Here is a 55,952-nt window from a genome sequence, read left to right on the forward strand (position 1 = left end):
GACGCGCTGGACACCGCACCCGACGTGCAGGCCCGCGCGGTGCACAGCCTGGAGGCCGCCATGGACCTGGGCGAACGCATGCTGGGCGCGCGGCAGTTCACCATCGTGGCCATGTGCTCGGGCGTCGAGCAGGCCATGGCGGTGGCCGCCACCGATGCGCGCGTGGTCGGCGTCTCGCTGTTCGACGGATTCGCCTTTCCGGAACGGCGCTCGCGCTGGGAGCGCACCCTGCGCCGCGCGCTGGCCGCACCCGCGCACCCGGCGTTTCCGGGCAAGGCCAAGCGCTGGCTGCAGCGCCACTTCCTCAAGGCCCACTCGACCAAGCCGATGCCCGGCTACTTTGCGCAGGAGCGCTCGGCCGCGGAGAACGCCGCCTGGTTCGGCACGACCCTGCAGCGCCTGGTCGAACGCAAGGTGGCGGTGCAGATGCTGTATTCGGGCTCGCTGCACGTGAACGACCGCAGCCGCGACCAGCTCGGCAACTTCGCCCGCGAGCCCTACACCCAAGCGCTGCAGTACGAGTTCATGCGCGAGGTCGACCACACCGTGTGCACCGAGCGCGGACAGCAGCTGTTCCTGCAATGCGTGGGCGACTGGGTGACCGAGCGCTGTTTCGGCGCCTCCACCGACGCCGCCGAGGTCTCCGGGCGCCGCACCCCGAGCCGCGCCACCGCGGGCGGCGAACGCGCCATGCCCACCACCTGGGCCGCGCCATGACCCATGCCATGGGCCCCGCCCCGCGCCTGCCACTGCCCTCTTTCAGCAACCCGCCCCCCCACCGTCAACCGGCCGTCAAGGAGATCACCATGGAACGCCCCGATCGAACGACGCAGTCACAAGACATGCGCCCCCTCTGCACCAGCGCACCAACCCCGGCGCATGCCCGGGCGGAAAACAAGTTGCGATGGCTGGGGCTGGCCATGCTGCTGTCCCTGGGCATGGCCGCGCTGTCCGGCTGCGCACCGGGCTTCGGCACGCCGGCCGCGCTGGGCTTCACCGCCACCACCGGCGACAGCACCGCCTCGGCGGAGAGCAGCAGGATCATCCCGATCACGCCCGACCTGGTGCGCGCACAGATGGCGCAGAAGCCCAAGGACGTGCCCGCCGCCGTGAAGCGCCTGTTCGCCACGTCGCCGATCTACACCATCGGGCCGGGCGACGTGCTCGGCATCATCGTCTACAACCGGCCGGAGCTGCTGCCCAACGCCGGCGCGGTGATCGCGCAGCAGTCGGACCCGACCGGCGTGAGCGTGGCGCCCGGCTTCATCGTCGGCGCCAACGGCGAGATCAGCTTTCCCTACATCGGCCGCACCAAGCTGCAGGGGCTGACCGAAAGCGGCGCCTCCGAGCTGATCGAGCGCCGCATCAAGGACTTCATCAAGGACCCGCAGGTCACGGTGCGCATCCAGTCGTTCCGCAGCCAGCGCGCCTACGTGCAGGGCGAGGTGCGCACCCCCGGCCTGCAGATCTTCACCGACATCCCGATGACGCTGTCGGAGGCCATCAGCCGCTCGGGCAGCTTCACCACGGCGGGCGACCGCTCGCGCGTCTCGCTGACCCGCGGCGGCGTGACCACGGTGGTCGACCTGCCGCTGCTCGAGTCGCTGGGCTTCGACGGCAACGGCATCGCGCTGCGCAACGGCGACATCGTGAACGTCGGCACCCGCGAGGACAGCCGGGTCTACGTGATGGGCGAAATCAGGGCGCCCTCGGCGCTGCAGATGCGCATCAACGGCCGCCTGAGCCTGAACGAGGCGCTGGGCGATGCCGGCGGGCCCGACCTGCTGTCGTCCGACCCCGGCCAGATCTACGTGGTGCGCAACGCGCCCGGCAACCCGGACGTGCAGCAGATCTTCAACCTCAACGCGAAGAACCCGGTGGCGCTCGCGCTGGCCGACCGCTTCGAGCTGATGCCGCGCGACGTGGTCTACGTCGACCACGTGCCGCTGGTCACCTGGAACCGCGTCATCAGCCTGATCCTGCCGGCCGCGCAGGTTGCCAACCTCAGCCGCGACACCGCACGCCGGTGAGTGCTCCTCCCTCCCATACGAAAAGGTGAACCTCATGAACGCGCGCTGGCAAGCTTCGCTCCCCGGTCCCGCTCCCGCGTCCACGCCCGTGGCCGCGATCGAGGCCGGCTGGGTCCGGGAATCCCGCTTCCAGGAGTACCTGGACATCCTCATCGACAGCCGCTGGCTGATCGCCTCCATCACCGCGCTGGCGCTGCTGCTGGGCGTGGGCTATGCCCTGTTCGGCCCGCGGGTGTACGAGGCCAACATCCTGATCCAGGTGGAAGACCCCGACCGCTCGGGGGGCAACTTCCCGGGCGACTCGACCGCGGCCGCGGGCATCGGCAACAAGACGCCGGTGTCCGGCGAGACGGAAATCCTGAAGTCGCGCATGGTGCTGGGCCAGGCGATGGAGGACACCCAGCTGTTCATCAGCGCGCGGCCCCGCTACGTCCCGCTGGTGGGCGAGTTCCTGGCGCGCCATTCGAGCCAGCTCTCCAGCCCCGGCATCCTGGGCATGGGCAATTTCGTGTCGGGCACAGAGCGCATCGCCGTCGCGCAGATGGACGTGCCGCCGGCCTTCGAAGGCAAGAAGTTCACCCTCGTCGCGGGCGACGGCGGCACCTACACGCTGACCCACCCGGATCTCGAAACGCCGCTGAAGGGCACGGTCGGCGTGCCGCTGGACGCGGCCGTGCCCGGCGGCGCGCTGCACCTGCTGGTGGGCTCCTTCGACGCCCGGCCCGGCGCCGCCTTCGAGCTGGTGCGCCAGTCGAAGCAGCTCACGCTGCTGGGCCTGCAGAAGGACCTGCGCGTGGTCGAGAAAGGCAAGCAGTCGGGCGTGATGGACATCAGCCTGCAGGCCGAGGACCGCAACAAGCTGGCCGACGTGCTCAACGAGATCTCGCGCCTGTACGTGCGCCAGAACATCGACCAGAAGACCGTGCAGGCCGAGCGCGCACTGGCCTTCCTGGGCACCGAACTGCCGAAGTTCAAGGCGCAGCTGGAGCAGTCGGAAGACAGCTACAACCAGTACCGCAACCAGAACGGCACCATCAGCCTGGACGACGAGGCGCGCAATGCGCTGGCCCAGAGCGTCGACCTGCAGGCCAAGCTGCTCGACGCCAAGCAGAAGCGGCTCGACCTCATGGGCAACTTCACGGCCAAGCACCCTGCCGTGGTGACGCTGGACACGCAGATCTCCTCGCTGAAGAAGGAACTCGGCGGCGTCGAGGGGCGCATCCGCCGCATGCCCATGATGCAGCAGAACTCGCTGCGCATGCAGCGCGACATCAAGGTCAACACCGACCTGTACGCCACGCTCCTGAACAGCTCGCTGCAGATGCGCCTGGCCAAGGAAGGCAAGGTCGCCAACGTGCGCGTGCTCGACCAGGCGCTGGTGGCGGAGAAGCCGGTGCGCCCCAAGCCGCTGATCGTCGTGGCGCTGGCGCTGGCGGCGGGCCTGTTCTTCGGCGGCGCCGCGGCCATGGCGCGCAAGAACCTGCGCCGCTCCATCGCCAGCCCCGAGGACATCGAGGCCGTCACGGGCCTGAGCGTGTACAGCACCATCGCGCTGAGCAGCCAGCAGCGCGTGCTCGACCGCGCCATCCGCGCCGGCAAGCCGGGCGTGAAGGTGCTGGCCGCGCTGCACGTGGAAGACCCGGCGCTCGACGGCCTGCGCCGGCTGCGCACCGCGCTGAAGCACGTGATGCACGGCGCGCCGAACAACCGCATCCTGATCGCCAGCGCCACGGCCGGCGCGGGCAAGACCTTCGTGTCGTCGAACTTCGCCACCCTGCTGGCCGCCTCCGGCAAGCGCGTGCTGCTGATCGACGCCGACATGCACCGCGGCAGCCTGAGCGAAGAGTTCGGCCTGCTGCGCAAGGACGGCCTGTCCGACGTCATTGCCGGCGGCGTGCCGCTGGAGCAGGCCATTCACCATCATGTGCTGCCGCACCTGGACGTGATGACCTCCGGCAAGCCGCATGCGGACCCGGCCGGCCTGCTGGCCAGCGAGGTGTTCACGCACACGCTGCAGACCCTGTCGGCGCGCTACGACGTGGTGGTCGTCGACGCGCCGCCCACGCTGGTGGCCACCGAGACCGCCGAGATGGCGCCCATCATGGGCACCCTGCTGCTGGTGGCGCGCGCCGACGCCAGCGAAATGGGCGAGCTGGTGGAAAGCGCCAAGCGGCTGGCCCATGTGGGCGCCGCATTCCACGGGGTGGTGTTCAACGCGGTGGACACCTCGCAACGCCAGCACCGCAGCTACAGCTACGGCTACTACGGCTATGCGCCGGCGCGCCGCGAGCCCTCGTATGCCATCGACACGGCCGACACCGTCATGCCCAAGCGCATCGAGCCGGAGCACGCCGCGTCATGAACACGCTTCGATCGACCTCCTCCACGCGGCAGGGCGCCGACAGCGCGGCCGGCGGCGCCGCGGCCGCGGCCAACACGCCCGCGTACGGCCCGCTCGGCGGCGCGGCCTGGCTGCGCCATGCCAAGCGCGCGGCCGACATCCTGATGGCCGGCTCGTTCTTCCTGTTCTTCGGCTGGGCCTATGCGCTCATCTGGCTCGGCGTGCTGCTCACCTCGGGCGGGCCGGCCATCTACATGCAGCCGCGCTACGGCAAGGACGGCAAGGTGTTCAAGTTCTACAAGTTCCGCTCGATGGTGGCGGAGTCGGACGCGGTGCTGGCGCGCCACCTGCGCGAGAACGAGGCCGCGCGGCGCGAATGGGCGGTCTACCAGAAGCTGCAGAACGACCCGCGCATCACCCGCTTCGGCGCCATCCTTCGCAAGTACAGCATCGACGAGTTCCCGCAGTTCTGGAACGTGCTCAAGGGCGACATGAGCATGGTCGGCCCGCGCCCCTGCATGTTCACGCAGAAGGACCTGTACGGCGACTACTGGGTGCACTACTGCGCCGTGCGCCCGGGCATCACCGGCCTGTGGCAGATCAGCGGACGCAACGAGATCAGCTACCGCCGCCGCGCCGCCATGGACGCGGAGTACGTGGCGCGGCTGTCGCTGTGGCGCGACCTCTCGATCCTGCTGAAGACCTTCGGCGTGGTGACCGGCGCGCGCGGGTCGCGCTAGGCCGCCCTCCTTCGATTTTGTCTCCCTCGTTTCTTCAACCTCTTCACCGAAAGCTCCTATGCGTATCTTTGTTGCAGGTCACCGCGGCATGGTGGGTCAGGCGGCCACGCGTCGCCTGAGCGAGCTGGGCCACGACGTGGTCACGCGAACGCGCACCGAACTCGACCTTCTCGACCAGGCAGGCGTGGCGCGTTTCTTCGCCACGGAGCAGATCGATCAGGTCTACCTGGCAGCGGCCAAGGTGGGCGGCATCCACGCCAACATGACCTATCCCGCGCAGTTCATCTACGAGAACCTGGTCATTGCCACCAACGTCACGCACCAGGCCTTCGTGGCGGGCGTGAAGCGGCTGCTGTTCCTCGGCTCCAGCTGCATCTACCCGCGCCTGGCCGAGCAGCCGATCCGCGAGGAGTACCTGCTCAACGGCCGGCTGGAACCCACCAACGAACCTTATGCGATCGCCAAGATCGCCGGGCTCAAGCTGTGCGAAAGCTACAACCGCCAGTACGGCGCGACGCACGGCATCGACTACCGCAGCGTGATGCCGACCAACCTGTACGGCCCCGGCGACAACTACCACCTGGAAAACAGCCACGTGGTGCCCGCGCTGGTGCAGCGCTTCCACCTGGCGAAGATCAGCAATGCACCCAGCGTGCTGATCTGGGGCAGCGGCCGCGCGCGGCGCGAGTTCCTCTACGTGGACGACATGGTCGAGGGCTGCCTCGAGGTGATGAACCTCTCGCGCGCCGAGTACGAGCAGCAGACCGACGCCATGCGCGGCCACATCAACCTGGGCACCGGCATCGACGTGTCCATTGCCGAACTCACCGAGCTGATCCGCGAGGTGGTGGGCTACACCGGCAGCATCCGCTACGACCTCGCGCAGCCCGACGGCGCTCCGAGAAAGCTGCTGGACGTGTCGCGCGCGGCCACCCTCGGCTGGCACGCGAAGGTGACGCTGGCCGAGGGGCTGCGCCGCACCTATGCGGACTACCAGAAGGCCATCCGGCCGATCGAGGAGCCCGAGCACCTTCAGGCCCCCGCGCACGCCTGATCAGCTGCACGCCCCGTACGTTCCCCACTATCCGACAGGCCCACCATGCGAACCCTTTCCTTCTGGTCCGGCATCGTTTGCGCGCTGCTGTGCGGCCTGGTCGACCCGGTGTGGGGCTACGCGGCGGTGGCCGCGCTGTCGCTGGTGCAGCTGTCGATGCTGGGCGCCCCGGGCGCCAGCGTGTTTCTGCTGATCCACTACGCGGCGATCCTCACGTACTTCTCGGTCGCACCGGCGATGCAGATCGCGAGCGACGTCGGGTTCTGGGACGCGGGCGTGCTGGGCACCGCGGCGCACACGCAGGCGCTGATGCTGCTGCTGCTGTACATGGCCGGCGTGGAGGCCGCGCGGCTGGGCGTGCCCGATGTGCCGGTGCGGGTGCACCGGTACGTCGGCGCGCATCCCGCGGGCGCGGCGCACCCGGTGCTGCTGCTGGTGAGCTGCTCGCTGTCCGCCTTCGCGGTGCTGTTGGTGCGGCCCGATCTGAATTTCGTGGCGCGCGGCGTCGTGGGCGACGAAGAGAGCGTGCCGGTCGACCTCATCTTCTATTCCACGCTGCCCAAGCTGATCGTGCTGGTGTGCTTCGTGGCACTGGCGATCCACGCGGTGCGCAGCCGCACGCTGTGGGCCTGGTGCGCGGCGGGCCTGGCGGGCGGCCTGGCGCTGATTGCGGCCAACCCGGTGAACACCGCGCGCCAGGTGCTGCTGATCGGGCTGCTCCCGCTGCTCATCCACGCCTTCGGGCGCGGGCGGCGCTGGCTGCTGGCCGGGGTGGTGTTCGGCGCCATCGCGGGCCTGGGCCCGGTGCTGAACCTGATCTCGCGCGGCAGCCTGTGGGGCGAGGAGCTCACGACCTTTCCGTTCAGCCAGGACTTCGACGCCCAGTACGTGGTGGCCGGCATCCTGGAACGCGCGCCCATTCCCGACCTGGGCTGGGGCCGCTACCTGCTCTCGGCCGTGTCCTTCTTCCTGCCGCGCGACCTGAAGATGTTCCCCGACTTCGACCCGCTCGGCTGGTCGGCCATCCTGGGCAACTTCTCGCAGAGCAACCTGTCGCTGCCGCCGTTCACCACGGCCTACTTCGACTTCGGCCTGGCAGGACCCGCGCTGTTGGGCCTGGCGATTTCCGCGGGCTTTCGCTGGGCCGACCGCGCCGTCGATCCGAACGGCCCGCTGTCGGGCTCCTACCTGGCGGCCCTGGTGCTGCTGGCGGCCTACGTGCCATTCATGCGCGGCCCCATCCTCGGCTGGGGGCCCTTCGCGGCCTCGGGCCTGATCGCGGCGCTGATCGCCGGGGTGCTGAGTTCGCGCGGCCGGCAGCCGCGGCGCGTCGCGCTGCGCGCGGTGCGGCGCGATCTGCCGAACGTCTGAGGGCGCACACATGGCCACCTACCTGTACTACGACACCATCCGCCTGAACAAGGCGGCCGGCGGTGTGCTGAACGTGTCCGAGGTGCTGCTGCGCAACATGCGGCTGTCGCGCGACGACCGGGTCGAGGCGGTCAGCGAACGCCACCCGCGCATCTATGCAGCGGCGCAGCGCCTGAAGCTCAGCCGCTTCGTGCTGGACACGCTGCTCTACAACTTCCACCGGCTGCGCGCGCTGCTCGCGGGCGAGCGCGTGGTCTCGGTGTTTCCGAACTACTTCCTGCCGTTCACGCTGCTGGGGCGCCATCGCGATTCGGTCACCATCGTGCACGACCTCCAGTACAAGGCCTATCCGCAGTACTTCGGGCGCGCCAAGCGCCTGTTCCTGGACTGGAACCTGTGGCGCGCGGCGCGCAGCGAAGCGGACGTGGTGTTCATCAGCAAGAGCAGCCAGCAAGACTTCGAGCGGCACTTCGGGCGCTGCGCGCATCCGGCGGTGATCTTCAATCCGGTGGACGTGCTGCGCGCCGTCGCGGTGCCTCCTGCCGCACCGGCTGAGTCACCGGCCGCGGCGCCCCACGAGCGCTACCTGATCGCGGCCTACCACTATTACCCGCACAAGAACTTCGGCGGCATCCTGGCGCTGTTCGAACGCATGAAGCGCGCGGGCCTGGTCGACTACCTGGACATCACCGGCAACGGCGCGGCCGACGTCGAGCGCATGGTGGCCGCGCTGGCGCCCGAGGTGCGCGGCGCCGTGCGGCACCGGGGGCTGGTGTCGCGCGACGAGCTGATGCGGCTGTACCTGGGCGCCACGGCGTTCATCTCGTTGTCGACCTTCGAGGGCTTCAACCTTTCGGCGGCCGAGGCGGCCACGCTGGGCGTGCCGTTGCTGCTGTCGGACATTCCCGTGCACCGCGAGCTTTTCGCGGGCTATGGCTTCTTCGTGGGCAGCGCGTCCAGCGACGCCTACCAGCTCGCGAAGTACCTGGCGCGCCACGAACGCACCCGCCCGGCCTGGCCGCATGCGGCCACCTGCGCTCCGGCGGCGGTGGCCGGGCGCTACCTCACGCTCAAGCGCGGCGCGTTGTCGTTCACCGGGGCGCTGCCATGAAGACCTTTCCCGCCGTGATGGTTCGCGTGGTCGCGGCGTTGCTCTTCGGGGCGGCGCTGGTGGCGGTGATCGCGCAGCCGAAAGCGCCGGAGGCCCCCCAGACCCCGCCGAAGGGAACGGCTACAGCGCAGCAGCAACAGGCCCTGCAAGCCCAGCCGGCCGGCGCGCCCGTGCCCGGCCTCGGCGTGATGGTGCATTACCTGCCCGACAAGCAAAGCATCCGCGAGGTGATGCGCTTCGACGTCGAGTCCTTCGCGAACCAGCTCGCGGAGATGCGGGTGTCGCACCTCATCCTGACGCTCGGGCAGAACAATGGCCAGTACATCGCGCCCAACTCCGCGCTCGAGGTGCTGTGCCCCGCCAGCGCGAAGAACCGCTCGCCGCGCGACCTGCCGCTGGAGATCGGCCAGGCCCTGCGAAGCCGCGGCATCGCGATGATCCTGTACCTGCCGTTTCGCGCCCCGCAGTCCGACCGCTACCTGATGGACTGCCTGGGCGACGTGAACGAGCAGCAGCCGCCGCCGGCCAGGTTCATCGCCGCGTGGTCCAGCGTGATCCGCGACTGGTCGGAGCACTACGGTCCGCTGGCCGCCGGCTGGTGGTTCGACGGCACTTACAACACCACGGGCGTGACGACGGCCGGCTGGGAGCAGCTGTGCGGCGCCGCGCGCAGCGGCGCGGCCAACCGCCTGCTGGCCTTCAACGCCGGCGAAGGCGCGCAGCGCTTCAGCCTGAAGTCGGTGCCCTGCCAGAACCTGATGGCGGGCGAATACATGGAGCCGCCGGCGCACCCCGCGGCGCCGCCCTCGGAGCTGATGTTCCACCTGCTCACGCCGCTCACCGCCTCCTGGGGCCGCGAGGCGCCGGCGCGCTTCACCGCCGGGCAGTTGCGCAACTGGATCTCCGAGGCCGCCGCCGCGCGCGGGCTCGTCACGCTGGACATGCCCGTGGACGCCACCGGCCGCTTCATGCCCGCGCACGTCGCGCTGCTGAAGAGCGTGACCTCGCGCAAGCCCTGAACACCCACGAAATCCTGTCACACGTCCATTTCAAGAAACCACCCCCTCAAACGCCATGAAACCCTCCCTGCCCTTCATCGTCGTGGAAGACCGCCAGAACAAGACGCTCGCGCTGTGCCGTGAATCGGCGGTGCTGGCCGAGGAACAGCTGCTCGTGCTGTCGCAGACCGACGCCGGCGCGAGCTACGAACGCTTCTGCAAGTCGTACGTGCACCTGTCGAGCAACTCCGCCGAGTTCGAAAAGATCTGCTTTCGGCGCTACTTTCTCCTAGCGCAGTTTCTGGAATCCAGCCCGGACGTGCGCGAGTTCGTGCTGATCGACAGCGACGTGCTGCTGTTCCAGGGCGCCGCCGCGCACATTGCGAGCCTGGTGGGCAAGGCCGATTTCTCGGGCTCCTCCATGCAGTCGGCCGACGGCTGGAACCCCTGCCAGATCTCGCCGCACGTGAGCTACTGGACCGCCAACGGCCTGCGCCGCTTCGTGGCCTATGTGCTCGACAGCTACGCCACGCCGTCGGGTCGTCGCAAGCTGCGCGAGATTGCCGCGCGCTTCGCCGCGCGCGGCGTGCGCGGCGGTGTGTCCGACATGACGCTGCTCTACCTGTGGGCGCGCACCACGGGCAACGATGCGCCCATCAACCGCGTCCTGGGCGGCACCGTCATCGACCACAACATCAACGGCATGCAGAACCTGCTGCCGCGGGAGTTCAGGGTTCGCGGCGGCGCCAAGCGCATCACCTACAGCGACGGCAAGGCCTGGCTGACCACCGAAGCCGGGGAAATGACGCGCGTGGTCGCGCTGCACTTCCAAGGCAGCGCCAAGATGGCCATGCCCTATGCGCTGCGCGGCCACATGCACACCGTGGCGGCCGTGACCTACGCGCTGCAGATGGCGCGTCGCGGCAAGAACTACGTGTTCAGGGCTGCCGCGTTCGCGCGCCGGCTGTTCGACACGCGCCGCGTGGTCCACGCATCGACCGGCAAGTGACCCGCCGCAGCGACGCCATGAAACCCTTCAGCCCCTCCCTCGCCCTGCCCGGCGCCCGCATGGCCTGGCTGTCGGGCCTGGGCGCGCTGGCTTCGCGGCTGTATGTGTACCTGTCGGGCTTCGTGGCCGTGTTCCTGATGGCGGCGACCATTCCGCCTGCGCGCTTTGGCGAGTACTCGGTGTACCAGTCGGTCATCGAGGTGGCGCTGGTGCTGGGCACGCTGGGCAGCTCGCTGCTGTTCTCGCGCCACGCGGCCAGCGGGCCGGCCGGCGCGCACGGCACGCCGGGTGTGACGCGCGGCGACGTGGTGCGCACGCTGGCCATCGGCCTGCCGCTGGCCGCCGTGCTGGTCACGGTGATCCTGGCGGTGCAGCGCCTGCCGGTGGGCGACGCGCCGTTCGCGCTGGTGGTCGCCACGCTGGCGATCTTCTCGTTCAACAGCCTGCGGCTGTCGTTCAGCCGCGGCCTCGGGCATGCGGGCCTGCTCAACCTGGAGGCCGGCATCCGCTCGACCATCCTGGTGGCGGGCGTGGGCCTGTGCGCGGCGCTGAAGTTCGACCTGGGCGTGGCACACCTGCTGCTCATCAACCTGTTCGCGCTGGTGGTCGTGTGCACGGCCATCGGCCTGCCGGGCAACGGCGCGGCGCCGCCGGCCGGGCGGGCCGCCATCGGCCTGGCGTCGCAGGGCAGCGCCACGGTGTACTCGCTGCTCATGTTCCTGCTGCGCAAGTCGGACCTGCTGGTGGTGGCGTACTTCATGCCGCTGGGCTATGTGGGCGCCTTCAAGATCGCCTTCCTGCTGGCCGAAGCGCCGTCGCAGTTCGTGCAGGCCTTCCTGTTCACCAAGACCCGGGCGATGCTGGAGGCCGACCCCCGGCACTTCGGCGACGCCCAGCTGGCGCTGGCGCGCCATTCGTTCCTGCTCGGCTGCGGCCTGTTCGTCGGGCTCGGGTGCGTCATGGCGGTGGCCGCGCCGCTGCTCAAGCTGGGCGACGAGGCCCGCAGCATCTTCCTTTGCATTGCGCCGTACTTCCTGCTGCGCACCTACACCATCCACCACGAGATGGTGCTGTCGCTGAAGACCTCGATGGGCTCGCTCGGCCGCTGGGCGCTGCTGGAGGTGGCGCTGCGCTTCCTCTCGTACGGCGTGGTGATCGTGCTGTTTCCCGGCAAGCCGCACTACGTGTTCCTGCTGGCCTGCGTGTCCGACTTCGTGCTGTACGAGACGCGCATGCGCCTTGTGTTCGGCTTCTTTCCCATTCAACGGCTGCTGCGCGCGAGGTCACTCAAGTGAAAATTCTTCTCTACTCGATGAACTTCACTCCCGAGCTGGCCGGCATCGGCAAGTACTCGGGAGAAATGGCGCAGTGGCTGCACGCGCGCGGGCACGACGTGCGCGTGATCGCCGCGCCGCCCTTCTTTCCGCAGTGGTCGGTGTTCGACGGCTACTCGGCCTGGCGCTACCGCAAGACGGTGTGGAACGGCATCACGGTGTGGCGCGCGCCCACCTGGGTGCCGAAGAAGCCGCGCACGCTGGCGCGCATGGCGCACCTGTTCTCGTTCATGCTGTCGAGCATTCCGCTGCTGTTCGCGCAGATGCGCTGGAAGCCCGACGTGGTGTTCGTGGTGGAGCCGCCGCTGTTCTGCGCGCCCTCGGTGCTGTTCTTCTCCAAGATGGCGGGCATCAAGTCGTGGCTGCACATCCAGGACTACGAGGTGGACGCCGCCTTCGGCCTGGGTTTGCTCAGCGGCGAGCGGGTGCAGCGCTTCGCGCGCTCGGCCGAGCACTGGCTGCTGGGCAAGTTCAGCCGGGTGTCCACCATTTCCGCCGCCATGGTCGACAAGGCCCGCGGCAAGGGCGTGGCCGACAGCCGCGTGGTGCTGTTTCCCAACTGGGTGGATGTGAAGTCCATCCACCCCACGCCGGCCAACACCTCGCCCGACGGCTACCGCGCCGCGCTGGGCATTGCGCAGGACGCGGTGGTGGTGCTGTATTCGGGCAGCCTGGGCAGCAAGCAGGGCATCGAACTGCTGGCCGAGGCGGCGCAGTTGCTGGCGTGCTCGCACGACATCCACTTCGTGTTCTGCGGCAACGGCCCGAGCCGCGAGTCGCTGAAGGACGCGTGCGTGCGCCTGGCCAACGTGCACTTCCTCGACCTGCAGCCGGCCGAGCGGCTCAACGAGCTGCTGGGCATGGCCGACATCCACGTGCTGCCGCAGCGCGCCGACGCCGCCGACCTCGTCATGCCCTCCAAGCTGGGCGGCATGCTGGCCAGCGGGCGCGCCGTGATCGTCACCGCGCATGCCGGCACCGAGCTGAGCAACGTGGTGTCGGGCCGCGGCATGGTGGTGCCGCCCGGCGACGCGGCGGCGCTGGCCGACGCCATCGAGCAGCTCGCCATGTCGCGCCAGACGCGCGAGGAAATGGGCGCGGCGGGCCGGCGTTTCGCCGAGTCCGCACTTGACCAGGACGCCATCCTGCAGCGGCTCGAACGCGAGCTGCAGCGCTGCGTGGCCGTCGGCTGACCCACCCCAACTCCTGGAGCACCGACCATGCGCCTTCGCGACAAGATCCTGGTAACCGGCGGCGCCGGCTTCATCGGCAGCCACACCTGCGTGGCGCTGATCGAGGCGGGCTACCAGCCGGTGGTACTCGATTCGCTCGTCAACAGCGACGCGCGTTCGCTGCAGCGGGTGGCCTGCATCACCGGCGTGGCGCCGCTGCTGGTGCGCGGCGACGTGCGCGACACGGCCCTGCTCGGCCGCGTGCTCGCGGACCCGGCGATCCGCGCGGTGGTGCACCTCGCGGGCCTGAAGGCAGTGGGCGAATCGGTGGCCGACCCGGTGAGCTACTACGACGTCAACCTGGCCGGCACGCTGACGCTGGTGCAGGCCATGGCGCGCGCCGGCGTGCGCACGCTGGTGTTCTCTTCGTCCGCCACGGTCTACGGCGACGCGCAGCACTCCCCCATTCCAGAGAGCGCGCCTTGCGCTGCCGTCAACCCCTACGGCCGCACCAAGGCCATGGTGGAAAGCGTGCTGGCCGACCTGGCCCACGCCGACCCGCGCTGGGGCGTGGCCTGCCTGCGCTACTTCAACCCCGTGGGCGCGCATGAAAGCGGCCTGCTCGGCGAGCGCCCGCACGGCCCGCCCGCCAACCTCATGCCCTACATCTCGCAGGTGGCCGTGGGCGAGCGCGACTACCTGCTGGTGCACGGCACCGACTACGACACCGTCGACGGCACCGGTGTGCGCGACTACGTGCACGTGATGGACGTGGCCGAAGGCCATGTGGCGGCACTGCGCCACGCCGTGCACAGCCCGGGCCTGCTGACGAGCAACCTCGGCACCGGCCGCGGCGCCTCCGTGCTGGAGGTGGTCGCCGCGTTCGAACGCGCAAGCGGCCGGCGCATCGCCATGCGCCTGGGCCCGCGCCGCGCCGGCGACGCACCGGCCTACTGGGCCGACGCGCGGGGCGCGCGCGAGGTGCTCGGCTGGCACGCACAGCGCGACCTCGACCAGATGTGCGCCGACAGCTGGCGCTGGCAGGCCACCAACCCGCACGGCTTCGACGACCCGGTGCCGCCGCAGATACAGCCCGCCTGGGCACCCGATGCCGGGGCCGTCCCCGTCTTCGCCGCGGACATGCCGCGCTTCCACACATCCAACCTGGGGCACTCCAATGTCTGACAACGCATCGCAATCCTTTGGTGAGCAGACCGACGGTCGTTCGGGGTATCCGCCAGGCATCCTGCCGCCGGCGGCGCCCCTGTGGCCCGGCTTCCTGACCGGACAGCAGGACTCGCCCGTGCGCGTGTTGCTGGTCGACGACGACGAGTTCATGCGCCGAGTGATCGCGCAGGAACTGCTGTCGGACCTGCGCATCCAGCTCGAAGGCCAGGCCGGCACCCTGCGCGACGGGCGCCGGCTGATCGCCACCCACGAGTTCGACGTGCTCATGGTCGACCTGCGGCTGGGCGACGGCACCGGCTTCGACCTGATCCGCGAGGCCCGCAAGCTCAACAGCACCGCCGAGGTCATCGTCATCACCGCGCTGGAGGACGAAGCCCACGTGCTGCAGGCCTTCGAGCTCGGCGCCACCGGCTACCTGCTGAAGGACGCGTGGCTGCAGAGCTTTGCGCAGGCCGTGCTGCAGGTGGTGAACGGCGGCGCGGCCATCACGCCGCGGCTGGCGCGCCGGCTGCTTGCACGGCTGAGCCACCGGCCCGGCGGCGCGCCGCCCTCGGCGGAGGCGCCCCAGCGCGAGGCCACGCTCACGGCGCGCGAATGCGAGGTGCTGCGCTTCGTGGCACGCGGCCATGTCACCGAGGAAATCGGCACCCAGCTGGGCATTTCGGGGCAGACCGTCAACGCCCACATCAAGAACATCTACAAGAAATTGCACGTGCATTCGCGCGCGCAGGCCGTGAGCTATGCGGCGTACTCCGGGCTGATCTGAGCACGCCTCCTTCCCCTACACCCACACCCCCGTACTTCCACAGCAGGCGACCATGAACAACACCCCCATCCACCCCGTGGTTCTTTGCGGCGGCAGCGGCACGCGCCTGTGGCCGTTGTCCCGCAAGGCGCTGCCCAAGCAGTTCGCGCCGCTCATCGGCGGCAAGAGCCTGCTGCAGATGACGCTGGAGCGCCTGAGCGCGCTGAACCCCGACATCACCTGCATCGCGGCGGAAGACCACCGCTTCATGGTGAAGGAAACGGTCGAGGCCGCACACACCACGGGCCGGCAGATCCTGGAGCCGGTGGCGCGCAACACGGCCGCGGCCATGGCCTGCGCCGCGCTGCTGGCCGCGCCGCAAGACCTGCTGCTGTTCGCGCCGTCGGACCACCACATCCCCGATGCGGCGCTGTTCGCGCGCACCGTGCGCGCCGGCGTCGAAGCGGCGCTGGCCGGAAAAATCGTCACCTTCGGCGTGGTGCCGAGTTTTCCGAGCACGGCCTACGGCTACATCGAGGCCGGCCAGCCGTCGGGCGACGGGCACAGCCAGGCCGTGGTGCGCTTCGTGGAAAAGCCCACCGCCGACGTGGCGCAAACCCTGCTGCTGCATGGCGGCTACAGCTGGAACGCGGGCATTTTCCTGGTGCAGGCGCGCACGCTGATCGCGGCGCTGCGCGGGCATTCGCCCGACATCCTGCTGGCCTGCGAGCGCGCCACGGCGGCGGTGGCTCCCGACGGCAGCTTCCTGCGGCTGGACAGCGCGGCCTTCCAGGCCTGCCGCAGCGACAGCATCGACTACGCCGTGCTCGAAAAGCACAAGGACATCGCCGTGGTGAAGTTCGAAGGCATGTGGAGCGACGTCGGCAGCTGGAGCGCGGTGGCCACGCTGCACCCGGCCGACGAGTCGGGCAACCGCCTGAGCGGCAAGGCCCGCGCGCTGAACTCGCGCAACACCTTCATCCATGCGCCGCACCGCCAGGTGGTGGCGCTGGGCACCGACGGCCTGATCATCGTGGACACCCCCGACGCCGTGCTGGTGGCCGGCGCGGGCTGCGCCGAGCAGGTGGCCGACGTGGTGCGCAAGCTCTCGCTGGACGGCTGCGCCGAGGCGACCGAACACCGCCGCGTGGTGCGGCCCTGGGGCGCGTACGACAGCGTGGACAACGGCGAGCGCTTCCAGGTCAAGCGCCTGACCGTCAAGCCCGGCGCCAAGCTGTCGCTGCAGATGCACCACCACCGCGCCGAACACTGGATCGTGGTGCAGGGCACGGCCAAGGCCACCTGCGACGGCGTGGTGACGCTGGTGCGCGAGAACGAATCGATCTACCTGCCCTCGGGCGCCGTGCACCGGCTGGAGAACCCGGGCAAGACGACGCTGGAGGTCATCGAGGTGCAGACCGGCGGCTACCTGGGCGAGGACGACATCGTGCGCTTCGACGACACCTATGGGCGCTGCGCGCCGGTGCACACGCTGGCGGATGTGGCGCCGCTTGTGGCGCCACATGTGGCGGCGGTGGCACCCGCCGGGTCGGCGGGTTCAGGGGCGAATGCGGTGCTGCATGCGCCCCTGGAGCACTGAGCCTCGGGTTCGCCCTGGGCAGATCAGGCGCCGCCTGGCCCCATCGACCGCACGGCCTCGTCCCAGGCCTCGAGCAGCTCGGGGCGGCGAAGCCGCTTCGCCGCCTGCCGCAGGTGCGGGTGGTTCGCCAGGCGCGTGAGCAGTTGCAGCTTCTGGCGGGGCGTGAGGCCGCTGGCCAGGATCGGCGCCAGCCACTGCCGGGCCGCCTCCGCCGCCGTGTCGCGGACCACCTTGGCCGCGCCCGCGACCTGAAGGCCCAGTTCGTTGCAGAACGCCTGCAGCCGCGCGGGGCTCAGGATGGCGTCTTCATGCTGCTTTCCGGCGCTCGGTGTGAGCCGCAGCGCATGGCCGCGGGCTCCGTTGTAGAGCACGGTCGCGGTGATGTCGTAGGCCGGCGCGAGCTCGGCGTGGTGCCGGTCGCGGTAGAGCAGCCCGATGTTCTTCAGGTGCATGTCCGCATTGCCGAGCAGCTCGTTGACCTCGATGCGGCGCAGCAGTTCGTGCACCGCCGCCTCTGCGCATTCGGGCAGGCTCAGCAGCACCGCTGCAATCGCCAGGTAGGACTCGGTGTACTTCTGCTCCGGCGGCACGCCGAAGACCTGCGCGAAGTCTTCGAAGTGGACCTTGGCGCGCCGGTCGGCCACGTCGCGGTCGAAGCGGGTCACGGCCAGGAACTGGCCGTCCACCTCGTCGCCCAGGTCGTAGCGGTGCGGTGCGGCCAGCGCCGACATGGGCACCAGCTCGAAGCGGCACACATCGACCCCGGCCAGCCCCGCCAGCGTCATGGCCAGGTTCTCGAGCTGCGGCATGCGCGCGTACTCGGACGACGGCAGCTTGGCGATGATGGCGGCGTCGCCCTGGGACGTGCGGCCCACGAAGCGGCCCTCGGCGTTCTTGTTGACGCCGATCTTGGGCTGCACGCCGGAGATCGACAGCGCGTCCTGGAACGGCTCGGCCCACACCGAGGCCTCGAGCGCGTCCTGGTTCTGCGTGACCAGGCGCTGCAGCGTGGCACGCGAGATGTCTTCCCACTCCGCGGTGACCGCGCCCGGCATGTTCTTGCCGCAGGCCGCGATCATGCCCATGTGGTCCAGCGGATCGATGTCGGCCTCCTCGGCCACGAAGCGGCGGAACACGCCTTCGGGCAGCAGGTTCTGGAAGAACGGCGGCAGCTGGTAGTCGCCCTTGCCGCCCAGCACCGTGTTGAATTCGGGCCGGGTCACGTCGAGCCAGAACGATTGCTGCTGCGCCGGGTCGGCCGCGCGCATGGACTCCGAGAGCACGTCGGCGTCGTCCCACGCAAGCCGGGCGTAGCCCTCGTCGGCGACGAAACGCATGACGGGCGGCGAGGCGGGCTGCGCGTACTTGAACAGGCAGCCGATGCGCCGGCCGTACAGCTTGATCACGAGAACGGGCACGTTCATGGGCGGGCCTTTCGCGCGGCGGGAGCAGCCGCGCCCTCCTTCAGGCTGGCCAGCCGCCGTTGCACCGCCGACAGCACATGCGGCGACGCGCCAGCGGGCGCCACGGGCACGGCGCCGGTTTGGTCTGGAGGCGAAGCCGCATCGGAAAGGTCGAGTTCCGGGAGCCCGCGCTTGAGCGCCCTGGGCACGGTCGCCAGGTCGAGCTGCAGCACCTCCATCACGGCCAGAAGGGTCGACACCTGCACGTCGTTGCCCTTGAACAGCCGGTAGACGGCCTGGCGGCTGACGCCGGCCTGCTCGGTGAGCTGCTGGCGCGTCAACCCGCTGGCGAGGCGGGCGGCTTCCAGGCGTTGCGCGAGTTCGAGGGAGGTGCTCATGGCGTTGCGTATTCGGTGTTTGAATGCATAACTTATCGTATTCACAACAATCAAGCAAGTTGCGTATTCGATAAGTTTTTAGAAATTTATCGTATTCGATACAAATGGCTCAGAAAATGTGGCGCGCGCCGGTCAGCGGATCTTCAACACCGCGCTCAACCGCTCGACCAGCACACTCACTTTCGCCAGCGACTGCCGGCTGCGCAGCCACACCAGGCTGAGCGGAAGTCCGTCGGTCGACGCCTCGGGCAGCAGCTCGACCAACGCGCCGCTGGCGAGTTCGTCCGTGATGAGCCACGTGGCCAGTTGCCCGATGCCCCAGCCCGCCGTCACGGCCGACGCCAATGCCTCGCCATGCCCCACCACCAGCCGTGCGTCGACCGCGCGCTGCTCGACCGGCTGGCCCGGCGTGGAGAACAGCCATGGGCTGATGCGGCCGTCGCCCCGGCCGTACACGACCAGGTCGTGCCCGGCCAGATCGTCCAGGCTCGTGGGCGTGCCGCGCGCGGCCAGGTACGAAGGCGCCGCGCAGAAAATCAGCCGCTCCAGCCCGAGTTGCCTGTAGCCCAGCGTCGCCGCCGCGGGCACCGGGCCGCCGATGCGCACGGCAATGTCGACGTTGTCTTCCGCCAGGTCCACGAACCGGTCGGAGAACGACAGGTGCGGGCGCAGCTGGGCATGGCGCTCCACCATCGGGCGCAGCAAGGGAAGCACCCGCAGCCGCCCGAACGAGACCGGCAGTTCGAGCCGGACCTTGCCCGCGGGCTCGCTCTGGCGCTCGGTCGCCAGCACGATCTCGGCCGCCTCGAGCTCGCCGAGCACCATCGCGCAGGTCCGGTAATAGACCTTGCCGGCCTCGGTGAGCGCGAGGCTGCGCGTGGTGCGCTCGAACAGCCGCGCGCCGAGGCGCTGCTCCAGCCGCGCCACGCCCTTGCTGACGGCCGAGGCGGTCAGGTGCAGCCGCTGCGCCGCACCCACGAAACTGCCCGCGTCGGCGGTGCAGACAAAGGCTTCGATGCCCTTGAGGCGTTCGGTGGGGTTCATGGGCTCTATTCGGGAAATTGGGGAAGTAATAGCTGGAAATCTTATCTCCAACGATCTTTCTCATCGCGAATAAGCTCAGGGTTTCCCAGAATCCGTATGCCGATACAGCCCTCCTCCCCTTCCCTCGGTTCATCGCCCCAGCGCACCGGCGCGGCCGCCCAGAAAGCGGGCGGCATGCTGTCGATCGTGATCCTGGCCGTCGCGGCCTTCGTGATCGTGTCCACCGAATTCCTGATCGTCGGGCTGCTGCCGGCCATGGCGGCCGACCTCGGCGTGTCGGTGCCGTTGGCCGGCCAGCTGGTCACGCTGTTCGCGTTCACCGTGATGCTGTTCGGCCCGCCGCTCACCCTGCTGCTGTCGCACCTGGACCGCAAGCGGCTGTTCATCGCGATCATGGTTGTCTTCGCCTTCGCCAACGCCCTGGCGGCGATGGCGCCGAACCTGTGGGTGCTCGGCGTCGCGCGCTTCATTCCCGCGCTGCTGCTGCCGGTGTTCTGGGGCACGGCGAGCGAGGCGGCCACGCGGCTGGTGAAGCCGGCCATGGCCGGCACGGCGGTCGCCCGGGTCTACCTGGGCATCACGGCGGCGTTGCTCTTCGGCATTCCGCTCGGCACGCTGGCCGCGGGCACCATCGGCTGGCGCGGCGCGTTCTGGGCCTTTGCGCTGCTCTCGCTGCTGACGGCCGTGTTGCTGGCCGCCTGCATGCCGGCGCAGGCCCGGCCCGAGCGCATGCGCATCGGCCAGCAAATGCGCATCCTGCGGGAGCCTGCGTTCCAGTGGCACGTGGCGCTGTCGGTGGTCGTGTTCACGGCCATGTTCACCGCCTACACCTACCTGGCCGAAACCCTTGAAAAGAGCGCGGGCGTCGCACCGGCGCAGGTGGGCTGGTGGCTGATGGCTTTCGGCGCGGTGGGCCTGGTGGGCAATGCGCTGGCCGGAAAGATGATGGACCGCTCGCCCTTGCGCGCGACCGTCTTCTTCACCGTGCTGCTGGGGCTGGGCATGGCGGGTGCGGCCGCAGCGGCGGGCGGCACCTTCGTCTGGCTGGTCGTGGCCCTGGCCGCATGGGGCATTGCATACACCGCGCTGTTTCCGGTCAACCAGGTGCGCGTGATGAAGGCCGCACCCCAGGCGCAGGCCTTCGCGGGAACCATGAACGTGTCGGCCGCCAACGCGGGCATCGGCCTGGGCGCGGTCGTCGGCGGCCTGGCGATCCGGCACCTGGGGCTGGCCAGCCTTGGCTACGCGGCGGCGGGCATTGCCGCACTGGCCGTGCTCATGGCGCTGGCGATGGGGCGCATGGCGCGTAGGGAGCGGGCTCCAGCCGCGCGCTGAGTCGATGGCCCGCGGCGGGCCGCTTCACCACCCGTGGAACCGCCCCCAGGTCTGCAGCCCGCCGTCCCCGGACAGCGCGTGGTACTCCGGAAACTGCGCCCCCGTCGCGCACGCATGGTTCGGCAAGATGCGCAGCCGCGTGCCGATCGGAAAGCGCGCGGCAATGTCCGTGTCCGCCGCAGCCTCGTGCGACAGGATGCCGTGCTCCTGGTTCGCACCGCTGAGCACATAGCCTGGCAGCACCGCACCGTCGAGCGTGCACACCTGCCCGTAGCCGAAGTCGCGCTTCTGCTTCTGCGTGCCCCGGTCGCGGCTCATGGCCATCCAGCCGGCATCGACGATGGCCCAGCCCTTCTCGGCCTGGTGGCCGATCACGGTGGTGAGCACGCTCAGGGCCACGTCTTCTTCGCTGCACACGCCCACGTTGCGCATCACGAGGTCGAAAAACACGTACACGCCCGCGCGCACCTCCGTCACGCCTTCGAGCGCCTCGGCCATCAGCGCGGTGGGCGTGGAGCCCACGCTGACCAAGGGGCATGGCAGGCCCGCATCGCGCAGCCGTTGCGCGGCGAGCACGCAGCCCGCGCGCTCCTGCTCGGCCATGGCGCGCAGGGCTTCGGGCGTGTCGAGCTCGTAGCTGGAGCCGGCGTGCGTCATCACGCCGCCCAGGCGCATGCCGCCCTCGTGCAGGGCGCGCGCGACGTCGAGCAGCGCGTCTTCTTCCGGCCGGATGCCGGAGCGGTGGCCGTCGGTGTCGACCTCGATCAGCACCTCGAACACCTCGCCGTTCGCGCGGCCGAACGCGGCGATGGCGCGGGCCGACTCGACGCCGTCCGTGATGATGACCAGCGCGCAGCCGCGCCGGCGCAGTTCCATCGCATGCGGCAGCCGGTGCGGCGCCATGCCGACGGCGTAGAGGATGTCGGTGAAGCCGCCCGCGAAGAACTGCTCGGCCTCCTTCAGCGTGGACACGGTGATGCCCTGCGCGCCCGCCTCGCGCTGCGCCTTGGCCACGTCGATGCACTTGGTGGTCTTCACATGCGGGCGAAAGCGCACGCCCAGCGCGTTCATGCGCTGCTGCATGCGTTCGATGTTGCGCTGCATGCGCGTGCGCTCGATGAGCGCGGCGGGGGTGTCGAGGGTCTCCAGGGTGTTCATGAGGTCGTCCATCAGTCCAGGTACTCGCCCTTGGCCTTGAGCGCGGGCACATCGTCGCGCAAGCCGCGCGCAATGAGCGCCGACACGGCCGCGGGCTGCAGCGCATCGGCGCTGGGCAGGTCCACGCCCACGGCCTGCATCTGCTTGCGGAATTCGGGGTCGGCGGCGGCGCCGGCCAGCGCGGCGCGCAGCTTCTGCAGCGCGGGCTCGGGCGTGCCGCGCGGCGCGAAGACGGCGTTCCAGGCGCGCACGTCGAGCGCGAAGCCCGCCTCGGCGGCCGTGCCCACGTTCGGCAGCTGCGGCAGCCGCGTGGAAGCCAGCACGGCCAGCGCCTTGATCTTGCCGCCGGCCACCTGCGGCAGCGCGGTGGTGGTCTGGTCGCACATGAAGTCGGTCTGCCCGCCCATCAGGTCGTTCATGGCCGGGGCCACGCCCTTGTAGGGAATGTGGGCCACGTTCTGCTTCAGCGACGACAGCAGCAGCACGCAGCCGTAGTGCGAGATCGACCCGACGCCCGCGCTGCCGAACGAGGCTTTCGCCTTGTTCGTGCCCAGCCAGGCGACGAATTCCTTCAAATTGCTGGCGGGCAGGTCGGCGCGCGCCAGCAGCAGCATGGGCGCGGAGCCCGCCAGGCCCACGGGCACGAAGTCGGTCTCGGGGTTGTAGGGCAGCTTCTTGTACAGCGCCACGTTGGCCACGTGCGTGCCGATGGTGCCGAAGCCCAGCGTGTAGCCGTCGGGCGCGGCCTTCGCCACCTTGGTGAGGCCGATGGTGCCGCCCGCGCCCGCCACGTTCTCGATGATGACCGCCTGCCCCAGCTGCTTGCCCATGTGCAGCGCGAAGCCGCGCGCCAGCGCGTCGCTCGGGCCGCCCGGCGGGAAGGGAACGATCAACGTCACGGGGCGCTGCGGGAAGGCATGGGTCTGCGCCGGCACCGGCGCGTGCAACGCGAGCGCGGCTGTCAGCGCGAGCAGGCCGCGTAGAAGCGCGGCCCGCTTCACGCCTTGCTCCCGAACGACTGCAGCCACGGCAGCGCCGGTGCGAGCGTGCCGCCTTGCAGTTCGGGCGACGGCGCGCCCTGCGGCAGCGACAGGCCCACGCGGTTGTGCCAGTAGGTGCGCAGGCCGACCGCCGAGGTGCCGAACATGTCGTAGCCCGAACCGGCAACGAAGGCCGCGTCCGCGGCTTTCACGCCCAGTTGGTCGAGCGTCATTTGGTAGGGGCGCGGGTCGGGCTTGTAGAAGCCGGCCTCCTCCGAGGTGACGACCACGTCCCAGTCGATGTCCAGCCGCGCCGCCGCCAGGTGGCCGAGCCGCTTCGAGCAGTTGGTGACCACCGCCAGCTTGCAGTGCGGCTTGAGCGCCAGCAGCAGTGCGCGGGCGCCGTCCCACACGGGCAGCGTGTGCCACTGGGCTTCGAGCGCGTCGGGCGCCGAGTCGGCCATGCCGGTGTTGCGCGCGGCGTCTTTCACCAACTGCTCGTAGGGCACGTAGGCGCCGCAGCCGTAGGTCAGGCGCAGGTACTCGGCGCGCCAGGTGCGGCCTTTCTCTTCGGAGCCGGCGGCGGCGTTCCACACGGTCCAGGAATCGAGCAGCGCGGTGAGCAGGTCGAACAGCACGGCGCGGGGGTATGACGCGTGGCTGTGCGGGCGGTCTTGCATGGCGGTGGGTGTGTGCATGAGCACGGACTGTACGTTTCAAGACCCCGGTTGTGCTTCAATGCGCGCTCATCAATCGTTAAGCACAAGTTAATGATCCAGATCGAAGACATGCAGCTTGCGGCGGCCCTGCTCCGCGAGCCTTCCCTCAGCGCCGCGGCCCGTGCGCTCGACGTCACGCCGCCCGCACTGTCGATGCGGCTGCGCAAGCTGGAGGCCATGCTGGGCCTCTCGCTGGCCAGCCGCACCTCGAGGCGCCTGGCCCTCACGCCCGAGGGCGAACGCTTCGCGCGCGAAGCCGCCGCGCTGCTCGGCCAGATCGAAGGCCTGCGCGAATCGATGCAGCGCGACGACCAGCGCCTGACCGGCACGCTGCGCATTGCCGCGCCCTTCGGCTACGGCCGGCAGTACATCGCGCCGATGCTGGTGCGCTTCGCCCGCCTGCACCCCGGCCTGCACATGCAGCTGGACCTGCGCGAAACACCCTGGCCCGACCGGCACGACGCCGATGCGGTGATCCACATCGGCGCGGTGCGCGACTCGTCGTGGGTGGCACGCACGCTGAGCGCCAACGAGCGCTGGCTGTGCGCCAGCCCCGAGTACCTGCGGTTGCACGGCACGCCCCGCGCCCCGCGCGACGTGATGGGGCACGACTGCATCTGCATCCGCGAGAACGACGAAGACGTGACGCTGTGGCACCTGCGTGCGGCGAAAGCCAGGGCGTCTGCCCGTTCGGGCAAGGGCACCGGCCAGGCCACGGCAAAACGCGCGGCCGCCCGCGAGACGCTGCGCATCGCGCCCGCCTACGTGACCAACGACGGCGCCGTGGCCCGCCAGTGGGCCGAGCAAGGCATGGGCCTGGTGCTGCGCTCCGAATGGGACGCGGCAGAGGCGGTGGCGCGCGGCACGCTGGTGCGCGTGCTGGCCGACTGGCAGTTCGACAGTGCCCCGGTCACGCTGCTGGTGCCCAGCCGCAAGGGCCGCACGGCGCGCGTGCAGGCCGTGGTCGCCTTCCTGGTCGAGAGCTTCGGCGCCGCCGGAAAGTAGCTGCGCGCATATCCATAGCCGCATTCATTCGTTGTGGGCGCGCGGGGCCGCGCCAACACTGCGGGCTTCCAACAGTCCGGTGGAGAAGCTCCGATGAACGTTCCCTTCGATCACTTGCCGCCCTCGCGCCGCGGCGTGCTGCAGGCCGGTGCCGCAGCCGCCGTGGTCGGCTCCGCGGCCCTGCTCGGCGCCTCTGCCTGGTCGCAGCCGCGCAAGCTCACCTTCGCATGGAGCCAGGCCGGCTTCTGCCTCGCGCCCGTGCCGGTGGCGCTGGAGCGCGGCCTCTTCGAGAAGAACGGGCTCGACGTCGAGTTGCTGAACTGGGCCGGCTCGTCCGACCAGATGCTCGAGGCGCTGGCCACCGGCAAGGCCGACGTGGGCGTGGGCCTGATCCACCGCTGGGTGAAGCCGCTGGAGGCGGGCTTCGACGTGAAGGTGGTGGGCAGCGTGCACGGCGGCTGCCTGCGGCTGATCGGCGCCAAGGCGGCGGGCGTCACGTCGAACGTGGCCAGCCTCAAGGGCAAGACCATCGGCGTGTCCGACCAGAACAGCCCCGCGCGGCAGTTCTATGCGATTCATCTCGCCAAGAAGGGCATCGACATCGACAAGGACGTCGACTGGCGCGTGTACCCCGCCGACCTGCTCGACGTGGCCGTGAAGAAGGGCGAGATCCAGGTGATTGCCGACGGCGACCCTAACGTGTTCCTCATCGAGAAGCGCAACCCGGGCGTGTTCACCGAGCTGGCCAACAGCGCCAAGGGCGAGTACGCCGAGCGGCTGTGCTGCATCGTGGGCGCGCGCGGCGAGTTCGCGCGCAACGACAAGCCGCGCGCCGCCGCCGTGGTGCGCGCGCTGGCGCAGGCCTCGGACTACGTGTCGGAAAACCCGAACGAGGCCGCCAGGATCTATGCGAAGTACGCCCCCAAGGTGCCGCTGGAAGATCTGCAGAAGCTGCTGGCCGAGCTCACCTACAAGCACCATCCCGCGGGCAAGGCGCTGCGCAACGAAGTGGAGGCCTTCGCCACCGACTTCCGCAACGCGGGCATCCTGAAGAAGAGCACCGACGTGACGCGCTTTGCCAACCAGGTTTCGCTGGACGTGCTCGCATGACGACCGCCGAACAACTCCTCGATGCGCCGCTGGGGCGGCACGGCGATGCGCCTGTCACGAACGCGCCACGCCCGCAACGCGCACCCACTGCCTCGCCCCAGGCCGCAGACACCGCCGTGCTGCGTCCCGCCGCCCCCACCGGCATCTGGGCCACCGGCCTGCTCGCCGCTGCCGCCTGGCTCGCGCTGGGCCTGCTCACGCTGCTGTGGCAGAACAAGGCGGTGGGTTTCAGCGACTGGGCCTTCACCGAAGAATTCGGCATTGCCACGCTGGTGGTGGCCGCCTTGCTGCTGGTGGTCGCGGTGCTCGGCTCGCGCGCGGGCAAGGTCACGCAGACGCTGCGCCCGGCCGGCCAATGGCTGGTGGCGCTGGCGCTGGTGTTCGCCGTGTGGGAAGCCACCACCGCCAAGCTCGGCGTGCTGCCCTCGCCTTTCTTCGCGCCGCCGCAGAGCCTGATCGACGTGGTCAATGAAGACTGGCAGCGCCTGGGCCTGTCGACCGCGTACTCGCTGCGCCTGCTGGCCAACGGCTTCGTGCTGGGCGCGCTGGTCGGCTTCGTCACGGGCGTGCTGATCGGCTGGTCGCGCATCGCGGGGTACTGGGTGCATCCGCTGCTGCGCTTTTTGGGTCCGGTGCCTGCGTCGGCGCTGCTGCCGCTGGCCTTCTTCTTCGCGCCTTCGAGCTACGTGGCGGCCGTGTTCCTGGTGGCGCTGGCCACCTTCTTCCCGGTGGCGGTGCTCACCTGGTCGGGCGTGGCCTCGGTCCACAAGAGCTACTACGACGTGGCGCGCACGCTGGGCGCGTCGGAGCGCTTCCTGGTGCTGCGCGTGGCCATTCCGGCGGCCTTGCCGCAGGTGTTCGTGGGCCTGTTCATGGGCCTGGGTGCATCGTTCTCTGTGCTCATCACGGCCGAGATGATGGGCGTGAAGGCCGGCCTGGGCTGGTACCTGCAGTGGGCCCAGGGCTGGGCCGCCTACGCCAACATGTACGCGGCGCTGTTCGTCATGGCCGCGCTGTGCTCGGGCCTGATCACGCTGCTGTTCAAGGTGCGCGACCGCGTGCTGTCGTGGCAGAAAGGAACCGTCAAATGGTGAACGCCGTGCTTCCCCCCGCGCCTGCGCCGACCGACGCGACGACAACGAGGTCCAAGGGCGCGCACATCGACATCCGCGGCGTCAGCCACTGGTTCGAGGTGTCCGGCGGCGTGCTGCAGGTGCTCGACGGCATCGACCTGCAGGTGCAGCCCGGCGAGTTCGTGGCGCTGCTGGGGCCCAGCGGCTGCGGCAAGTCGACGCTGCTGCGACTGGTGGCCGGGCTGGAGCCCGCCACCACCGGCACCATCACGCAGGACGGCCAGGCCATCACCCGCCCCGACCCGTCGCGCATCGTCGTGTTCCAGGACCCGACGCTCTACCCCTGGCGCAGCGTGTGGGACAACGTGGCGCTGGGCCTGCAGGCGCGCGGCGTGCTCAAGGCGCAGCGCGGCCGTGTCGACGAAGCGCTCAAGCTCGTGGGGCTGACCGATTTTGCGAAGGCATTCCCGCACCACCTGTCGGGCGGCATGGCGCAGCGCGTGGCGCTGGCACGCGCGCTGGTCAACGACCCGCAGCTGCTGGTGCTCGACGAGCCGCTGGGCAAGCTCGACTCGCTCACGCGCATCGCCATGCAGAGCGAGCTGGTCAACCTGTGGCAGCGCGCGGGCTTCTCGGCGCTGCTGGTGACGCACGACGTGGAAGAGGCACTGTTCCTGGCCAACCGCGTGATCGTGCTGAGCGACCGGCCGGCGCGCATCGCGGCGGAGATCGTGGTCGACCTGCCCTACCCGCGCCACCGCGGCGACGCGCGGCTGGCTGCGCTTCGGCACGAGGCGCTGAAGCACCTCGGGCTCGACGCCACCTGGTGAGATGAGCAGCGTTCCCGAGGCCGATTGGCTCAACCTGCTGATCGGCCTGCTGCAGGGGGCGCAACTGCAACTGCTTCGCGTGCTCGATGCGCTGGGCCTGGTCGTGCAGGCGCACGGCCAGCCGGCCTGGCCGTGGGCGCACCGGCTGTCGGGCGAGAACCTGCTGATCGACCTGGGCCAGGCGAGGCGCCTGGGCCTGACGGTGGTGGTGCTCGCCACCTCCTGCCTTTTGCTGCTGCTGGCGCTGTTCTGGCGCCGCCGCCGGCCGTGGCTGGTGGCGCTGACCACGCTGCTCGTGGTGCTGGCGCCCTGGCCCGAGGCCAACGTGGTGCTGGTGCCCGCGTACCCGACGAGTTTTCAGCAATCTCCCACCGGCTTCACCGCCGCCAGCATCGAACGGGGCCGCACGCTGTATGCCGCGCAGTGCGCGGCCTGCCACGGCACCGACGGCAAGGGCCAGGGGCCGCTGGCGGCCGCGCAGCCCGTGTGGCCGCCCAACCTGGCCGGCCCGCTGCTGTGGCGGCGCGCCGACGGCGACGTGCTGTGGCACGTGCTGAACGGCGTGCGCGACCGGCACGGCGCCCTCACCATGCCCGGCTTTGGCGCCACCTTGCGCGACGCGGACGCCTGGGCGCTGATCGATTTCATGAAGGCCCAGGGTGCTGGCGAAAGCCTGCGCGCCGCCGGCCTCTGGACCCAGCCCATCGCGCCGCCCGACATGGCCGTGCAGTGCAAGGGCAAGCCGCCGCGCATGCTGAGCAGCTGGCGCGGGCAGCGCCTGCGCATCGTGGCGGCCGGGGGCGAGCGGCCGCTCGAAGACCCGCGCATGGTCACCGTGTTCCTGCAGCCGAACGCGCAAGCCGGCGATGCGCAAGCCGGCGATTGCGTGGCCGACGCGCCGGCCGCGTGGTCGGCCTTCTCGCTCGTCGCCGCCACCGACCGGCTCGCCGGCACCCAACTCATCGTCGACCGCGACGGCTGGCTGCGCGCGCGCGGCCAGCCCGGAACACGCGGCAAGGGCGAATGGAGCGACGACGACCTGCTGTGCCGCACCGACTCGCCGGCGCGCGCCGATTCAAAACCCCTGCCCCTGCCGCCCGACGGACTCGGCGCGCTCATAGCCCGCATGGACGCCGAGCCGGTGCGCTTCGTCAAGGGCGGGTTCGTGCACTGAGGCGCGCAAAGGCAGCGGCAGGACTACGATGTTTTCCGGGCCCCTGGCCCATCAACCCTGAAGGAGACCCCGCTCATGTCCAACCACGTCTACAAGACCCTCGAACTCACCGGCTCGTCGCCCACCGGCATCGAAGACGCCGTGCAGACCGCCATCGCCAAGGCGCACGAGACGGTGCGCAACATCCAGTGGTTCAGCGTCACCGAGACGCGCGGGCATGTGGTCGAGGGCAAGGTGGCGCACTGGCAGGTGTCGCTGAAGATCGGGTTCACGCTGGAGTGAACAAGAAAGGCGCGCCGCCGTTTCGGCCGCGCGCCTTTCCTTGACAACGCCGGTGGTCAGCGCGCCAGCAACTGGTTGAGCTTCTGCTGCGCGTATTCCTCGTTGGTGGTGCCGTCCGGTGCCTTGGCGCCCCAGAAGTCGGCGTTCCACTTGATGGCCTTCTTCTCCACTTCGGGGCTGTTGGTCCAGTAGTCGCGCAGCTTGGGGTCGGCCGCGGCGTACACGCGCGGCGACGGCAGCGCCACGCTGGTGGCCTCGGCCACGCGGGCGGCGCGCTCGGCGTCCAGGCGGTACGACAGCAGCTTGAGGGCGGCGTCGTGGTGCGGCGCGTCCTTCGGGATGGAGAAGAAGTCGTAGTAGGTGAAGGCCTGGTCCCAGGTCAGCTCCAGCGGCGCGTTGGCGTCTTCCTTCTTCAGGCGCGCGACCGGGCCGGTGTACGACAGGCAGGCCGAGGCCTCGCCGTCGAGCAGCAGCTGCGGCGCCTGCGAATTGGTCAGCCACCACTTGACCACGTGCGGCTTGATCTCGGCGATCTTGCGCAGGGCGCGTTCGAAGTCCACCGGGTAGATCTTGTCGGCCGGCACGCCGTCGGCCAGCAGCGCCGACTCGAACACGAAGCGTGACCACTGCGGCAGGCAGCGCTTGCCCGGAAAGTCCTTCACGTTCCAGAAGTCGGCCCAGGTCCTGGGGTACTTCTTCGACGGGAACGCTTCCTTGTTGTAGACCAGCGCCACGCCGATGACCTGCAGCGCCACGCCCTTGGGACGCACGGCCTCCTTGGGCAGCGACGCCACGGTCTTCTGCGCTTCGGGCGAGAGCTTCTTGTAGTCGATCTCGGCCAGGTAGGGGTCGAGCTGGCGCACCTCCTGGTCGAAGATGAAGCTCAGGTCCCACTCGGTGCGCCTGGCCTCCACCTGCGCCTTGACGCGCGGGCCGCCGCGCGCCTCCTGCACGGTCAGCACCTTGATGCCGGTGTCCTTGGTGAAGGGGTCGTACACCAGGCGGCGCAGGTTCTCGCCGTAGGTGCCGCCCGGGTCCTGCGTGACGACTTCCTTGGACTGGCTCCAGGCCGGGCCGACGCCGCAGGCGCTGCCGAGCGCGATGGCCAGGGCAAGCAGGGTCTGCAGCGGACGGGGATTCGATGGCTTCATGCGGATGCTTTCTTTCTTCGGATGACAAAAGGACATGGCGTGGCTCGGCGCCTCAACTGCGCTTGCGCGCCCCCCAGGCCGAGCGCGCGAGGAACAGGCCGGCGACGATCAGCGCCACCTCGAAGGTGGCCACCACCGCCGGCACGGGGTCGAGCTTGTAGTTGACGTTGCCCCACAGCCGCAGCGGCAGCGTGGTCATGCGCGCGCCGCTCAGGAACATGGACAGCACGAGGTCGTCGAACGAATGCAGGAACGCGAAGAACGACGCCGCCAGCACGCCCGGGCGAATGGCCGGCAGCGTGACGAACCAGAACACGCGCAGTGGCGACGCGCCGTGCACGGCCGCGGCCTGCTCCTGGCGCAGGTCCACCGCCTGCAGGCTGGCCGCGACGATCACCAGCACCAGCGGAATGCCGCCAATGGCATGCGCCGCGGCCAGCCCGGGAATGCTGCCCGCCAGCCCGGCGCGAAGGAACAGGCCGTACAGCGACAGGCCGAGCACCACGCCCGGCACGATCAGCGGGCTGACGAGGAAGGTCATCCATGCCGTCTTGCCCGGCAGCGACGAGCGCACCAGGCCGAACGCGGCCGCCGTGCCGAGCACCACCGAGATAGCGGTGGCCAGCAGCCCGACCGCGACCGAGGTGGCCAGCGAAGACATCCACACCGGGTCGGACAGGAACTTCTGGTACCAGCGCAGCGAGTACGCGGGCGGCGGAAAGCGCATGTAGGCCGAGTCGCTGAACGAGATGAGCGCGGCCATGGCGATGGGCAGCAGCAAGGTCAGGAAGGCCACGGCCGCCAGCGCACCCGACACCGACCGCCCGAGCCACGCCGGCACCGCGCCGAGCACGCGCAGCAGCGGCCAGCCGAACAGGTCGGCGGCGCGGTCGAGCACGGCGCGCCGCCATGAAGCGACGGGGCCTGGCGTTCCTTCGCGGCCGGGCTTGCTCGCCCGCTGCCCGCCCCAGATGAACTCCAGCCCCAGAAAGCGCGCCGCCACCGCGACCACCAGCAGGGTCACCGCCAGCAGCACGGCGGCCAGCGACTGCAAAAAGCCGCCGCTCGCCAGAAAGTCCGCCTGCTGCGTGATGTGCATCGCGAACATCTGGTCGGCCGGACCGCCCAGCAGCGACGGCGTGATGAAGAAGCCCAGCGCCGAGATGAACACCAGCAGCACGCCCGCCAGCAGCCCCGGCAGCGTCTGCGGGAACAGCACGCGCCAGAACACCGCCAGCGGCCCTGCCCCGCTGGCCGTGGCCGCGCGCTGCACCAGCGGGTCGATGCGCGCCAGGCTGCCGCCCACGGTGAGCACCATCAGCGGCAGCAGCACCGCGCCGATGGAGATGAGCACCGAGGCGCGGTTGAAGATGAGCGGCAGCGGCGCATCGACGATGCCGAGCCCGACCAGCAGCTTGTTGAGGGGCCCGTTGCGGCCGAGCAGCACCATCCACGAGTAGGTGCGGATCAGCACCGAGATGAAATACGGCAGCACCACGGCGGCCGTCAGCACCAGCTTCCAGGTGCCGCGCGCGCGGTGGATGAGCAGCGCGGTCGGGTAGCCGAACAGCGCGCACAGCGCCGCCACCGCCGCCGCGATGCCGAAGGTGCGCACCAGCGACTCCCGGTACAGCGGCACCTCGAACACGCGGGCGTAGTACGAGAGTCCGGCCTCGCCCGCCACGCTCAGGTGCAGCAGGTCGGCCAGCGGCAGCACGTAGAAGAAGGCGAAGAACAGCAGCGCGGGCGCGAGCAGCCACGCGGGGTTGCGCAGGTCGACGCGGGCCGTCCCGCGCGGGCCCGCGCTCGCGGCTGCAGTGCTCACGCCAGCACCCATGCATCGCCGGCCTGCCAGGCCAGCTGCACGGTTTCTCCGATGGCGGGCGGGCGGGCGCTGCGCGGGTCGAGGCAACGCACCTGCACCTTGCCGCCGCCGGGCAAGGCGGCGTCGATGCGCAGGATCTCGCCGAGGAACACGGTCGATTCCACCGTGGCCGCCAATGCGCCCGCAGTGCCAGGGGCCACCAGCGACACGCGCTCGGGCCGCACCAGCACCTTCACCTGCTGCCCCGCGGCCAACGGTGTGCCGCCATGCCTTGCCTCGAACTCGTGTGTTTCGCCGGCCTGCAGCACAGCCGTACCACCGTCCACTCGCAGCACCCGCGCATCGAGCACGTTCGACTCGCCCACGAAGCGCGCCACGAACTCGTTGCCGGGCTCGCGGTACAGCGCACCCGGCGTGCCGACCTGCACGATGCGCCCCTTGTCCAGCACGGCGATGCGATCGCTCAGCGCCAGCGCCTCGCCCTGGTCGTGCGTGACGAAGACGATGGTGGTGCCCAGCGTGCGGTGCAGCGCGCGGATCTCGATCTGGATCGCCTCGCGCAGCCGCCGGTCGAGCGCGCTCAGCGGCTCGTCCATCAGCACCACGCGTGGGCGGCGCACGATGGCGCGCGCAATGGCCACGCGCTGCTGCTGGCCGCCGCTGAGCTGCGCGGGCAGCCGCCCGGCGTACTCGCCCAGGTGCAGCAGCTCCAATGTTTCGCCGATGCGGCGCGTGCTCTGGTCGCGGCCCAGGCCCGCCATGCGCAGCGGAAAGCCGACGTTCTGCGCCACCGTCATGTGCGGAAACAGCGCGTAGTGCTGGAACACCATGCCGAAGCCGCGCCTGTGCGGCGGCACGCCGCGCACCGAGCGGCCGTCCACCAGGATGTCGCCCTCGTCCACCGCCGCGAAGCCCGCGATGGCGCCCAGCAGCGTGGTCTTGCCGCTGCCGCTCGGGCCGAGCAGCGTGACGAATTCGCCGGGCTCGATCTGCAGGTCGACGTTGTCCACCGCGGTGAAGCGGCCGAAGCGGCGGCTCAGGCCGCGAATGGCGATGCGGCTGCCGATGGATGAAGACGCCGGGGCGCTGCGCACGCCGGCTGGGGCGCGCAGGGCGTGTGCGCCCAGGGGAATGTCGGTGCCGATGGAACTCATGGAAGAACAGGTTCTGCAAGGGACTGGCCCCGCACCACGCGGCCACCGTCCAGGGCGAGCGCGGCCAGACCGAGGCCGAACTGGCGGCGGTCGAGGGAATTCGAGGAGGTCATGCGGCGATCCGGAGAGCGAGCGAGGAAGCCGCTCGACGATGAAGCCACGAAGTCTAGAAACGGAAGTGCTCACCCGGAACGAAGAAAAGCGCATGAACAAATGCGACCTTCGTTGCGGCCGGGCGCGTCCGGCCGCCCGGCTTGCGATGCGCTCAGGTCGCGGGCGCGTTTTCGTGAGGCTCGCCCAGCGACAGCATCAAGCGGTTGGCCCAGTTGAAGAACGCCGCGCCATGGATCACGTCGGCAATCGCCAGGTCGTCCAGGCCCTGCGCGCGCAGGCTGTCGATGTGCGTGCCGTCGAAGGTCGAAGGCGTGGACGACAGCGCGACCGACGCGGCGACGATCGCGTTCCAGCGCTCGCCCAGTCCGGCCAACTGGCCGTTCACGCCATTCACGCCTTCGTCGAGCAGCCGCTGCACGTCGTCGGTGCGGTGCGAGAAATGCGAGGCGAAGCGCGCATGCACCGACGCGCAGTAGATGCACCCGTTGTAGCGCGAGGCCGCGGCGGCCGACAGCTCGCGCTCGGCGCGCGGCAGGCCGGCCTCGGGGTTGTAGAAGATGTCCTTGTCGGTGCGCGTGCGCGCGCCCAGGATGTCGGGGTCGCGTGCCAGCAGGCGGAAGTACGGCGACTTGGCACGCGCGGCATCCACCAGGCCCGCGAAGTGGCGCTCGGTCAGCTCGGCCTCGGGCAGCGGCGCCAGCCAGGGCAGCCATTCGAGCTGTGCCTGCGTGAAGGCCGTGGGGTGCGTGTTGCCGGCGTGGGTCAGGGTCGATTCGGTCGTCATGGGGTTCAATCGATGTGGACTGCGGGACGTTGTGACAGCGCCTTCAAACCGGTGACGACACGGATCTGGAACGCGAGGAAGGCGACGAGCTGCGACAGGGTCACGATCTCGGTGCTGCGCCAGCCGGCATCGAGCAGGGTCTGCAACGCGGCAGGGCTCGCATCGCGCGGATGAAAGACCAGCAGGTGCGCATGCACCAAGGCCGCCGAGAGCCGGGCGCCGAGCACTTCACGGTGCGCATCGCTCACCTTGTACGACGGGCCTGCCGTGTCTTCGGCGCTGAGTCGGCCGGCCGGATAGCGGCCATAGGGCCCTTGCGTGGCACCGAGCTTCACCTCGGCGGCAATGGCATCGGCCACGCCGGCGCGTGCGCCCTGCCCGGCCAATTGCTCGGCGTAGAAACGCGCCACGTCGGCCTGGCCATGCAGGCCGGTCACGAAGGCAGCCACCGCGAACCGGTCCGCAATGTCGAAATGCGCGACTACCGGCGGCGTGGGCGCGAACAGCGACAGGTAGCTCTGCTGCGCGTTGATGCGCGCCTGCTCGCGCTGCACGCGAAGCTGGTCGATGGAATCGCCGGGCGCGATGCCGACCAGCTGGTCGATCACGTCGGGAGCGGGGGAAGATGCAACGGCGGTCATGCGGCCTCGAGGAGTGAAACGGGTTGGGGGTCTGCCGCCTTTGCAGCCTCGGGCGCCCAGCCCAGGGCCGGCGCGACCACGGTGGCGGTCAGTTCGATGGAGCGCAGGATCGCGGCGTGCGGCGGATCGACCGAGTGCACCTGGCACGCGAGGTCGGTCACGCGCGCGAGCGTGCTGTCGGCGCGCAGCGAGGCGATCACGTCGTCGGGGGAGCCGACGTGCACGTCGTATGCCGCAATCAGTTGCTCGAGCGTGGCGTCGGGTCCGGCGCGGTCCGCGAGGCCGGCCTGTCCGGACGCGGCGAAGCGCGCGGCCGAGCGGCGCAGGCCGATGTCGGCCAGGCGCAGCGCCTCCTGGCGGGTGTCGGCCACGAACACGCTGCGCGAGCCCACGATGCGCGGCGCCCTGCCGGCCGGCAGCGCGGCCAGGTAGGCATCGACGATCGGGTTCTGGATGTCGGCGAGCGTGGCGTCGAGCGCATCGACGGGGCGCGGCTGGGTGCGCGACAGCATCAGCCCGTCGCCCGCCTGCCCCGCTCGCGTGCCGCCGCTCACCGAGAAGGTGGCTTGCCAGATGCGGTCGAGCAGCTGCGGGCCCGCGGGGTACAGCGTGTCGCCGCCGGCAAGCGGCTGGCCGGCCCAGGCGGCGCGCACCGCGTCGAGTTGCCGCGCGAAGAGCGCCGGGCGGTCGTTGCCGTCGAGCCCGAAGGCCGCGAACGACTCGGGCGTGCCGCCCGTGCCCACGCCCACGTCGAGCCGGCCGCCCGAGAGCAGGTCGAGCACGACGGCGTCCTCGGCCACGCGCAGCGCGTTCTCCAGCGGCAGCGTGACGATGCCGGTGCCCAGGCGGATGCGCCGCGTGCGCGAGGCCACGTACGAAAGAAACACGAACGGCGACGGCAGGCCGCCCTCGTGTTCATGGAAATGGTGCTGCGCGACCCAGGCGGAATCGAAGCCGAAGGCCTCGGCATGGGCAATCTGCGCGGCCACGAGGCGGTAGCGCTCGGCCACGCTGGTGTCGTCGAGCAGGCGGCTGAAGAAGCCGAGGCGCAAGGGAGGTCGGTGGATGGCGGACAAGGTGGGGCGCAAAGCGAAGGAAAGCGCCAATTGGGCGCGCAACGCCGCGCGTGCGGAACGCCGGATTTCGCGTTTGCTTATCCGTTTTCTGTTGCCCCGGCCTCGGGGTGCCGGTATGCCGGCCGGTGTCCGGCTACCCGGCTACCCGGCTGCCTGGCTGCCTGGCTGCCTGGCGTTGCGGGTACTGGTACATTTCCCCGGCCTCAGAAACCAAAGGGATATCGGTGTCACTCGCAGCGGCCTTGGCCGGTCTTTCCATCCTCGTCATCGGGGACAGCCATCTCGCACAACCCAGCTACCTGATGTCGTCGCTGCATGACGAACTGCAGCGTCAGGGCGCGCAGGTGCATTCGATCGGCGTATGCGGCGTGCTGCCCTACGACTGGACCGTGTCCAAGCCCGGCACCTGCGGCGGCGCCGAGCGCATCGGCAACCGCGCGCCCACCACCAGCAGCACCGGCCGGACCACCGCGGTGGCGCAGCTCGTGAAGGCGGAGCACCCCGACCTGGTGCTGGTCGTGCTGGGCGACACCATGGCCGCCTACAAGCAGCCGGACTTTCCAATGAACTGGGTGTGGCAGCAGGTGAGCACGCTCACCGGCGCCATCGCCGCGACGGGCACCCGCTGCGCGTGGGTCGGCCCGGCCTGGGGACAGGAAGGCGGCAAGTACGGCAAGACCTATGCGCGCGCCGAGCTCATGAGCCGCTTCCTGGCAACCAACGTGGGCCCCTGCACCTACATCGATTCGCTGGAGATGTCCACGCGCGGCCAGTGGCCGACCGTCGACGGGCAGCACTTCAGCTCGAACGGCTACCGCGCCTGGGGCAACAGCATCGCCAAGGCGGTGATGCGGCTGCCGCTGCCGAGCGCCAACGCGGCCGGCGCTGCGCGCCCATGAGCCGCGGGCCCGGCCTGCCGCTGCTGGCGGCCTTGTGCGCCTTGCTGCCCTTCGCGTCCGGCGCGGCAGCGCCCCGGCTGTACGACACCGGCCCCTCGCAAGACCTTGCGCTGGTGCGCTTCGTCAACGCGGGCACGCAGCCGCTCACGGTGCAGAGCGGCGGCGCCGGCAAGGCCAGTCTCGCGGTGCCGCCCACGGCCCCTGTCACCGACTACCTGCCCGCGCGCTCCGACGCGCCCGTCACCGGCCAATGGCAGCTCGGCGGCAAGAAGCTGCCCATCTCCATGCGCGTGACTGCCGGTGGTTCTGCATCGGTGGTGGCATGGCCCGAGGCCGACGGCACCCTGGCCGGTGCCAGCTTCACGGAAGCGCCCGCGCAGTTCGACCCGCTGCGCGCCTCCCTGGCCTTCTACAACGCCGACGCGCGCTGCACCGCGGGCCTGCTGGCCGCGAGCCAGGCGGGCGCGGCCATCTTCGAGAACCAGGCCGCGCTCGCCAGCGCGCGCCGCGCCGTCAACCCGGTGAAGCTGGTGGTGCAGGCCACCTGCAACGGCCGGGCGGTGGAAGGCACGGTGGACCTGGGCTCGCTGCAGGCCGGCCAGCGCTACAGCGTCTTTCTTGTTCCCGCCGGCAAGAGCAGCCGGCTGATGGGCCTGCAGGACCGCGTGGCGCGCTGACCGGCCGTGGTCTTCGCGTCGCTCGAGTTCCTCTCGGTCTTCTTTCCGGCGTTCCTGCTGCTGTATGCGCTGACGCCGGCGCGCGCGAAGAACACGCTGCTGCTGCTGGCCAGCTGGCTGTTCTACGGATGGTGGAGCCCGCTGTTCCTGCTGCTCTTCATCGGCCTGACGGCGCTGGCCTGGGCGGGCGGGCTGCTCGTGGAGCGGGCCGGGCCGCATCGCAAGGCGGTGACGGCCGGGCTGATTGCCCTCAACCTGGGCGTGCTCGCGTGGTTCAAGTACGCCAACATCGTGGTCGAGACCTTCAGCGCGGTCCTCGTGCACACAGGCGCCATGCCCATCGAATGGCAACGCATCGCCCTGCCCATCGGGCTGTCGTTCACCGTGCTGCAGGCGATTTCGTACTTCGTCGACATCTACCGCGGCAAGTTTCCGGCCGAGCGCCGGCCTGTCGATTTCGCGACCTACCTGGCGATGTTCGGCCACCTGGTCGCGGGGCCGATCATTCGCTACGACTGGATCCGCCAGCGGCTCGCGCACCGGTCCATGCGCTGGTCGGGCTTTGCCAAGGGCGCGCGCCGCTTCATGATCGGCATGGCGATGAAGGTGCTGGTGGCGGACACGCTCGCGCCGGTGGTGGAGCAGGTGTTCGCGTCGGCCGACCCCAGCTTCGTCGATGCATGGCTGGGCTGCCTGGCCTACACGCTGCAGCTGTTCTTCGACTTCGCGGGCTACAGCGCCATGGCGATCGGCATCGGGGCGATGCTGGGGTTTCGCTTTCCGGAGAACTTCCACGCGCCGTACCTCGCGCGCAACGTCGCCGACTTCTGGCGCCGCTGGCACATCTCGCTGTCGTCGTGGCTGCGCGACTACCTCTATGTGCCGCTGGGCGGCAGCCGGCGCGGCAACGGCCGCACGGTGGCGAACCTGATGCTCACCATGGGCATCGGCGGGCTCTGGCACGGCGCGGACAGCTGGAACTTCCTGTACTGGGGGCTGGCCCATGGCGCGGCGCTGAGCGTGGTGCACCTGTGGCGCGGCCGCGGGCCACGCCTGCCCGCGCCGCTGGCGCATGCCGCCACGCTGCTGTTCGTGATGCTCGGCTGGACGCTGTTCCGCTCGCCCGACCTCGCGACGGCGGGCGCCATGCTGGGCGGGCAGTTCGGGCTGCACGGCATGGCGCTGGGCGCGGCGCTGTCGAACATGCTGCGCGTGCCGGTGGTGCTGGCCTATGTACTGGGCATCGCGTGGGTCGTGGCCCCGGTGCTCGTCACGCGTCGCCGCCCGGCGGGCAGCGTGCGCGCCGTGGCGGCCACGTTCCTGCCCGTCGCCGGGTTCCTGTTGTCGCTGGCGCTGGTGGCGAGCCGCGGCACGGTGCCCTTCCTTTATTTCCAGTTCTGACGATGGCGCGCCCTTCCCGCCCTTCCCGAAGCTTGCGAGCCTTCCTGCGCTGGACCAGCGCAGCGGTGCTGCTCGCGGCCCTGGGCGCTGGCTTCGTCGCAACCTGGCCAAACATGGGCGGCGTTCGGCACCGCATGAATGCCTCGCTGCTCGACGACGCCGCCGCCCGCCGCGAGCTGACCCGCACGCTCGTGACCACGCCGCTCACCGACGCCCTCGCGCGCTGGCAGCGCCAGTCCAACTGGCTGGTGCTGCGCGACCTGGGGCCGGAGGTGAAACGGGGCGACGACAACTGGCTGTTCCTGGACGAGGAACTGCGGGTTCACCGCGATCGCTCGGCCCACGCGGCAGCGCGTGCCAAGGCGGTGTCGGACATCGCCCGTGCCCTAGACCACAGGCACATCGCGCTGCTCGTGGTCGTGGTGCCGGACAAGAGCCGCATCGAAAGCGCGCACCTCGGCGCGCTGCGCCGCCCGAAGGAGCTGGACGCCCGGGTGCGCGACTGGACCGCGAAGCTGCAGGCCTCGGGCGTCGAAGCGCTCGACCTGTCGCCCGTGCTGGCGGGTGCGTCGCCGTCGCCTTTCCTGCACACCGACACGCACTGGAGCGAGCACGGCAGCTGGCTCGCCGCGCATGCCGTGGCACAGCGCCTGCAAGGCATGCATGCCCTCGAAGGCGACCCCGTTCCCTCGGTCGTCGTGTCGCGCGAGCGCCATGCGGTGTGGGGCGACCTGGTGCACCTGGCCGGCATCGACGGCCTGCCCGCGTCGCTGCGGCCCGCGCCCGACACCGACACGCAGTCGGTGGTGGAAACACGCAACGACAGCACCGACCTGTTCGGCGCCGCGGCCGTGCCTTCCACGGTGCTGATCGGCACGTCGTTTTCGCGGCGAGGCAACTTTCTGCCGTTCCTGCAGCTGGCCAGCCGCGCGCTGGTGGCCGACTTCGCGGTGGACGGCGGCGACTTCGCGGGCGCCGCGCAGCGTTACTTCGCGAGCGAGGCTTTCGTGAACAACCCGCCGCGCACCATCGTCTGGGAAGTACCCGAGCGCGCCATCGAAGCGCCCGTCGGCGACACCGAAGCGCGCTGGCTGCGCCAGCCTTTCACTCCGCGGTGATGCCGTGCAGAAGCCGCGCTGAAGCCGGCTACAGCAGGTAGCCCAGGTCCCGCACGTCGGAGCGCACCGCCGCGCGGTCGCCACCGTGCAGCGGCAGGCTCACCAGCAGTTCGAGCCGGCGCCGCAGCGAATACAGCAGCTGGACCGCGTCGTGCGCGAGCTTGCCGGGGTCGTCGCCGGCGGCCACGTCCGGGTAGGCCCACAGCGCGGCGTCGGGCTGGCCGGGCCACGGGGGCTGGCGCGCCTCGGTGGCCGCGTCCAGTGTGATGATGAAGTCCGCCTTGGGGCTGCTCGAACGCGCCAGCTCATCCCAGCTGCGGGGTGCGTGAACGGGAACCGGAATGCCCGCGCTGTGCAAGGCGCCGAGGGCTGCGGGATGAAACTCCTGCCTCACATGGCCGGGCTGCCCACAGGAAGATGCCGAGAACCGCTTCGGGTCGAGGTGCGAGAGACACGCTTCGGCAAGGATGCTGCGCAATGAATTTCGCCGGGAGACGAAGATCACGCCTATACGTTTTTGCATGGAAGCTTCACTATAGCCAAGCCCGGTGTGTTCGTCATGACAGACGCCACCATTCGCCGAGGGACGTGCCGGCCTGCACAGCGCCGGCCGAACGGTGCAGACTTGGGGGATGGACAAGCATTTTCTGAATCCGCTTTTCGCGCCCGCTTCCGTCGTGGCCTTCGTCGGCCATGCCGACGATCCGGCCGGCCAGACGCCCGCGGGCCGCACCCTGCGCGAGGCCTTTCGCGCCGACCGTTTCGACGGCACCCTTCGCTTCCTGGACGTGCGCACCAAGGGCACGCTCGAAGAACTCTCGCAGACCCATGCCGACCTGGCGCTGATCGCGCTGGCACCGCGCGACGTGGCGGCCGCGCTGGAAATTGCGGGCCGCATCGGCTGCACCGCGGCGGTGGTCATCTCCAGCGGCATCGGCGCCGACCAGGCGGCACAGTGGCGCAAGATCGCGCGGCGCGAAGGCGTTCATCTTCTAGGGCCCAACTCTCTGGGGTTTCAGCGCCCCCTGCTGCACCTGAACGCCAGCGTGGCCGGACCGCTGGCCAGGTCCGGCCCGCTGGCGCTGGTGTCGCAATCGGGCGCGCTCACCGCATCGATGCTCGACTGGGCGCGCCAGAACGGCGTGGGCTTCTCGAGCGTGGTGTCGCTCGGGCCGCACACCTCGGTCGACATTGCGCAGGTGCTCGACTTCCTGGCCAACGACCGAGACACGCACAGCATCATCCTGTACCTGGAAGGCATCGACGACGCGCGCCGCTTCATGAGCGCGCTGCGCTCGGCCTCGCATGCCAAGCCGGTGGTGGTGCTCAAGGCCGGGCGCAAGCCCGCGGGCAACGAGGCCGCGCAGACGCACAGCGCCGCCATCGTGGGCAGCGACGACGTGTTCGACTCGGCCCTGCGCCGCGCGGGCGCGGTGCGGGTGCGCTCCTTCGTCGAGCTGTTCTCCGCCGCCAAGTGCCTGGCCTCGCGCTACCGGCCGGTGGGCAAGCGGCTGGCCGTGGTCACCAACGGCGGCGGGCCGGGCGTGCTGGCGGCCGACTGGATCAACGAGATCGGGCTCGACCTGGGCAAGCTCTCCGCGCCCGCGCAGAAGCTGCTGCTGCCCACCCTGCCGCCGCTGGCGTCTCTCGCCGACCTGATCGACCTGTCGGAAGACGCCCTGCCCGCGCACTACCGTGCCGCCATCGACGCGGCCTCGGCCGACAGCCAGGTCGACGGCGTGCTCGCCATCTTCTCGCCCAAGCCCGGCGCCGATGCGGGCGCGGTGGCCAAGGCGCTGGCCGACATTCCGCGGCCCATGAACAAGCCGCTGCTGGCGTGCTGGATGGGCGACTCGTCGGTGGGCCAGGCGCGCGCCGTGCTGGCCGACGCGACCATCCCGAGCTTTCGCACGCCGGAGGCCGCGGTGGGCGCCTTCGGCAACATCGCGGCCTTCTACCAGAACCAGCAGTTGCTGCAGCAGACGCCCCCGCCGCTGTCGGCGCTGGCCAAGCCCGACATCGAAGGCGCGCGCCTGCTCATCGAAAGCGTGCTGGCCGAGCGGCGCAATGTGCTCACGGAGATGGAGTCGAAGACGCTGCTGTCGTCGTTCCACATTCCCATCACGCGCACGCTGCTCGCGCGCAGCGCCAACGAGGCCATGATGATCGCCACGCAGCTGGGCTTTCCGGTGGCGCTGAAGATCGATTCGCCCGACATCGCGCACAAGTCCGACGTGGAAGGCGTGGCGCTCAACGTGCTGAACGGCACCGGTGCGCGCGACACCTTCATCGAGATGATGGAGCGCGTGGCACGGCTCGCGCCCGATGCGCGCATCAACGGCGTGACCGTGCAGAAGATGGTGCGCGCGCGGCGCGGGCGCGAGATCTACGTGGGCATGGTGACCGATGAACCCTTCGGCCCGGTCATCGTGTTCGGCGCGGGCGGCACCATGATCGAGCTGCTGAACGACCGCGCCATGGAGCTGCCGCCGCTCAACCAGTTTTTGGCGCGCCGGCTCATGGAGCGTTCGCGCGTGGCGCAGACGCTGGGCGAATGGCGCGGCGCCCATGCGGTGGACATGGAGGCGCTCGAGGACGTGCTGCTGCGCGTGTCGGAAATGGTGTGCGAGCTGCCCGAGCTGCGCGAGATGGACATCAACCCCATCATCGTGGACGAGAACGGTGCCGTGTCGGTCGATGCGCGCATCGTGGTGGCCAGCAGCACGCAGGCGGTGGCGGGCAACACGGGCTATGCGGGCGGCTCCGGGAGCTCGGCCCACGGTTACCAGCACCTGGCCATCATGCCGTACCCCGCGCGCTACCGGCGCGAGTGGCCGATGTCGGGCGGCGGCACCTACATCGTGCGGCCGGTGCATCCGAACGACGCGCAGATGCTGCAGGCGCTGGTGCAGGGCCTGTCGCCCGAGAGCCGGTGGTTTCGCTTCGTCTCGCGCTTCCACGAGCTGCCGCCGTCGATGCTGTCGCGCTTCACGCTGATCGACTACGACCGCGAGATGGCGCTGGTGGCCGTGGTGCTGGAGCGCAGCGTGTCGCCCGAGGGCACGGTGCTGGAAAGCGAACGCATCGTGGGCGTGTCGCGCTACATCACCAACCCCGACCAGACCAGCTGCGAGTTCTCGCTGGTGGTGGCCGACGAGTTCAGCGGCAAGGGCATCGGCTCGCGGCTGATGGAAAGCATCATCGACGTGGCGCGCGACAAGGGCCTGGCCGAGATGGACGGCCTGGTGCTGGCCACCAACCCCGACATGCTGAAGCTGGTGCGCAGGCTGGGGTTCACGGTGAAGTCCTTTGCGGAAGACCCGGACTTCAAGCTCGTGACCTACATGCTCTGACCCCGGGGCACCAAGGGCATCGCGACGGCGACGTAAGCTCACGGGTCTCCCGCTTCCCAGACCCTCTGCACCTCCCATGATCCGAACGCTCCTGCGTGTCACCGGCCGCCTTGCGGTCTCGCTCGCCGTCCTGCTGACCTCGCTGTGGGCCTGCCTTGCGCTCTGGTACCAATTGCCCGGCCCCGCCGCCGTGAAGGTCGGCGCAGGCGTGCTGTGGGCTGCCTTCGGCCTGGCCGCCATCGCGCTGCTGTGGCGCGGCCGGGGCCCGCGCGCCCTGCTCTCGTACGCCGTCGGCCTTGCGCTGCTGCTGGGCTGGTGGGGCACCATCCTGCCGTCGCAGAACCGCGTGTGGGCCGACGATGTGGCGCGGCAGGTTGTCTCGCGCGTCGACGGCAGCGTGGTCACCCTGGACAACGTGCGCAACTTCGACTGGCGCAGCGACACCGACTACACCGCACGCTGGGAAACGCGCCGCTACGACCTCGACCGCCTGCGCTCGGTGGACGTGGCGCTGTCCTACTGGACCGGCCCCGCCATCGCCCACACGCTGGTGTCCTTCGGCTTCGACGACGGCCGGTTCCTGACCTTCTCCATCGAGATCCGCAAGGAACGCGGCGAGAGTTTCTCGTCCATCGGCGGCTTCTTCAAGCAGTTCGAGACCAGCCTGGTGGCGGCCGACGAGCACGACATCGTTCGCGTGCGCACCAACGTGCGCGGCGAAGACGTCTACATGTACCGCGTGCGGCTGCCGCAGGCGGAAATGCGCTCGCTGTTCCTGGCCTACCTGGACGAAGGCGCGTCGCTGGTGCGCGCGCCCAGCTTCTACAACACGCTCACCGCCAACTGCACCACCATCGTGTACGCCCTGGCCAAGCGCATCGTGCCCGGCCTGCCGATGGACTACCGCCTGCTGGCGTCGGGCTACCTGCCCGACTACCTGTACGACGTGGGCGGCCTCACGCCGGGCCAGAGCCTGGAGGCGCTGCGCGCGGCCGGCCGCATCACCGACCGTGCCATCGCCGCCGACAAGGCGCCGGCCGCGAACTTCTCGCAGGCGATCCGCCAGGGGTTGCCCGGCGCGGCCGCCGACGCCAAGGCCGCGCAATGAACCCCGTGCGCGCCTTCTCGCTGCCAGCGCTGCTGTGCACCGCCGTGCTGCTGGCCGGCTGCGCGGGCGTGAAGGTGGGCTCCATCTCGCCGGCCGAGTACCTCGCGCAGCGCCGCGGCGACGTGCTCACCACCGGCACGCTCAGCACCTCGGCGCAGGAGGTGCTGCGCGTGATCGGCACCGACGCCGACCTCTGCCGCAAGGACGGCCCGGCCTGCCGCAACGCGCTGGCCGGCTCGCCCGGCCTGAGCGACGAGCAACGCCTGTCCGCCCTGTCGGAAGTGTGGCTGCAGGTGGCGCTGGCCGCGGACAAGGGCGGCACCGCCGCCGCGCCCGCATCGGCCGACGCCGCCATCGAGGCCTGGCTCGAAACCGCCCGCCACGCCTACGCCTACCTGTTCTTCACGGCCCGCAAGCCGCGCGACCGTGCCTTCGAAGACCGCCAGACGCAGGTGCGCGACTACTACAACTACGCGGTGCAGCAGGCCATCACCGGGCTGTACCGCAGCTACCAGCGAGCCGGCGCTCCCGGCCCTGCGGGCTCTCCGGGCTCCAACGACCCCACGCAGCCGCAGGTGCCGCAGGTCGGCAACTGGCGCATCGGCACCGACATGACGGCCATGCGCCTGCCCGCCGACGCGGCCCTGCCCGACGAGCTGATTCCCGCCGCTTCGCTGACCTTCTCGGGCCTGCGCAACACCTACCGGCGCGACGGTTTCGGGGCCGAGCTGGTGGCGGCCGCCAGCAAGCGGACCTACGAAGAGCCGAAGGCGCCGGCCGACGCGAACGACAAGCGCCCGCCCCCGCCGCCCTACCGCGAAACCCCGTTCCCCGCCGTTACCGCGCTGCTGCTGTTCGACGGCAACACCCTGGACGAGATCCTGCACACGCGAACGCTGCGCATCGCGGCCTACGACCCGTACCGCACCGCCACTGTGCAGCTGGCCGGGCAGGAGGTGCCGCTGGCGGCCAACTTCACCTCGGGCTACGGCCTGTGGCTGGCCCGCTCCGACTTCGCGCTGCAAGCGCTGCGCAGCCTGTTCGGCAGCCCCGACGGGCTCACGCAGCCGCGCATCTACCTGATGCAGCCCTACGACCCCGACCGCCGCACCATCGTCATGCTGCACGGCCTGGCCAGCAGCCCCGAGGCGTGGATCAACGTGGCCAACGAGGTGCTGGGCGACGAGACGCTGCGCCGCCACTACCAGGTCTGGCAGGTGTACTACCCGACCAACGCGCCGCTGCCGCTGAACAACCTGGCGATCCGCCAGGCGCTGGAGCAGACGCTCGCGCACTTCGACCCCACGGGCAAGGCCGTGGCCTCGAACGGCATCACGCTGATCGGCCACAGCATGGGCGGCGTGCTGTCGCGGCTCATGGTGTCCTCGTCGGAGGACAGGCTGTGGGACGCCCTGCTCGACCGCTACCCCATGAAGGCGGCGCAGCAGGAGCGCGTGGAGGCGCGGCTGTCGCCCTACCTGCGCTTCGAGCCCTTGCCGCAGGTGAGCGACGCCATCTTCATCGCCGCGCCGCACCGCGGCACGCCGTTCGCCAACAACCGCATCGCGCGCTGGGTGGCCAACCTCATCACGCTGCCCGTCACCATGCTGGGCCAGCTGAGCGACATCTCGCGCGAGCTGATCCGCATCGCGCCCGGCAAGCAGGAAACCGGGCCGCTGCGCATTCCCAACAGCATCGACAACCTGAGCGACCGCGACCCCTTCGTGCGGCTGTCGTCGGGGCTGCCGATGAACCCGCGCGTGCGCTTTCATTCGATCATCGGCAACGACACGCCGGGCCTGGCGCAGGCGCTCTCGAGCGACGGCATCGTGCCCTACGAAAGCGCGCACCTGGACGGCGCCGCGTCGGAGCTGGTGATCGCGTCGCCGCACAGCGTGCAGGAGAACCCGCTGGCGATCCTGGAGATCCGCCGCATCCTGCGCGAGCAGCTGGGTTCGCAGGCCGCGCCGGTGCGCTGAGCGCGAACGCGCCAGACGACATCGACTAACATCCTGCCCGCGGTCCAAGCCGCGCCCGGGCCCGCGGGAAGGGTTGAACCCACTTGGCTTCCTTGTGACGATCCACCGCCTTTTGTGCAGCCGGATTTGCGGGTCATCGGCGTCTGATGCACGGAGGTTTTCATGAAGCGCATTCCCGCCCGGCCCGACATCGGCCACCTGAAGAAACAAGCCAAGGAACTGCTGGCGCTCTACCGCAGCCACGACCCCGAGGCCCTCGCCCGCTTTCGCGATGCCCTGCCGGCAGCGGCGGGCAAGAACCCCATCACCATCGCAGCCCTCGGCCTGCGCCTGTACGACGCACAGTCCTGCGTGGCGCGCGAACACGGCTTCGCGTCGTGGGCCGACCTGCAGGGCTTCGTGCTCGCGCGCAGGGCGCAGGCAGACGACCCGGCCCGCGCGGTGCTGCACTGGCTGCGGCTCGTGTATGCGGGCGACATCGCCGGCGGCAACCACCGCGCGCGGCCTGCAGTGGCGGCGCGCATGCTCGAAGACGACCCGGCCCTGCCCGGCAGCGACCCCTGGCTGGCCTGCGCGATCGGCGACGAGGCCGCGCTGCGCAGGGCCACCGCGCAGGACCCCGGCTGGATGCACCGCGCGGGCGGCCCGCTGAACCTGCCACCGCTCGTGGCCGTGACGCACTCGGGCCTGCTGCGCCTGCCGGCCTTTCGCGATCGCCTGCGTGCGTGTGCCAGTTACCTGCTCGAGGCCGGCGCCGATGCCACCCAGTCGGCAGGCAGCCGCTGGCCGCCGGCCTCGCTGGCTGCGCCCTCCGACATCGAACGCCTCAGCGCGTTGTACGGTGCCGCCGGCCAGAACCACGACCCTGTGCTCACGCAGCAGCTGCTCGGCGCGGGCGCCGACCCGAACGACGGCGAGTCGCTCTATCACTCGCTGGAGCAGCCTGCTTGCACACGGTTGCTGCTGCAGGCCGGCGCGCGTGTCACCGGCTCGAATGCGCTGTACCGCGAGCTCGACTTCGACGACGCAGCCACGCTGCGGCTGCTGCTCGCGCACGGCGGCGACGCGAACGAGCCGGCGCCGGGTCCACCGTCTTCGGACTGGGGCACGCCGCTGTTGTGGGCGATTCGCCGCCGCCGCTCGCCGGCCCACATCGAGGCCTTGCTGGCCGCGGGCGCCGATCCGGCCGCCACCCTGCCGGACGGCACGCCCGCCCGACTGGTGGCCCTGCGCTTCGGCCTGACCGAGGTGGCGCGGCTGCTGGAGGCCGCGGTCGGCGACAGCACACCGCTGCCGCCGGACGAAACCTTCGTCGCCGCCTGCGCGCGCGCTGACGAAGCGGCGGCGCGGCAAATCCTGGCCCAACACCCCTGCCTGATCGCCACGCTCGGCGACGCCCGCCTGAAGCTGCTGCCCGAGCTGGCGGCTCAGGGCTGCGGCGACGCGGTGAAGACGATGGTCGCGCTCGGCTGGCCGCTCGAAGTGCGCGGCGGCGACATCGACGGCTCGGCGCTGAACCAGGCAGTGTTTCGCGGCGATGCGGCACTCGCGCGCTTCCTGCTCGAGCACGGCGCGGACTGGCGCACGCTGCACGGCTTTGGCGACGACGCCCGCGGTACGCTGTCGTGGGCGTCGCTGAACGAGCCCGAGCCCGGGGGCGACTGGCTCGGCTGCGCGCAGGCGCTCGTGGCGCATGGCATGCCGGGCGCGCGGCCGGACCCGCAGGCGCCCGACAGCGTGCTCGTCGGCAGCCAGCGCTACTGGTTCTCCGAAGAGGTCACGGACTTCCTGCTCGGCGTGTCCCCGGTGCAGGGCTGATCCAAAAAAAAACGGGCCCCAGCGGGCCCGCCAAAGATCGCCCATCGCGCGGCGCGAACGCCGCGCGATGCCGACCTACCTCGAACTCAACCTGCTCTTTTCCCCCTCGTTCTTTTCTCTTGCTCCTCGGTTCAAAGCGCCCGAAAACGCCCCAGAGAAGAATTGCTGCGAATTCTCTTGGGCATCGCGCGCAGCGGTTGCGCTGAATTCCTCTATTGATAGTTGGGGATTGCGGGTCGGCTCGGGGCGCGCTTCGGCGCGCTACATTCGGCGCACGGCAGCCGCGCCCCGCATCCGAGGTCTGGGGGTTCATGATCATCGAGGCCGCACCGCATCGCGCCTCCAGTGACATGGACATGTCGTGGAAGACGGCGCTGGCCATCATCGGCGCGGTGCTGGCCTTGGTCTTCTATCTGGCGTTCCGCGTTCATGCGCCATAGCGTTGCCTGGACCGCCAGTTCAAACCCTTGATTTTTCCGACAGAGGACGGTACCTTGATTTCAGTGCAGCCAGCGCAACCCGACCATTGGATGACCTATCGCGACCTGCGCCTGCGGGCCCTGCGTGACGCTCCCGATGCCTTTGGCAGCACCTATGCGGCGGAAGCGCAAAGAACCGATGCGATGTGGGCCGACCGGATTGCCGCGGCAACCTCCTCCGGCAAGGACCGCGTGCTTCTTGCGTTCGATCGCCAGGACGCCTGCGGCCTGGTGTGGTGCAAGCTGTCGCCCGATGAGCCGGCCGTGGCCGACCTGTTTCAGATGTGGGTCGATCCTGCGTCGCGCGGCGAGGGAGCCGGCCGTGCCTTGCTCGAAGAGGCCATTGCCTGGGCCGAACGCGTCGGAGCGAACCGTGTTCGTCTGGGTGTCACTGCTGCGGAAACGCTGGCGATGCGCTTGTACGTGGCTTGCGGCTTCCGCCCCGTCGGTGTGCTGGCGCCGCTGCGTGAAGACTCGGGTCTCATGGTGCAGCCGATGAGCCTGGCCTTGGGTCCTGGCGCATCGACAGGCTGAATTTCGCGACGTCGTTCGCGCCTCCACCAACCTGCTGTTTGGTTTCAATCTCTTATCGTGATGTGCTCGGGCGGCAGGTTGCTCCGATGCCGCTCCCACATGGCTGCGAGCGCGGCCTCCATGTGCCGGGCGTACGCCTTAGGCTTGAACAGCGGCGAAGCGCTCCGGTTGCGGCCGAGTCGCTCACGCAACCCGCGCAAGCGTTGCGGGTCGGCTGAAAGCGCCAGCGCGGCCGCTTCATAAGCCTGCACGCTGTCGGTCACCAGGTCCTCCAGCCCGATGGTGCGCAGCAGGCTGGACGCCACGCGCGACGCGAACGTCTGACCCCGCAAAGTCAGCACCGGCAGGCCCGCCCACAGCGCGTCGCTGCACGTGGTGTGGGCGTTGTAGTGGAAGGTGTCCAGGAAGAGGTCGGCGTGCACATGCCGGCCAAGATGCTCGGCCAATGGCGCGCGCCTGGCGAAGACGATTCGATCGGGATCGACACCGCGGCTCGCGGCCTCTGCCCGCAGCGCGGCCGACGCGCTCTCGCTGCCCTGCAGCAGCCACAGAACGCTGCCGGGCGTGTTGCCGAGTATCCGCATCCAGACGTCGAAGGCGTCCGGCGTCACCTTGAAGAGGCTGTTTCTCTGCTTCGAAACCCGAGGCGCGCGAACTCGTCAATGCGCAGGTGGCACAGCGATGCAAAGGCATGCGGACTTTGGTATCTAGTTTTCGTGTAATTAATCGCTTTGGCTTATGAACACCCCAGGCGCACGCCTTGCTGGCGTCGAAAGTTTGTTGCGCACGCTGCATTTGCGTTGACCGCGTGGTGCGCCGCGCTACGCTGCGTCCGCGATCCACTGCAACGCCTACTTTTTTTCGGAACAGGACGTCTTCATGCGACTCACACAGCGGCTACTCATCTTGGTTGTCAGTTGTGCGCTCCTCGGCGCATTGGCAGCGTGCGGAGGTGGGGGTGGTGGAGGCGGCGGTGGCGGTGGTGGCGGCGTTTTCATTCCTCCCGCCGCACCCGTCACCACGACGCCCGCTGCGCCAACGCAGGCCCCGGCAGGCCGCACGGCAGCCGACAGTATCCAGTCGGCGCGCACCGGCGCGACGTACCCGCTCAACATCTACGTGCCGCCCTCTTACGACGGCTCCTCTGCGCCATTCCCGATCATCTATGCGATGGACGGCGACGCTGCGAACGCACCCAACGGACGGTTCGCGAACTTGAAAGCCATCCTCGAGCGGCGCGGCGTGGAGGCGATCCTGGTGGGCATCGGCAACACGGCACGCAGGAACACCGACTACACCTTCCCCGGCGCCCTTGCTTACCACGACTTCCTGACGACCGAACTGGTGCCTTACATCGAAAACAAGTACCGCGCCGACGTGTCCAGGCGCATGCTCACCGGGCATTCGCTCAGTGGAAGCATGACGGGGATCGCGCTGTTCCTCGAAGGTGGAAGCAACGCGCTCACCTTTTCGTACTTCCTGTCGTTCGAGGGGTCGTACGGCTTTCAGGAAACGCAGATCGACGACCTCGAACAGAAGATGTACGACGCCCGGAAGAACAAGACATTGCCTGCGACCCTGATCCTCGCGCGGTGCGACGTCACCGCGACTTGCAACTACGCGCAGGTGGACCACATCTATCAGAAGCTCCTGCAGCGCGCATACCCGGGCTTCACGCTCGTGGAGAACACCTATTCGACCGGTCACGTGGCCACGGACATCCCGGCTTTCGAAGACGCGATGGCGTTGATCTTCAAGTAGGCGCGCGCCATCGAACGGCGCCGAATCCCTGCCTGGCTTCCAGGACCACGATCACGATCACGACCATCACCAAGACCATGACAAAGTCGCAAGCGATCCAGGACCCGCCCGCATCGGAACTCATCTCGAAAAAAATTGCCGACCTCGGCGACTGGCGCGGTGACACGCTCGCCCGAATGCGCAAGCTCGTGCACGAGGCGGACCCGGACGTTGTCGAGGAGTGGAAGTGGATGGGCACGCCGGTCTGGTCGCACGACGGCATCCTCTGCACGGGCGAGACCTACAAGAAGGTCGTGAAGCTCACCTTCGCCAAGGGCGCTTCCCTGAAGGACCCGGCCGGCCTCTTCAATTCGAGTCTCGACGGAAACACCCGCCGCGCGATCGACATCCATGAAGGGGAAGCAGTGAATGCGGCCGCCTTCAAGGCGCTCGTCCGCGAGGCGATTGCGCTCAACAGATCCGGCAAGTCGAAGCCGTCCAAGCCGTCGAAGAAGGCCTCGTCCTAAGCGGCATCGCCGCCGAACGGGCACGACGCCGTGGTTGCGGACGTGTCGTTCCGCATCTGGGCGACGATGGCGTGGGCCGCCTCGCGCGCGCTGACCGCAGCCGTGTCGATCACCAGGCGCTGCGTGGTCCACGGCAAGTAGTCATGCTGCTGCACGGACGCCCAGGTCGGCGGCACAAGGCCCGGTACATCGACAACTCTCTGCTCGACGCGACGCCGATGCGCATCGGCATCCGAGCACACGATTTCGATCTCCAGGATCTGCGAAGCAGCCTCCACCGCCACGGCCCGCCAGGCCTCCCGCGTCACCGGCAACGGATTGACGCAGTCGGCCACCACGTGCTGCCCCAACGCGAGGTTCGAGCGAGCCAGTGCATACGCCACCACATAGCCCGCAGGCCCCACCTCACCGGCCAACACGCCGGCCGAGCGCAGCGACTGCTCGATGGTGTCGATGCGCAGGAAAGTGGCAGGCAGCAGCGCGACGATTTCGCGCGCGATGGTGGTCTTGCCGGTGCCGGGCAAGCCGCCAAGAACAATCAGCATCGCCAGGTATCTCCAGGTTCGGTATTCAACCGTCTGGCGACGAGTTCACCATGAATGCGGCAACAAGGCCAGCACGGCAGCCGCGTGCAGCCTGCGCATCGCGCGCGCCGGCACGTAGCCGTGCGGCGCACGGCGGGCCACCGCGCGCGGCGAGCTTTGCGGAATGCGCCAGGCCTTGGCCGTCAGCGCGAGAACTTGGCGCGCCTGCGCAGCCGGGGAAACTTGAAGGGTGCGAAATAACATGGCAGTGATCGAATGAACGCTTCTGCCGATTCTGCGCAGCACCGCTCTCTTTGCCAAAGACGGATTCCAAGTTTCCTGATGCGCTCAATGTGCTGAACGCGTCACGCGAAATCGGTGGACGGCTTCTCCCACAGGTTGACGCCGCCTTCCACCGCGTACGTGTCGATCTCGGCCAGTTCCTCGGCGCTCAAGGGCGCATGCGACAACGCCGCCACGTTGTCGACGATCTGCTCGGGCCGGCTGGCACCGATCAGCGCCGAGCTCACGCGCGGGTCGCGCAGCGTCCACGTCAGCGCGAGCTGCGCCAGCGTCTGGCCGCGGCGTTGCGCGATCTTGTTGAGCGCGCGGGCACGCTCCACGTTGGCCTCGGACAGGTGCTCCTGCTTGAGCGAGCCGCCGCCCGGCCGGTTGATGCGTGCGTCGTCGGGAATGCCGTTCAGGTACTTGTCCGTCAGCAGCCCTTGCGCCAGCGGCGTGAAGGCGATCACGCCCGCGCCCAGGTCGTCGGTGGCGGCCAGCAGGTCTTTCTCGATCCAGCGGTTGAACAGGTTGTAGGCCGGCTGGTGAATCAAGAGCGGCACCTTCCACTCGCGCAGCAGCGCGGCGATTTCGCGCGTCTTGCCGGCCGAATACGAGGAGATGCCGATGTACAGCGCCTTGCCCTGCTGCACGGCCTGGGCCAGCGCGGAGGCGGTTTCTTCCAGCGGGGTGTGGGGGTCGAAGCGGTGCGAATAGAAGATGTCGACATAGTCCAGGCCCAGGCGCTGCAGGCTCTGGTCGAGGCTGGCGAGCACGTATTTGCGCGAGCCGCCGCCCTTGCCGTAGGGGCCGGGCCACATGTCCCAGCCGGCCTTGCTCGAGATGATGAGCTCGTCGCGGTAGGCCTTGAAATCTTCGCGCAGCAGGCGGCCGAAGTTGGTCTCGGCGCTGCCGTAGGGCGGGCCATAGTTGTTGGCCAGGTCGAAGTGGTTGATGCCCAGGTCGAAGGCCGTGCGCAGCAGCTGGCGCTGCGTGGCGATGGAGGTGGTGTCACCGAAGTTGTGCCAGAGCCCGAGCGAAATCGCAGGCAGCACGAGCCCGCTGCGCCCGACGCGGCGGTAGGGAATGGCGTCGTAGCGCTTGGAGTCGGCGTGGTAGGTCATGGGTGTGTCTTGTCTTGACGATGGGTGAATGAGAAAGGCCGCATGCCTGGGTGGCACGGGACGTTCGAGGATGCCCGCGCCTGCGCGGGGCTGCAAGCATGCCCACGCCGCGAGCGCGTGCTTGGCGGCGCCGGGATGCAGGCTGGCCGATGTTCAGGCTTCGGGTGCGCGCCACTGCGCGAGCGCGAAGTCGCGGCTCACGAGGTTCTCGGCCAGCAGGAACTTCTTGACCTCGTCGAGCAGCGCCAGCCCTTCGGCCGGGTACGCCGCCTCGGGGAACTGCGACAGCGGGTGCGACACCTTCACCACGTCCAGCGGAAATCCGCTGACCTCCGCATGGAAGGCGTAGTACGCATCGCTGTCGCGGCGGATCTCCTGCAGCGCGGTGCGGCGCGCGCGCGTCCATGCGGCGGGAAGCCCGGCCGCGGCCGCAAGCAGCTTGTTCGACGCCACGATCACCGAGGTGCCGCGCAGCGTCGGATGCCTGTCGGCCTCGTCGATCACCGGGTAGCCGCGCGAGGCCAGCAGCGGACCGACGTCGATCTGTGCCGCGAAAGCCGCGATGGAGCCCTGGTCGAGCGCCGCTTCGCCGTCGCGCGGGAACATGTGGATGACCTTGACCGACTTCTGCAGGCCGTGCTCCTTCAGCAGGCCCAGCACGTAGCGGTGCATGTACGAGCCGCGCGCCACCCCGATGGTCTGGCCCTCCAGCGCCTTCACGCTGCGCACGCCATTGCGCGGCGTGAGCAGCCACACGTTCATGCCCACGGCGTCGAAGCCGATGAGCTGGGTTTCCAGGCCGCGCGAACGCGCGACGATGGCCGGCGTGTCGCCGTAGATGCCCACGTCCAGCGCGCCCGCCACGAAGGCTTCGTTCAGGTCGGGCCCGTTCGGAAAGTTGCGCGTGGTCACGTCCTTGAAGCCGAGCGCCGCCAGCTCGCGCTGCAGGTGGCCCTGGCGCAAGGCCCAGCCGGTGGCGTTCGCGGGCTTCTTGCCCGGGCCGATGTAGCCCAGGCGCAGCACCTGGCCGGTGCCCTGGGCGATGGAGAAAGCGGGCAATGCGCTGGCGGCGGCCGCGGCCATTGCGCCGCGCAGCAACCGGCGGCGACCGGAAAGATCGGACATCGATGAACTCACAGGAAGAAAAAGAAAAGAGTCAGTGCGCGCGGCGCAGCAACTCGAAGCTCGCATCGGCGGACGCCGTCGACTGCCGCCCCTTGCCCCAGCCGATGGCGCTGCGGTAGCTGCCCATCAGCGCCTGCGCGGCGGCGTCGCGCTCTTCGGCGGTGGCGCTGCGGTCGGCGATGGGCGCGACATAGAGCGCGTCTTCGGGGCAATACAGCTCGCACATGAAGCAGGTCTGGCAGTCGTCCTGGCGCGCGATGCGCGGCGGGCCGCCGGCCACCGCCTCGAACACATTGGTCGGGCAGGCGTTCACGCAGATGTTGCAGGCGGTGCAGCGTTCGGCGCTGACGACTTCGATCATGCGAGCTCCTTCACGGCCTGCTGCCGCACCCACACCTCGTCCAGCCCGCCGCTGAGCAGGCGGTGGCGTTGCGCGAGGTCGAGCACGACGTGTTCGCGGCGGCGGTGCATGCCGCGGGTTTCGGTGCGCTGCAAGGCGCTGCGGTACATCCAGCGCGAGGTGGCGAGCATGGCCGCGGCCTCGCGTGCGCGCACGGCCTCGGTGAGCGTGGCAGCGGGCGCGCTGGTGCGCAGGCGCGCCCACAGCGCATCGAGCCGCCCGAGCGAATCGCGCAACACGTCGCCTTCGCGGAACCAGTTGCGCTCGTACGGGAAGACCTCCGCCTGCACGGCGCGGATCACCTCCTGCGCGTCGAACGGTGTCGCGCCGCGCGTGGACAGCGCCACGCCGCCTGCGCGCAATGCCGTGCGGTTGCTGCTGGCGCGTGCATCGCGCCCGAACGCCACCGCACCCGCGCCGGCCCAGAAACCGGACGACAGCGCCCACGCCGCGTTGTGGCTGCCGCCGCCGGTGAAGCCGCCGCAGATCAGCTCCCGCGTGGCCGCGTCGCCTGCCGCGTACAGGCCGGGCACCGAGCTTGCGCAGGTGTCGTCGACCAGGTGCAGCCCGCCGGTGCCGCGCACCGTGCCTTCGAGCCGAAGCGTCACCGGGAAATGCTGGGTGAACGGGTCGATGCCCTGCCGGTCGAACGAGACGAAGAAGTTGGGCTGCGCCGTGCGCATCCAGGCGCGGATCTGCGCGTCGGCGCGGTCCAGGCAGGCGAACACGGGCTGCGACTGAAGCGTCTGCGCGATCACGCCGCGCCCCTTCGACGAGCCCGCGCCCTCGATCGCCACGCCGTCGGCCGTGTAGAACGTGGCCCAGTTGTAGAACAGCGACTTGGTGACCGAAGAGAACGCCGGCCCCAGCCCGTAGGCATTGGAAAACTCCATGCCCGAGAGCGCCGCGCCCGCC

General features: G+C 69.8%; 52 protein-coding genes and 1 pseudogene (2 of these 53 cut by a window edge). 33 read left to right on the plus strand and 20 right to left on the minus strand.

The window, feature by feature from the left end; genetic code table 11:
• The 14 genes from AC1DJH_RS06270 to AC1DJH_RS06335 form a co-directional block, all read left to right on the plus strand.
• Positions 1–717, plus strand: partial view of an alpha/beta hydrolase family protein gene (locus AC1DJH_RS06270; protein ID WP_478185108.1) — the 3' portion only. Its footprint begins 228 nt before the window's first position; 717 of the gene's 945 nt are visible here — the last part of the coding sequence; the start codon falls outside the window, past its left edge; its stop codon occupies positions 715–717.
• Positions 718–920: 203 nt separating this feature from the next.
• Entirely contained in the window at positions 921–2,030 is a 1,110-nt protein-coding gene (locus AC1DJH_RS06275) for a polysaccharide biosynthesis/export family protein (protein WP_478185109.1), read from the plus strand.
• A 34-nt stretch (positions 2,031–2,064) separates the two neighbouring features.
• Positions 2,065–4,392, plus strand: coding sequence for a polysaccharide biosynthesis tyrosine autokinase (locus AC1DJH_RS06280; RefSeq protein ID WP_478185110.1), 2,328 nt, complete (start codon positions 2,065–2,067; stop codon positions 4,390–4,392).
• Positions 4,389–5,111, plus strand: coding sequence for a sugar transferase (locus AC1DJH_RS06285; protein ID WP_472111990.1), 723 nt, complete (start codon positions 4,389–4,391; stop codon positions 5,109–5,111). The genes AC1DJH_RS06280 and AC1DJH_RS06285 overlap by 4 nt, the downstream gene beginning before the upstream one ends.
• A 58-nt stretch (positions 5,112–5,169) precedes the next feature.
• Entirely contained in the window at positions 5,170–6,165 is a 996-nt protein-coding gene (locus AC1DJH_RS06290) for a GDP-L-fucose synthase family protein (protein ID WP_478185111.1), read from the plus strand.
• A 45-nt stretch (positions 6,166–6,210) separates the two neighbouring features.
• Complete coding sequence (locus AC1DJH_RS06295) at positions 6,211–7,536, plus strand: hypothetical protein (RefSeq protein WP_478185112.1); 1,326 nt, start codon at positions 6,211–6,213, stop codon at positions 7,534–7,536.
• A 10-nt stretch (positions 7,537–7,546) separates the two neighbouring features.
• Positions 7,547–8,647: a glycosyltransferase gene (locus AC1DJH_RS06300; protein WP_478185113.1), complete on the plus strand. Its 1,101-nt coding sequence runs from the start codon at positions 7,547–7,549 to the stop codon at positions 8,645–8,647.
• Positions 8,644–9,666, plus strand: coding sequence for a hypothetical protein (locus tag AC1DJH_RS06305; RefSeq protein WP_478185114.1), 1,023 nt, complete (start codon positions 8,644–8,646; stop codon positions 9,664–9,666). Before AC1DJH_RS06300 ends, AC1DJH_RS06305 begins: the two co-directional genes overlap by 4 nt.
• A 55-nt stretch (positions 9,667–9,721) precedes the next feature.
• Positions 9,722–10,654, plus strand: a complete 933-nt coding sequence (locus AC1DJH_RS06310) for a hypothetical protein (protein WP_472111977.1) — start codon at positions 9,722–9,724, stop codon at positions 10,652–10,654.
• 17 nt (positions 10,655–10,671) lie between these two features.
• A complete protein-coding gene (locus AC1DJH_RS06315) occupies positions 10,672–11,949 on the plus strand; it encodes a polysaccharide biosynthesis protein (protein WP_472111974.1) in 1,278 nt (425 codons plus the stop codon).
• The gene (locus tag AC1DJH_RS06320) at positions 11,946–13,181 is read left to right on the plus strand and encodes a WcaI family glycosyltransferase (protein WP_478185115.1); all 1,236 of its coding nucleotides are present in this window, start codon (positions 11,946–11,948) and stop codon (positions 13,179–13,181) included. The genes AC1DJH_RS06315 and AC1DJH_RS06320 overlap by 4 nt, the downstream gene beginning before the upstream one ends.
• Positions 13,182–13,208: 27 nt before the next feature.
• Positions 13,209–14,345 (plus strand): UDP-glucose 4-epimerase GalE, encoded by a 1,137-nt coding sequence (gene galE, locus AC1DJH_RS06325; protein ID WP_478185116.1) that lies wholly within the window; start codon positions 13,209–13,211, stop codon positions 14,343–14,345.
• Positions 14,338–15,114, plus strand: coding sequence for a LuxR C-terminal-related transcriptional regulator (locus tag AC1DJH_RS06330; RefSeq protein WP_435438396.1), 777 nt, complete (start codon positions 14,338–14,340; stop codon positions 15,112–15,114). Before galE ends, AC1DJH_RS06330 begins: the two co-directional genes overlap by 8 nt.
• A gap of 52 nt (positions 15,115–15,166) precedes the next feature.
• The gene (locus AC1DJH_RS06335) at positions 15,167–16,693 is read left to right on the plus strand and encodes a mannose-1-phosphate guanylyltransferase/mannose-6-phosphate isomerase (protein WP_478185117.1); all 1,527 of its coding nucleotides are present in this window, start codon (positions 15,167–15,169) and stop codon (positions 16,691–16,693) included.
• Between the two features lie 23 nt (positions 16,694–16,716).
• Here AC1DJH_RS06335 and AC1DJH_RS06340 read toward each other — a convergent pair whose 3' ends face one another.
• The 3 genes from AC1DJH_RS06340 to AC1DJH_RS06350 all read right to left on the minus strand — a co-directional run bounded on the left by AC1DJH_RS06340 (position 16,717) and on the right by AC1DJH_RS06350 (position 19,538).
• Positions 16,717–18,117, minus strand: coding sequence for a type II toxin-antitoxin system HipA family toxin (locus AC1DJH_RS06340; RefSeq protein ID WP_478185118.1), 1,401 nt, complete (start codon positions 18,115–18,117; stop codon positions 16,717–16,719).
• Complete coding sequence (locus tag AC1DJH_RS06345) at positions 18,114–18,494, minus strand: helix-turn-helix domain-containing protein (protein ID WP_478185119.1); 381 nt, start codon at positions 18,492–18,494, stop codon at positions 18,114–18,116. The genes AC1DJH_RS06340 and AC1DJH_RS06345 overlap by 4 nt, the downstream gene beginning before the upstream one ends.
• A gap of 132 nt (positions 18,495–18,626) precedes the next feature.
• Positions 18,627–19,538 carry a LysR family transcriptional regulator gene (locus AC1DJH_RS06350; protein ID WP_472111955.1) on the minus strand — a complete coding sequence of 304 codons (912 nt, stop codon included), beginning with the start codon at positions 19,536–19,538 and terminating at the stop codon, positions 18,627–18,629.
• A 174-nt stretch (positions 19,539–19,712) separates the two neighbouring features.
• Here AC1DJH_RS06350 and AC1DJH_RS06355 point away from each other — a divergent pair, with 174 nt between their 5' ends.
• On the plus strand, positions 19,713–20,873 hold the full coding sequence (locus tag AC1DJH_RS06355) for an MFS transporter (protein WP_478185120.1): 1,161 nt from the start codon (positions 19,713–19,715) through the stop codon (positions 20,871–20,873).
• A gap of 24 nt (positions 20,874–20,897) precedes the next feature.
• Here AC1DJH_RS06355 and AC1DJH_RS06360 read toward each other — a convergent pair whose 3' ends face one another.
• From AC1DJH_RS06360 to AC1DJH_RS06370, 3 genes are read right to left on the minus strand one after another with little or no spacing between them, the layout of a single operon-like run.
• Positions 20,898–22,031, minus strand: coding sequence for a DSD1 family PLP-dependent enzyme (locus tag AC1DJH_RS06360; RefSeq protein WP_478185121.1), 1,134 nt, complete (start codon positions 22,029–22,031; stop codon positions 20,898–20,900).
• Between the two features lie 11 nt (positions 22,032–22,042).
• Positions 22,043–23,059: a tripartite tricarboxylate transporter substrate-binding protein gene (locus tag AC1DJH_RS06365; RefSeq protein ID WP_478185122.1), complete on the minus strand. Its 1,017-nt coding sequence runs from the start codon at positions 23,057–23,059 to the stop codon at positions 22,043–22,045.
• Positions 23,029–23,709: an HAD family hydrolase gene (locus AC1DJH_RS06370; RefSeq protein WP_478185123.1), complete on the minus strand. Its 681-nt coding sequence runs from the start codon at positions 23,707–23,709 to the stop codon at positions 23,029–23,031. Before AC1DJH_RS06370 ends, AC1DJH_RS06365 begins: the two co-directional genes overlap by 31 nt.
• Before the next feature lie 72 nt (positions 23,710–23,781).
• On the opposite strand from AC1DJH_RS06370, the gene AC1DJH_RS06375 reads away from it, so the two are divergent.
• From AC1DJH_RS06375 to AC1DJH_RS06400, 6 genes are all read left to right on the plus strand, one after another.
• Positions 23,782–24,735 (plus strand): LysR family transcriptional regulator, encoded by a 954-nt coding sequence (locus AC1DJH_RS06375; RefSeq protein ID WP_478185124.1) that lies wholly within the window; start codon positions 23,782–23,784, stop codon positions 24,733–24,735.
• Between the two features lie 93 nt (positions 24,736–24,828).
• Positions 24,829–25,845 carry an ABC transporter substrate-binding protein gene (locus tag AC1DJH_RS06380; RefSeq protein ID WP_478185125.1) on the plus strand — a complete coding sequence of 339 codons (1,017 nt, stop codon included), beginning with the start codon at positions 24,829–24,831 and terminating at the stop codon, positions 25,843–25,845.
• Positions 25,842–26,939 (plus strand): ABC transporter permease, encoded by a 1,098-nt coding sequence (locus AC1DJH_RS06385; RefSeq protein WP_478185126.1) that lies wholly within the window; start codon positions 25,842–25,844, stop codon positions 26,937–26,939. Before AC1DJH_RS06380 ends, AC1DJH_RS06385 begins: the two co-directional genes overlap by 4 nt.
• Positions 26,933–27,748: an ABC transporter ATP-binding protein gene (locus tag AC1DJH_RS06390; RefSeq protein ID WP_478185127.1), complete on the plus strand. Its 816-nt coding sequence runs from the start codon at positions 26,933–26,935 to the stop codon at positions 27,746–27,748. The genes AC1DJH_RS06385 and AC1DJH_RS06390 overlap by 7 nt, the downstream gene beginning before the upstream one ends.
• Before the next feature lies 1 nt (position 27,749).
• Positions 27,750–28,922, plus strand: coding sequence for a c-type cytochrome (locus tag AC1DJH_RS06395; protein WP_478185128.1), 1,173 nt, complete (start codon positions 27,750–27,752; stop codon positions 28,920–28,922).
• Positions 28,923–28,997: 75 nt separating this feature from the next.
• Positions 28,998–29,204, plus strand: coding sequence for a dodecin (locus AC1DJH_RS06400; RefSeq protein ID WP_478185129.1), 207 nt, complete (start codon positions 28,998–29,000; stop codon positions 29,202–29,204).
• Positions 29,205–29,260: 56 nt separating this feature from the next.
• On the opposite strand, the gene AC1DJH_RS06405 is transcribed toward AC1DJH_RS06400, so the two are convergent.
• The 6 genes from AC1DJH_RS06405 to AC1DJH_RS06430 all read right to left on the minus strand — a co-directional run bounded on the left by AC1DJH_RS06405 (position 29,261) and on the right by AC1DJH_RS06430 (position 35,949).
• On the minus strand, positions 29,261–30,355 hold the full coding sequence (locus AC1DJH_RS06405) for an ABC transporter substrate-binding protein (protein ID WP_472111929.1): 1,095 nt from the start codon (positions 30,353–30,355) through the stop codon (positions 29,261–29,263).
• Between the two features lie 52 nt (positions 30,356–30,407).
• Complete coding sequence (locus AC1DJH_RS06410; protein WP_478185130.1) at positions 30,408–32,180, minus strand: ABC transporter permease subunit; 1,773 nt, start codon at positions 32,178–32,180, stop codon at positions 30,408–30,410.
• Positions 32,177–33,334, minus strand: coding sequence for an ABC transporter ATP-binding protein (locus AC1DJH_RS06415; RefSeq protein WP_478185131.1), 1,158 nt, complete (start codon positions 33,332–33,334; stop codon positions 32,177–32,179). Before AC1DJH_RS06415 ends, AC1DJH_RS06410 begins: the two co-directional genes overlap by 4 nt.
• Positions 33,335–33,599: 265 nt before the next feature.
• On the minus strand, positions 33,600–34,232 hold the full coding sequence (locus tag AC1DJH_RS06420; RefSeq protein WP_478185132.1) for an alkylhydroperoxidase domain protein: 633 nt from the start codon (positions 34,230–34,232) through the stop codon (positions 33,600–33,602).
• Between the two features lie 5 nt (positions 34,233–34,237).
• Positions 34,238–34,873 carry a CMD domain protein gene (locus AC1DJH_RS06425; RefSeq protein WP_478185133.1) on the minus strand — a complete coding sequence of 212 codons (636 nt, stop codon included), beginning with the start codon at positions 34,871–34,873 and terminating at the stop codon, positions 34,238–34,240.
• On the minus strand, positions 34,870–35,949 hold the full coding sequence (locus tag AC1DJH_RS06430; RefSeq protein ID WP_478185134.1) for a putative FMN-dependent luciferase-like monooxygenase: 1,080 nt from the start codon (positions 35,947–35,949) through the stop codon (positions 34,870–34,872). The genes AC1DJH_RS06425 and AC1DJH_RS06430 overlap by 4 nt, the downstream gene beginning before the upstream one ends.
• Positions 35,950–36,173: 224 nt before the next feature.
• Here AC1DJH_RS06430 and AC1DJH_RS06435 point away from each other — a divergent pair, with 224 nt between their 5' ends.
• From AC1DJH_RS06435 to AC1DJH_RS06450, 4 genes are read left to right on the plus strand one after another with little or no spacing between them, the layout of a single operon-like run.
• Complete coding sequence (locus tag AC1DJH_RS06435) at positions 36,174–36,848, plus strand: SGNH/GDSL hydrolase family protein (RefSeq protein ID WP_478185135.1); 675 nt, start codon at positions 36,174–36,176, stop codon at positions 36,846–36,848.
• Entirely contained in the window at positions 36,845–37,525 is a 681-nt protein-coding gene (locus AC1DJH_RS06440) for a cell division protein FtsQ (protein ID WP_478185136.1), read from the plus strand. Before AC1DJH_RS06435 ends, AC1DJH_RS06440 begins: the two co-directional genes overlap by 4 nt.
• Before the next feature lie 6 nt (positions 37,526–37,531).
• A complete protein-coding gene (locus AC1DJH_RS06445; RefSeq protein ID WP_478185137.1) occupies positions 37,532–38,926 on the plus strand; it encodes an MBOAT family O-acyltransferase in 1,395 nt (464 codons plus the stop codon).
• Between the two features lie 2 nt (positions 38,927–38,928).
• The gene (locus AC1DJH_RS06450) at positions 38,929–40,044 is read left to right on the plus strand and encodes an alginate O-acetyltransferase AlgX-related protein (protein WP_478185138.1); all 1,116 of its coding nucleotides are present in this window, start codon (positions 38,929–38,931) and stop codon (positions 40,042–40,044) included.
• 28 nt (positions 40,045–40,072) lie between these two features.
• On the opposite strand, the gene AC1DJH_RS06455 is transcribed toward AC1DJH_RS06450, so the two are convergent.
• A complete protein-coding gene (locus tag AC1DJH_RS06455) occupies positions 40,073–40,567 on the minus strand; it encodes an arsenate-mycothiol transferase ArsC (RefSeq protein WP_478185139.1) in 495 nt (164 codons plus the stop codon).
• A gap of 109 nt (positions 40,568–40,676) precedes the next feature.
• On the opposite strand from AC1DJH_RS06455, the gene AC1DJH_RS06460 reads away from it, so the two are divergent.
• The 6 genes from AC1DJH_RS06460 to AC1DJH_RS06485 all read left to right on the plus strand — a co-directional run bounded on the left by AC1DJH_RS06460 (position 40,677) and on the right by AC1DJH_RS06485 (position 49,315).
• Positions 40,677–43,397: a bifunctional acetate--CoA ligase family protein/GNAT family N-acetyltransferase gene (locus AC1DJH_RS06460; RefSeq protein ID WP_478185140.1), complete on the plus strand. Its 2,721-nt coding sequence runs from the start codon at positions 40,677–40,679 to the stop codon at positions 43,395–43,397.
• Between the two features lie 76 nt (positions 43,398–43,473).
• Positions 43,474–44,505 (plus strand): Lnb N-terminal periplasmic domain-containing protein, encoded by a 1,032-nt coding sequence (locus tag AC1DJH_RS06465; protein WP_478185141.1) that lies wholly within the window; start codon positions 43,474–43,476, stop codon positions 44,503–44,505.
• Complete coding sequence (locus tag AC1DJH_RS06470; protein ID WP_478185142.1) at positions 44,502–46,484, plus strand: esterase/lipase family protein; 1,983 nt, start codon at positions 44,502–44,504, stop codon at positions 46,482–46,484. The genes AC1DJH_RS06465 and AC1DJH_RS06470 overlap by 4 nt, the downstream gene beginning before the upstream one ends.
• A gap of 162 nt (positions 46,485–46,646) precedes the next feature.
• Positions 46,647–48,302 carry an ankyrin repeat domain-containing protein gene (locus tag AC1DJH_RS06475; RefSeq protein WP_478185143.1) on the plus strand — a complete coding sequence of 552 codons (1,656 nt, stop codon included), beginning with the start codon at positions 46,647–46,649 and terminating at the stop codon, positions 48,300–48,302.
• A gap of 311 nt (positions 48,303–48,613) precedes the next feature.
• On the plus strand, positions 48,614–48,742 hold the full coding sequence (locus AC1DJH_RS06480; protein WP_478185144.1) for a hypothetical protein: 129 nt from the start codon (positions 48,614–48,616) through the stop codon (positions 48,740–48,742).
• Between the two features lie 90 nt (positions 48,743–48,832).
• Positions 48,833–49,315 (plus strand): GNAT family N-acetyltransferase, encoded by a 483-nt coding sequence (locus AC1DJH_RS06485; protein WP_478185145.1) that lies wholly within the window; start codon positions 48,833–48,835, stop codon positions 49,313–49,315.
• 44 nt (positions 49,316–49,359) lie between these two features.
• On the opposite strand, the pseudogene AC1DJH_RS06490 reads toward AC1DJH_RS06485, so the two are convergent.
• Positions 49,360–49,929, minus strand: a pseudogene (locus AC1DJH_RS06490) (O-linked N-acetylglucosamine transferase family protein); the annotation flags it as partial.
• Positions 49,930–50,194: 265 nt separating this feature from the next.
• Here AC1DJH_RS06490 and AC1DJH_RS06495 point away from each other — a divergent pair.
• Together AC1DJH_RS06495 and AC1DJH_RS06500 are read left to right on the plus strand one after the other, a co-directional pair.
• Positions 50,195–51,076 carry an alpha/beta hydrolase gene (locus tag AC1DJH_RS06495; RefSeq protein ID WP_478185146.1) on the plus strand — a complete coding sequence of 294 codons (882 nt, stop codon included), beginning with the start codon at positions 50,195–50,197 and terminating at the stop codon, positions 51,074–51,076.
• 77 nt (positions 51,077–51,153) lie between these two features.
• Positions 51,154–51,582, plus strand: a complete 429-nt coding sequence (locus AC1DJH_RS06500; RefSeq protein ID WP_478185147.1) for a DUF1801 domain-containing protein — start codon at positions 51,154–51,156, stop codon at positions 51,580–51,582.
• On the opposite strand, the gene AC1DJH_RS06505 is transcribed toward AC1DJH_RS06500, so the two are convergent.
• From AC1DJH_RS06505 to AC1DJH_RS06530, 6 genes are all read right to left on the minus strand, one after another.
• Positions 51,579–52,127 (minus strand): P-loop nucleotide/nucleoside kinase family protein, encoded by a 549-nt coding sequence (locus tag AC1DJH_RS06505; protein ID WP_478185148.1) that lies wholly within the window; start codon positions 52,125–52,127, stop codon positions 51,579–51,581. The genes AC1DJH_RS06500 and AC1DJH_RS06505 overlap by 4 nt on opposite strands.
• Positions 52,128–52,172: 45 nt before the next feature.
• Positions 52,173–52,370 carry a hypothetical protein gene (locus AC1DJH_RS06510; RefSeq protein WP_472111881.1) on the minus strand — a complete coding sequence of 66 codons (198 nt, stop codon included), beginning with the start codon at positions 52,368–52,370 and terminating at the stop codon, positions 52,173–52,175.
• A 101-nt stretch (positions 52,371–52,471) separates the two neighbouring features.
• The gene (gene mgrA, locus AC1DJH_RS06515) at positions 52,472–53,512 is read right to left on the minus strand and encodes an L-glyceraldehyde 3-phosphate reductase (protein WP_478185149.1); all 1,041 of its coding nucleotides are present in this window, start codon (positions 53,510–53,512) and stop codon (positions 52,472–52,474) included.
• Between the two features lie 153 nt (positions 53,513–53,665).
• Positions 53,666–54,637 carry an ABC transporter substrate-binding protein gene (locus AC1DJH_RS06520; RefSeq protein ID WP_478185150.1) on the minus strand — a complete coding sequence of 324 codons (972 nt, stop codon included), beginning with the start codon at positions 54,635–54,637 and terminating at the stop codon, positions 53,666–53,668.
• Positions 54,638–54,668: 31 nt separating this feature from the next.
• Positions 54,669–54,998 carry a 4Fe-4S binding protein gene (locus AC1DJH_RS06525; RefSeq protein ID WP_478185151.1) on the minus strand — a complete coding sequence of 110 codons (330 nt, stop codon included), beginning with the start codon at positions 54,996–54,998 and terminating at the stop codon, positions 54,669–54,671.
• A protein-coding gene (locus AC1DJH_RS06530) for an FAD-dependent oxidoreductase (RefSeq protein WP_478185152.1) crosses the window boundary here: on the minus strand, positions 54,995–55,952 show its 3' portion. 656 nt of this gene lie beyond the right edge of the window; only the last 958 of its 1,614 coding nucleotides appear in the window; its start codon lies beyond the right edge, outside the window; the stop codon is at positions 54,995–54,997. The genes AC1DJH_RS06525 and AC1DJH_RS06530 overlap by 4 nt, the downstream gene beginning before the upstream one ends.

Source organism: Variovorax sp. 10N412 (assembly GCF_056394985.1).

Coding starts and splice junctions, on each gene's coding strand:
- AC1DJH_RS06275 (WP_478185109.1), top strand. CDS start 921: ATGCTGCTGTCCCTGGGCATGGCCGCGCTGTCCGGCTGCGCACCGGGC.
- AC1DJH_RS06280 (WP_478185110.1), top strand. CDS start 2,065: ATGAACGCGCGCTGGCAAGCTTCGCTCCCCGGTCCCGCTCCCGCGTCC.
- AC1DJH_RS06285 (WP_472111990.1), top strand. CDS start 4,389: ATGAACACGCTTCGATCGACCTCCTCCACGCGGCAGGGCGCCGACAGC.
- AC1DJH_RS06290 (WP_478185111.1), top strand. CDS start 5,170: ATGCGTATCTTTGTTGCAGGTCACCGCGGCATGGTGGGTCAGGCGGCC.
- AC1DJH_RS06295 (WP_478185112.1), top strand. CDS start 6,211: ATGCGAACCCTTTCCTTCTGGTCCGGCATCGTTTGCGCGCTGCTGTGC.
- AC1DJH_RS06300 (WP_478185113.1), top strand. CDS start 7,547: ATGGCCACCTACCTGTACTACGACACCATCCGCCTGAACAAGGCGGCC.
- AC1DJH_RS06305 (WP_478185114.1), top strand. CDS start 8,644: ATGAAGACCTTTCCCGCCGTGATGGTTCGCGTGGTCGCGGCGTTGCTC.
- AC1DJH_RS06310 (WP_472111977.1), top strand. CDS start 9,722: ATGAAACCCTCCCTGCCCTTCATCGTCGTGGAAGACCGCCAGAACAAG.
- AC1DJH_RS06315 (WP_472111974.1), top strand. CDS start 10,672: ATGAAACCCTTCAGCCCCTCCCTCGCCCTGCCCGGCGCCCGCATGGCC.
- galE (WP_478185116.1), top strand. CDS start 13,209: ATGCGCCTTCGCGACAAGATCCTGGTAACCGGCGGCGCCGGCTTCATC.
- AC1DJH_RS06330 (WP_435438396.1), top strand. CDS start 14,338: ATGTCTGACAACGCATCGCAATCCTTTGGTGAGCAGACCGACGGTCGT.
- AC1DJH_RS06335 (WP_478185117.1), top strand. CDS start 15,167: ATGAACAACACCCCCATCCACCCCGTGGTTCTTTGCGGCGGCAGCGGC.
- AC1DJH_RS06340 (WP_478185118.1), bottom strand. CDS start 18,117: ATGAACGTGCCCGTTCTCGTGATCAAGCTGTACGGCCGGCGCATCGGC.
- AC1DJH_RS06345 (WP_478185119.1), bottom strand. CDS start 18,494: ATGAGCACCTCCCTCGAACTCGCGCAACGCCTGGAAGCCGCCCGCCTC.
- AC1DJH_RS06350 (WP_472111955.1), bottom strand. CDS start 19,538: ATGAACCCCACCGAACGCCTCAAGGGCATCGAAGCCTTTGTCTGCACC.
- AC1DJH_RS06355 (WP_478185120.1), top strand. CDS start 19,713: ATGCTGTCGATCGTGATCCTGGCCGTCGCGGCCTTCGTGATCGTGTCC.
- AC1DJH_RS06360 (WP_478185121.1), bottom strand. CDS start 22,031: ATGAACACCCTGGAGACCCTCGACACCCCCGCCGCGCTCATCGAGCGC.
- AC1DJH_RS06370 (WP_478185123.1), bottom strand. CDS start 23,709: ATGCACACACCCACCGCCATGCAAGACCGCCCGCACAGCCACGCGTCA.
- AC1DJH_RS06375 (WP_478185124.1), top strand. CDS start 23,782: ATGATCCAGATCGAAGACATGCAGCTTGCGGCGGCCCTGCTCCGCGAG.
- AC1DJH_RS06380 (WP_478185125.1), top strand. CDS start 24,829: ATGAACGTTCCCTTCGATCACTTGCCGCCCTCGCGCCGCGGCGTGCTG.
- AC1DJH_RS06385 (WP_478185126.1), top strand. CDS start 25,842: ATGACGACCGCCGAACAACTCCTCGATGCGCCGCTGGGGCGGCACGGC.
- AC1DJH_RS06390 (WP_478185127.1), top strand. CDS start 26,933: ATGGTGAACGCCGTGCTTCCCCCCGCGCCTGCGCCGACCGACGCGACG.
- AC1DJH_RS06395 (WP_478185128.1), top strand. CDS start 27,750: ATGAGCAGCGTTCCCGAGGCCGATTGGCTCAACCTGCTGATCGGCCTG.
- AC1DJH_RS06400 (WP_478185129.1), top strand. CDS start 28,998: ATGTCCAACCACGTCTACAAGACCCTCGAACTCACCGGCTCGTCGCCC.
- AC1DJH_RS06405 (WP_472111929.1), bottom strand. CDS start 30,355: ATGAAGCCATCGAATCCCCGTCCGCTGCAGACCCTGCTTGCCCTGGCC.
- AC1DJH_RS06415 (WP_478185131.1), bottom strand. CDS start 33,334: ATGAGTTCCATCGGCACCGACATTCCCCTGGGCGCACACGCCCTGCGC.
- AC1DJH_RS06420 (WP_478185132.1), bottom strand. CDS start 34,232: ATGACGACCGAATCGACCCTGACCCACGCCGGCAACACGCACCCCACG.
- AC1DJH_RS06425 (WP_478185133.1), bottom strand. CDS start 34,873: ATGACCGCCGTTGCATCTTCCCCCGCTCCCGACGTGATCGACCAGCTG.
- AC1DJH_RS06440 (WP_478185136.1), top strand. CDS start 36,845: ATGAGCCGCGGGCCCGGCCTGCCGCTGCTGGCGGCCTTGTGCGCCTTG.
- AC1DJH_RS06450 (WP_478185138.1), top strand. CDS start 38,929: ATGGCGCGCCCTTCCCGCCCTTCCCGAAGCTTGCGAGCCTTCCTGCGC.
- AC1DJH_RS06455 (WP_478185139.1), bottom strand. CDS start 40,567: ATGCAAAAACGTATAGGCGTGATCTTCGTCTCCCGGCGAAATTCATTG.
- AC1DJH_RS06460 (WP_478185140.1), top strand. CDS start 40,677: ATGGACAAGCATTTTCTGAATCCGCTTTTCGCGCCCGCTTCCGTCGTG.
- AC1DJH_RS06465 (WP_478185141.1), top strand. CDS start 43,474: ATGATCCGAACGCTCCTGCGTGTCACCGGCCGCCTTGCGGTCTCGCTC.
- AC1DJH_RS06470 (WP_478185142.1), top strand. CDS start 44,502: ATGAACCCCGTGCGCGCCTTCTCGCTGCCAGCGCTGCTGTGCACCGCC.
- AC1DJH_RS06475 (WP_478185143.1), top strand. CDS start 46,647: ATGAAGCGCATTCCCGCCCGGCCCGACATCGGCCACCTGAAGAAACAA.
- AC1DJH_RS06480 (WP_478185144.1), top strand. CDS start 48,614: ATGATCATCGAGGCCGCACCGCATCGCGCCTCCAGTGACATGGACATG.
- AC1DJH_RS06485 (WP_478185145.1), top strand. CDS start 48,833: ATGACCTATCGCGACCTGCGCCTGCGGGCCCTGCGTGACGCTCCCGAT.
- AC1DJH_RS06495 (WP_478185146.1), top strand. CDS start 50,195: ATGCGACTCACACAGCGGCTACTCATCTTGGTTGTCAGTTGTGCGCTC.
- AC1DJH_RS06500 (WP_478185147.1), top strand. CDS start 51,154: ATGACAAAGTCGCAAGCGATCCAGGACCCGCCCGCATCGGAACTCATC.
- AC1DJH_RS06505 (WP_478185148.1), bottom strand. CDS start 52,127: ATGCTGATTGTTCTTGGCGGCTTGCCCGGCACCGGCAAGACCACCATC.
- AC1DJH_RS06510 (WP_472111881.1), bottom strand. CDS start 52,370: ATGTTATTTCGCACCCTTCAAGTTTCCCCGGCTGCGCAGGCGCGCCAA.
- mgrA (WP_478185149.1), bottom strand. CDS start 53,512: ATGACCTACCACGCCGACTCCAAGCGCTACGACGCCATTCCCTACCGC.
- AC1DJH_RS06520 (WP_478185150.1), bottom strand. CDS start 54,637: ATGTCCGATCTTTCCGGTCGCCGCCGGTTGCTGCGCGGCGCAATGGCC.
- AC1DJH_RS06525 (WP_478185151.1), bottom strand. CDS start 54,998: ATGATCGAAGTCGTCAGCGCCGAACGCTGCACCGCCTGCAACATCTGC.